The following is a 57,220-nucleotide window of genomic DNA, read 5'->3' as shown; positions in this document are numbered from 1 at the left end:
CGTGAACGCCTCTTCAGCTTTGAATTCCCGGAGGCACCCGGCGCGTTGCTGAAGTTCCTGCAAACGCTGGGCACCCACTGGAATATCTCGCTGTTTCATTATCGCAGCCACGGCACCGATTATGGCCGTGTGCTGGCCGCTTTTGAACTTGGCAGCGATGAGCCACACTTCGAAGAGCATCTCACCGATCTGGGTTACGACTTTCATGACGAAAGCCAGAACCCGGCGTTCCGCTTCTTCCTGTCAGGCAACTGATTACAGCTGGCTCCAGAAAGCACTGATCAGCGGCTCTCCGAGCCGCTTTTTTTGCACGCAGATGCCGAGTTCGAACGGCGCAACCGAGTCAATATTCTCCAGTAACAGCACGCGGTTACGCACCGGGTCCGGGCTGTTCTCCAGCACCACATCCGGCAAAAGTGCGATGCCGCAGCCCAGCGCCACCATCGAAACAATCGCCTCATGCCCCGAGACCGTGGCGTAAATCACCGGATTCGGGATGCGCTGGCGGCGGAACCAGAGATCGATACGTCGCCGTGCCGGTCCCTGCACCGGCAGGATAAACGGAATTTTTGACCAGTCGGGCTGCGGCTGTGTTGCCTGGGTACGAACGGCACAGGGCAGTGCAGGCGCGATCAGCACCAGCGGGATCAGCCCCAGTGGCATAAAATCAATGCTGGCGGGCAGCGTTTCAGGACGGCCGGCAATGGCCAGATCGGCATCGCCGGAGTGCACTTTTTCCACCGCATCCGCGGCATCGCCGGTATCCAGTTTGATTTCGACCTGCGGATGTTCAGCGCGAAAGCGGTCGAGGATGGGCGGCAGATGACTGTAGGCCGCCGTCACCGAACAGAACAGGCGCAGCTCGCCGCTGAGCGACGGACCGTTAAGATCCATCACATGGCGCAGTTGCTGATACTGCAACAGCGTCTGCTGGGCAAACTGGCGCAGGCGTTCGCCCGCTTCTGTCAGCGTCACGGTGCGGTTATCGCGCAGAAACAGCGCATGGCCGACATCTTCTTCAAGCCGCTGGATCTGGCGTGACAGCGTGGAAGGGCTGACGTGCATAGCACGCGCAGTGCGCCCGAAGTGGCAGCTTTCTGCCAGATGAAGAAACAGTTTCAGATCCCGTAAATCCATGTGCGCGTCGCCTCTGGGTGGTGTTGCATTTATTGCAATGTGACGTTGTTAATATATCAATTTAAGCAACAGAATTCCTGTCATATGATGGGGTCATTCGCGGCGATGCATGACACGCCGTTCCTGAACAAAAAAAGCAAACACAACCTTACCGGAGTACCCATGGCTAACTATTTCAACACATTGAACCTGCGCAACCAGTTGGCGCAATTAGGCAAGTGCCGTTTCATGGCGCGCGATGAATTCGCGGATGGTGCCAGTTTCCTGAAAGGCAAAAAAGTCGTTATCGTTGGCTGTGGTGCGCAGGGCCTGAATCAGGGTCTTAACATGCGTGATTCCGGTCTGGATGTGGCCTATGCACTGCGTGCTGAAGCGATTGCGGAAAAACGCCCTTCATGGCGCAAAGCGACCGATAACGGTTTCAAAGTGGGCACCTACGAAGAACTGATCCCGCAGGCTGACCTGGTGGTTAACCTGACGCCAGACAAGCAGCACTCCGCTGTAGTTCAGGCTGTTCAGCCGCTGATGAAAGATGGCGCTGCCCTGGGCTACTCGCACGGTTTCAACATCGTTGAAGTGGGCGAAAGCATCCGTAAAGACATCACCGTGGTCATGGTGGCACCGAAGTGTCCGGGTACAGAAGTTCGTGAAGAGTACAAACGTGGCTTTGGTGTACCGACGCTGATCGCGGTTCACCCGGAAAACGATCCAAAAGGCGAAGGCATGGCGATTGCCAAAGCCTGGGCAGCAGCAACTGGCGGCGATCGTGCTGGCGTGCTGGAGTCCTCTTTCGTTGCTGAAGTGAAATCTGACCTGATGGGTGAGCAGACCATCCTGTGCGGCATGTTGCAGGCTGGTTCACTGCTCTGCTTCGACAAGCTGGTGGCTGAAGGCACTGACCCGGCTTATGCAGAAAAACTGATCCAGTTCGGCTGGGAAACCATCACCGAATCACTGAAGTTTGGCGGCATCACACTGATGATGGATCGCCTCTCTAATCCAGCCAAACTGCGCGCTTATGCGCTGTCAGAGCAGCTGAAAACCATCATGGCACCCCTGTTCCAGAAACACATGGATGACATCATCTCCGGCGAATTCTCTTCCGGCATGATGGCGGACTGGGCTAATGATGATAAAAACCTGCTGACCTGGCGTGAAGAGACCGGCCAGACCGCGTTCGAAACCGCCTCACAGTATGAAGGCAAAATCGAAGAGCAGGAGTACTACGACAAAGGTGTGGTGATGGTTGCGATGGTTAAAGCGGGCGTTGAGCTGGCGTTTGAAACCATGGTGGACGCCGGCATCATTGAAGAGTCTGCCTACTACGAATCACTGCATGAGCTGCCGCTGATCGCGAACACCATCGCCCGTAAGCGCCTGTATGAAATGAACGTGGTGATCTCCGATACCGCCGAATATGGTAACTACCTGTTCTCCTTCGCCGCGGTGCCGCTGCTGAAAGAGTTCATGACCACGCTGCAGCCAGGCGATCTGGGTAAAGCGGTTGAAGGCACGCAGGTTGATAACGCGCAACTGCGTGACGTTAACGAAGCGGTTCGCCAGCACCCGATTGAAACCGTTGGCCGCAAGCTGCGTGGCTACATGACCGACATGAAGCGTATCGCTGTCGCGGGCTAATTACCGTCATCACAGTTTTCAGCAAAACAAACCCCGGCTTGCCGGGGTTTTTTGTTGATGAACCATACCAGGCAAGGCCGATTGTAAGTTAGTGCCTGCACTGCTGTGAGACAGTGCAGGCACATGGAATACGGTCAGATCGGAAAGACGCAAAACCGCCATCCATGGCATGCTCGGCCCGCGCGATTACGCACCTCATCCCTGAGGTGCGCCCGTTTCCGGGCCAACGCTTTGCGTTGTTCAAAAACGCTCCCGGCGTTTTTGTCCCTGGCGCGGGACGCTTTCCTCTTCTGACCGTATTCCCTGTGCCCTTAAGCTTCTTTATTGCTGCCAGTATCAATACGCCTTTCAGCGAGGTCCGGTTTTTTCAAACAGAAAGCTAACCCGCTTAAGGCGTATGCTCCCTGAGCCTGTCGCCTGATATTGTTTAGCCCTTCAGAGCGGTTGTACTCTGTGAGCCTGCTCCATAAAAAAACCCGGCAGCCGCCGGGTTTTCACTGACCTTCATCCAGCCGGATTAAACGTCATACAGCGTCTGATTACGCGTCTCTTTACAGGCGAGCAATGCAATCAGCGTCAGCACGGCCATCGACGCCAGATAAAGTCCCACCGCCTGCAAACCATAATGCGCATTCAGCCAGGTCGCGATATAAGGCGCAACAGAGGCACCCAGAATCGATGAGAGGTTATAAGAGAACGATGCGCCGGTATAACGCACTTCGGTCGGAAACAGCTCCGGCAGCAGGGCGCCCATCGGACCAAAGGTCAGGCCCATAATGCTCAGACCCAGCAACAGAAACGCCATCACCAGCGCCTGCGATCCGGAACCGAGCATCGCCGGGAACAGGAACGAAAACGCGATAATCATCAGCGTAATGGTAATCATCGTCTTGCGGCGACCAAAACGGTCAGCCAGCAAACCGGCAATCGGCACCATCACTCCAAAGCCAATCACCGCCAGCATCAGCATCCACAACATACTATTACGCGGAATACCCAGACCGGCCGGTGCTGCCGTGGTGCCGTAGCTCATCGAATAGACGGTCATGATATAGAACAGCGTATAGGTCGCCAGCATGATAAAGGTGCCGAGAATGGTGGCGGTCAGATGCTTGCTCAGCAGTGCCGCAATGGGCACCCGAACCTGCTTCTTCTCTTTCTGTACTTTGGCAAACACCGGACTCTCATGCAGCGAAACGCGCACATACAGGCCAATCAGCACCAGCACGGCGGAGAGAATAAACGGCACGCGCCAGCCCCACTGCATAAACTGCTCGTCGGTCAGCAGCCACGAAAGCAGCAGAAAAGTGCCGTTAGCGAAGAAAAAGCCAATCGGCGCACCCAGCTGAGGGAAGGAGCCGTAAAGCGCACGCTTCTTCGCCGGGGCATTTTCCGTCGCCAGCAGCGCCGCGCCACCCCATTCACCACCCAGTCCCAGTCCCTGACCAAAACGCGCCAGCGCCAGCAGCAGCGGAGCCATCACGCCGATGGTTTCATAGCCGGGCAGCAGACCAATCACCACGGTGGAAATCCCCATGGTCAGCAGCGAGGCAACCAGCGTGGCCTTGCGACCCACGCGATCGCCAAAGTGACCAAACACGGCGGAGCCAATCGGACGTGCGATAAAGGCGATAGCAAACGTGGCCAGCGACTGTAGCGTCGCGACCGTGGCATCACCCTGCGGGAAGAAAATGTGCGGGAAAACAATCACCGCAGCAGTGGCATAAATATAAAAGTCGAAGAACTCGATGGCCGTTCCGACCAGCGAGGCAATCACCACTTTACTGCGTGAGTTAACCGGCGTGGGATCCTGCTGTTTGTCGAGCGTGTCTGTGAGGGAGGCTTGCATAACTGTTTCTTATTTGTAAATACAGACAAAGAATCTTACGCATCTGCCAGAGCGCATTCAATGAAGAAAACCCGCGCCGCGTCTGGCTTCAGCGGGCAAAAAGAGGATAATTTCTGAGGTGCGACGAATGTCGGGTGATACCGGGGTAATCCGGACGATATCTGGCGGGATACTCTACGAAAGGGCTAAATAAAAGTGACCCCTCAGCTATTCATCCTGTTATCTGGTTAAAAAATAGCCGAGGGGTAATATTTTCCGCTGTTGTTAACGGATTACGATGATTTGTGTCGTGACGCGCTGCCCGCTTCAGGCATTTGTGGGTCGTCTTTATATTTGGCGGTGGCGATCCACGCCGCACAGAACAGCGTCAGACGGGCGAAGAAGTAGAAAAACGCCATCAGGCCGAGCACGGAACCAAAGGCCGCACCAGAAGGCGAGGTCGCCAGCTTCGGCAGCGTCAGCGTCATCACAAACTTGATCACCTCAAAACCGATTGCCGCCAGCAGAGTGCCGCGGAACAGTGCTTTCTTACGCGGCTTATGACGCGGCAGGATCCAGAAAATCCACAGGAACAGCAGATAGTTAGCCATAACGGAAATCGAGGTGGCAATAATGGTCAGGGCGGGCCGTAACCAGTCGATGCCATCCAGCCCCAGTGCGCTGACGATCATTGCCTGCGCCGAACCGGCTACCGAGGTCAGCGACAGCGTAATCACCAGCGCCAGCATCAGACCGGTCAGCGACAGGAAATCGCGAATATAACGCTTCCAGATCTTCTCTTTGTCATCCGGTTTGCGTTCCCACACGTCGCGCGACTGGGCACGAATCGCTTCGCGCAGGTTACCCATCCAGTTAAGACCGGAGTAGAGCGCCAGCAGTAAACCGGTAATACCCACGGTGGCACGCTGCTGAATGGCGGTATTTACCGTATTCTTCAGCGTGGTGGCCAGCGTCGGGTCGCTGATGCTGCTGACGATTTTGTTGATGATATCGGTCAGCAGATCCTGGTTCGATGCCAGCACAAAACCCACGGCGGCAAACGACACCATCAGAATGGGGATCAGCGATAAAAAAGAGAAATAGGTAATGGCCGCGCCAAACTGGCTGCCGAGCCGATCATTAAAGCGGTCAAGGGCGCGAATAAAATGCGCCACTGCCGGGATCGCCTGAAACCAGGCGGCAAAACGCGACACGCGCACAATCGAATGATCAACCGTCTCGTTGCCGGTTTTAATATCGATAAGCGGCTTTTGCGGCTGCGTATCCTGCGGGTTTTCCTGCTTGTCTGTCATAGACCTTCACTGTCCTGTTTATCATTAAAATCAAAGTATAGCCGCTCAGGTGACGTACTCCTGTAACACCTGACTCAGCCACTCCATAAAAACCCGCACGCGACGTGCCACATTGCGCCGGTGCGGATAGAGCAGGTGGATCGGCATCGGTCTGGCGGGAAAGCGATGCAGCACTTCTACCAGCTCGCCTCTTTCCAGTAATGTCTGAATCCCGGCGGCAGGCACCTGAATAATGCCTAACCCCGCCAGACAGGCGGCGCGATAGGTTTCGGTGCTGTTCACGGTGACCACACCGCCGGTGTGAACATAGTGACACTGCCTGCCATCAAAATATTCAAAACCCGGTGAGGCCTGACCCAGTTGCTGGCTGTAATGCACCATCGCATGCTGCGACAGCTCTTCCAGCCGGATCGGCATGCCGAAACGCGAAAGGTAGCCAGGGCTGGCGCAGTTGATCAAGGTATGGGTACCAATTTTTCGCGCAATCAGGCCAGAATCTTTGAGCTCACCGACGCGGATTACGCAGTCAAACCCTTCCCGGATCACATCTACCTGACGGTCGCTGCTGCTCAGCTCAATCTCTACGCCGGGGTAGTGCTGCAAAAATTCCGGCAGCCGTGGCAGGATAAAACTGGTGGCCATGGCCACAGACATATCAATCCGGAGTTTACCGCTGAGCGAGGCAGGCTCGTGCTGGAACAGGCTGTCCATATCGTCAATCATCGACAATAAATCAAGACAGCGATCGTAATAGACCAACCCGTCCTGGGTTAGTTGCACCCGGCGCGTGGTGCGATGCAGCAAACGTGTTGCCATTTGATTCTCCAGCGCCTGTATCTGCCGCGAAACGCTGCCTTTAGGGACACCTAAACTCTCTGCCGCGCGGGTAAAACTGCCCATTTCGGCCACCCGCACAAACACCTGCATTGCGTGAATTTTGTCCATGTTGTTCACCGATTGTTGTTTTTATTGAAACAGTGATGCGCATTTAACACTGTTTATAGATCAATAATTCGCGAATATCCTTAACCTGTGTTCAATTTTTCAACAGGTGCGAGAGATGAATCAGAAAGTGGCGTTAATTACCGGTGCAAACCGCGGTTTAGGCCGTAATGGCGCGTTAAAACTGGCGGCCAAAGGGACAGACATTATCCTGACTTACCGCAGCCATGCCGATGAGGCACAGACGGTGGTGAAGGAGATCGAGGCGCTGGGGCGACGTGCAGTGGCGCTGGCGCTGGACGTCGGCGAAACCGGTCAGTTCGATCGTTTTGTCGGCCAGGTGAAAGAGGCACTGCAACAGCAGTGGCAGCGTGAGCGCTTTGACTATTTAGTGAACAACGCCGGACACGGACACTACAAACCGTTTACCGACACCACCGAGGCGGAATTTGATGCGCTGGTTAATGTGCATTTCAAAGGGCCTTACTTCCTGACCCAGAAGCTGCTGCCGCTGATCAACGACGGTGGCCGCATCCTGAATATCTCCAGCGGTCTGACCCGGCTGATCTATCCTGGCTCCTCGACCTATGCGTCAATGAAAGGGGCGATGGAGGTACTGACGCGCTATCAGGCGAAGGAGCTGGGCGAACGGCGCATTCGCGTTAATATCCTGGCACCTGGCGCGATAGAGACTGACTTTGGCGGTGGCCGGGTACGCGATACCCCCGAGATTAACCATCAGATTGCCGGGCTGACGGCGCTGGGCCGGGTCGGACTGCCGGATGATATCGGCGACGCCATCAGCGCGATCCTCAGTGACGAAACCGGCTGGATCACCGCTCAGCGTATTGAAGCCTCAGGCGGGCAGGGGATTTAACCGCTGGTGGCGTCGCGGAAAGCACCCCGCGACGTCGCCGCCGCCTTTTACAGCGTAATGGTGCCATCGATGACGGTAACGGTATTACCGCCAATCCAGATGGTTTCACCATTAAAGGTTACGTTCACCCGACCGGCACGCTGCAGAGCAGTACCCTGACGCACGCGATAGGAGGTGGTATGGCCTGCGGCTGCAAAGTAACGCGCCAGACAGGCGTTGGCGCTGCCGGTCACCGGATCTTCGGTCAGGCTGCCATTTTCCACCAGCAGGCCACGCACTTCATACTGTTCATGCTCGCCCGAGGGCAAACGGCCAAAAGGCATCACGCCCGAGACACCCGCATGTTTAATCAGGCGCTGCAAATCGCTGACATTGGGCTGCAGCGCCAGCACGGCCTCGGCGCTGACCATCGGCACCAGCAGCCAGCGGATACCCATATCCACCACGGTCGGGCTTTGCGTCAGATCGAATGCATCGCTGTTTAAGGCGTTACCCATCAGCGCATCCTGCCATGGCATCAGGGTGGCAGCTGGCGCGGCAAAGGCCAGTCCGCCCGTCTCATTAATCTTCACCGTCACGTTACCGACGCCGCACTCCTGTACGATTTCGCCCGGCGTACGGGTTGGCCAGCCCGCCTCCAGCAGCGCGTGTGCGGTGCCCAGCGTCGGATGACCGGCAAACGGCAGTTCGCTTTCCACGGTAAAAATACGCACCCGGTAGTCCGCCTCTTCATGTTGTGGCGGCAGCACAAAGGTGGTTTCCGACAGGTTAGTCCAGCGGGCAATCGCCGCCAGCTGGCTGTCGCTCAACCCCTGAGCATCCATAATCACCGCCAGCGGATTGCCATTAAAGGCTGCTGAGGTAAACACATCGACTTGCTTAAACGCGACCTTCATGATGACTCCTTGCGATTGGGTTCAGTGCGGCCTTTTCTCTGCCGGATGATTGCTTATAACAGCTAACAGCGTTATCAATAAGTTAAAGATTTTACCGGAGACTGTGAATGCTAACGATCCTGGGACGCGCCTCCTCAATCAACGTGCGCAAAGTATTATGGCTGTGTGACGAGCTTGACCTTGATTACCAGCGCGAAGAGTGGGGCGATGGATTCCGCTCAACGCACCTGCCCGAATTTATGGCACTTAATCCCAATGCGATGGTGCCGGTACTGAAAGATGATGACTTTGTGATGTGGGAATCCAACGCCATCCTGCGCTATCTGGCGAATGCCTATGGCGGCGAGTGGCTCTATCCTCATCATCCTCAAACGCGTGCGCCTGTCGATCAGTGGATGGACTGGCAGTCCACTGAACTCAACACCTCATGGCGCTACGCATTTATGTCGCTGGTGCGAAATTCACCGGCTCATCAGGATCCACGTCTGCTGGCCGCGGCCAGCAAAGGCTGGGCACACACCATGAGCATTCTCAATCAGCAGCTGGAAAAAACCGGTCGCTACGTTGCCGGACGTAATTTCACGCTGGCAGACATTCCGATTGGTCTGGCGGTGAACCGCTGGTTTGAAACGCCGCTCGAACACCCTGATTATCCGGCGGTACGCACCTATTACGAACGCCTGACTGAACGCCACGGCTATACCGTCTGGGGCCGCAACGGTACACCCTGAGCCTCGCCGCAGGATACTCCCGTCAGTTCACAGGCGATTTCGCCCGCGCGTCTGATCGCCCAGCTATAGCGCGCATCAAACGGATAGCAGCAGGAGAGGCGCAGTGCATGGTTGTATCGCTCGCTCAGCGAATAGAGCGCGCCGGGCGTGACGCAAATCTGCTCCTGCAGCAGCCGATCAAACATCTCGGTGGTATTTACGCCGCCCGGTAACTCGACCCAGAAGACGAAGCCACCGCGCGGCAGCGTCGCGCGGGTGCCCTCCGGGAAGTAGCGGGCGATCAGTCCCCGCGCCTCATCCAGATTGGCCGCGTAGCGACGGCGCAGCGTGCGCAGATGGTGGTCATAACCGCCGGAAGCAAGAAACTCCGCCAGCGTTTCAGAGAGCAGGGCGGATTCTGCCATCGACGACACCGCTTTCAGTCGGGCAATCGCATCATGAAAACGGCCAGCGGCGGTCCAGCCAATACGGAAATCAGGTGCCACGGTTTTGGTGAAGCTGGTGCAGTAGATCACCCAGCCGTCGCGATCAAAGGCTTTTACCGCGGGCGAGAGCGGCCAGTCGAACTGCAACTCGTCATACAGCCCATCTTCTATCAGCGGAACGTGGTAAGTATTCACTAACTTCGCCAGCCGCTTCTTGCTCTCCAGCGACATGCCGCAGCCCAGCGGGTTCTGTGCGCTCGGCATCGCAATCAGCGCCTTAATTCGCTGCTCCTGAAGCAGCATCTCCAGCGCATCCAGCGACAGCCCATGCTGCGGATCGGTGGGGATTTCCAGCGCCTTAAGGCCCAGTGAAGCCAGCAGCGGGAAGAGGAAAAAGTAGGTCGGCGACTCCAGTCCGACGCAGTCGCCGGGCTGCGTGACCGCCCGCAGCGCCAGCTGAAGCGCCTCCATGCAGCCGTGAGTAAGAGTGATCTCATCGGCGGTGAGCGTCTGTCCGGCGTGCAGCGCCCGTCGCGCAATCTCCTCCCGTAAGCGCTCACTACCGGGCGGAAGCGCATAGCGCCCAATCATGTTCGGATGACGGCGCAGCAGTGAGGCGGTAATCCGGGCAATACGTGCCGCAGGAAACAGCTCGCTATCCTGGGGACAGGCCAGGGAAATATTGATGTAGTCGGGATGGTTCTGCGCCGCAAATACCTTATCGATCAGGTCGAGCTTGCTGCTGCTGGGGTCGCGTACCCGGGTTTTATGCTGACCATGACGGGTCACGGCGGGCAACACGCCGCGCACGTAATAGCCCGACTGGGGACGCGCCTCAATCAACCCGCGATCTTCCAGCAACTGCCAGGCATTCAGTACCGTATTGACGCTGACCTGATGTGACTGGGCGACGCGGCGGATCGCCGGCAGACGTTTGCCGGGTTTCAGCGTGCCCTGATGGATAGCCTCAGCGAAGCTGTCTGCCAGCTGCTGATAGAGAGGCCGATCGGAAGTGGGAGCAAGGGACACAGTAGCCTCCGGATTGGATGGGTACAATTTCTGTTAACGGGAACTGTAACCATAACAATAGTGATTTTGTGTCACTGTTACCATCCCTTTTCCCGCCGTAGCATAGAACTCTGTCTGTTTTCAGGAGAGTCACCATGCTCGATCCCTCTTTCTTCAGTTACGTTACCGTCATGTCGATTACGCCAGGCCCGAACAATCTGCTGCTGGCGACCTCAGGCGTCAATTTCGGCATGCGCCGCACGCTGCCGATGGTGTTTGGCATACTGGTAGGTTGTGCGCTGCAAACGGTGATCGCCGGCGTCGCACTGGAGGTCTTACTGCACTGGATGGCGGCGATTCGCCTGCCGCTGACGCTGGCAGGCTGTGCCTATCTGTTGTGGCTCTCGTGGAAGATTTTCCGTGCGGCAGCACCTGAAGTGCGCAGCAAGCCGCAGCCCATGACGCTGCTGGGCGGAGCCTGTTTCCAGGCGATCAATCCCAAAGCCTGGCTGATGGCGACCAATGTGGCGCTGTTGTACAGCGCCAGCAGCGGCGTGCTGACGGTGATGATCGGCTTTATGCTGCTGAACCTGCCCTGCATTCTGATCTGGGCTGCGCTGGGCGATCGCCTGCGCAGCCATCTGCAGATTGCCTGGAAGCGTCAGTTATTCAACAGCCTGATGGCGCTGTCGCTGGTGGCGACTACCATCTGGATGCTGACCGACGCCTTGCTGGCCGCTTAATCGGGTGCACCTGGTGCTGTGGCCGACGGCCATTTCCAGTTCTGCACCTCCGGCACATCTTCACCGTGTTCACGCACATAGCGATGATGCTCAGCGATGCGCTCCTGCAGATCGTCCAGCAGCTCAGGATGCGCATCGGCCAGGCCCGGCACGCGAAGAATCGCCTCCTGCGCCAGATGATAGCGGTCAAGCTCGTTCAGCACCGTCATATCAAATGGCGTAGTGGTGGTTCCCTCTTCATTGAAGCCGCGCACATGGAAGTTGCGGTGGTTGGTACGCGAATAGGTCAGGCGATGTATCAGCGTCGGATAACCGTGGAAGGCGAAGATCACCGGTTTATCCTGAGTAAACAGCGCGTCGAATTCCGCATCAGATTTGCCATGCGGATGCTGATCCTGCGGCTGCAGCGCCAGCAGATCGACCACGTTCACCACGCGGATACGCAGTTCGGGCAGCATACCGCGCAGCAGATCCACCGCCGCCATCGTCTCCATGGTCGGCACATCACCGGCACAGGCCATCACCACATCCGGCTCCTCATGCTCTGGGGTGGTGCCCGCCCAGCGCCACTCGCCCATGCCCGCTTCACAATGGGTTACCGCACTCGCCATATTCAGCCACTGCGGCGCAGGCTGCTTGCCCGCCACAATCACATTGATGCGGTCCCAGGTGCGCAGGCAGTGATCGCCAACCCACAGCAGCGTATTGGCATCGGGCGGCAGATAGATGCGCACAATGTCCGCTTTTTTATTGGCAACGTGATCGATAAAGCCCGGATCCTGATGGCTGTAGCCATTGTGATCCTGTCGCCAGACGTGCGAAGAGAGCAGATAGTTCAGCGACGAGATCGGCTTACGCCAGCCCAGTTTACGCGAGACTTTCAGCCACTTGGCGTGCTGGTTAAACATCGAATCGACGATGTGGATAAAAGCTTCATAACAGTTAAACAGCCCGTGGCGGCCGGTCAGCAGATAGCCCTCAAGCCAGCCCTGACACTGATGCTCACTGAGAATTTCCATCACCCGGCCATCACGCGCCAGCTGCTCATCGTAAGGCTCTGTTCGTTCCAGCCAGGTACGGCTGGCCACGTCGAAGACCGGCGTCAGGCGGTTAGAGGCGGTTTCATCCGGGCCAAACAGGCGGAAATTATCGCGGTTGCGCTGGAACAGCACGCTGAGGTAGCGGCCCAGATGCTCAGTGGCCTGCGCCATCTGTGCACCTGGCTCGCTGACATCGCAGGCAAACTCCGCGAGTTCAGGCGCATCCAGCTCACGGCGCAACAGGCCGCCATTGGCATAAGGCGAAGACCCCATGCGTTTATCACCTTCCGGTGCCAGCGCCTGCAGTTCCGGCTTTAAGCGACCCTGTTCATCAAACAGGTCGTCTGGCTGATAACTCCGCATCCACGTCTCAAGGATCTGGCGATGTCCTTCATCTTCGCGACAGGCCGCGACCGGCACCTGATGCGCCCGCCAGAAATCTTCCACTTTCTTGCCGTCGACCGTTTTGGGGCCGGTCCAGCCTTTGGGGCTGCGCAGGATAATCATTGGCCAGCGCGGCACCCCGGTGGTGGCTTTACCCTGGCGCGCCTCGCGCTGATAAGCGGCGATTTTACTGAAGGCACTATCCAGCGCCTCCGCCATCAGCGGATGCATTTTTTCAGGCTCATGCCCGCAGACGAACAGCGGCTCATAGCCGTAGCCACTGAACAACTGGTGCAAATCTTCATCGCTGCTGCGACCCAGCAGCGCCGGGTTGGCGATTTTGTAGCCATTGAGGTGCAGAATCGGCAGGACCGCGCCGTCACGTTCAGGATTCAGGAATTTAATGCCGTGCCAGCTGGAGGCCAGTGGACCGGTCTCCGCTTCGCCGTCGCCAATCACGCAGGGTACAACCAGTTCGGGATTATCGAAGGCCGCGCCAAACGCATGGGAAAGCGAATAGCCCAGCTCACCGCCTTCATTAATCGAGCCAGGCGTTTCCGGTGCCGCGTGGCTGGGAATGCCCCCCGGAAAGGAGAACTGTTTGAACAGACGCTGCATGCCCGCCGCATCCTGCGTGATGTGCGGATAAATCTCGCTGTAGCTGCCCTCAAGCCAGGTATTCGCCACCATGCCGGGGCCGCCATGTCCTGGTCCGCAGATGTAGATCATATCCAGGTTTTGCTTCCGGATAACGCGGTTGAGGTGGGCATAGATAAAATTCAGGCCTGGCGTAGTGCCCCAGTGACCCAGCAGACGCGGTTTAATGTGTTCAGGCCTGAGTGGCTCACGCAACAGCGGGTTATCCATCAGGTAAATTTGTCCGACGGAGAGGTAGTTTGCTGCCCGCCAGTAGCGGTCGAGCAGCGTGAATTCCGGTGAAGCAGGGGAGTAATACATGCAGTTTCCTCCTGATCGTGCAGCTAAAAGATGCCTTAACCCTAATAGAGAATGCCCGGATCGACCAGGTAACCGGCCAATAAAAAAGGCCCCGCAGTGCGGAGCCTTTTTATCAATGGCGCTGAATTATTTGCCGACGACGAACGCGGTTTCACGTCCTTCATCGTTTGCTGCCATCGGGGTAACCGGCGAATAGTCGAGCTGCAGAATCCGGCTGGTTTCGGCTAACACTTTCTCTGTCAGCGCTACGTCGCCGTTCAGCTTACGTCCCCAGGATGGGATCACCGCACGGATTTTGTTCTGCCATTCCGGCGAAGCCATCTGCTCAGGACAGACCTTGTGCAGCAGCTCCAGCATGATCGGTGCCGCCGTAGAGGCGCCAGGCGATGCACCCAGCAGTGCTGAAATCGAGCCATCCTGTGAGGCGACCACTTCGGTGCCCAGACGTAACACGGCGCCCTCTTTCTCATCTTTCTTGATGATCTGCACACGCTGACCGGCAGTCACTAAGCGCCAGTCCTCCTGCTTCGCCTGCGGCACATAGGCGCGCAGGGCGTCCATCCGGTCGCGATCGCTTTGCAGCACCTGATCCATCAGATATTTCACCAGATCAAAACTTTTCAGTCCTACTTTCACCATCGGCAGCATATTGCTGCTGTTCAGTGAGGTGAACATATCCATCAGCGAACCCTGCTTCAGGAACTTAGTCGAGAAGGTGGCGAACGGGCCAAACAGCAGCACCTGCTTGCCATCCAGCACGCGGGTGTCGACGTGCGGCACGGACATCGGCGGCGCACCGACGCTGGCTTTGCCATAGACCTTGGCCATGTGCTGCGCGACGACCTGCGGATTTTCCGTTACCAGGAATGAACCGCCCACCGGGAAACCAGCGTAACCGTTGGCTTCCGGGATGCCAGCCTTCTGCAACAGCGGTAACGCTGCGCCGCCAGCACCGATAAATATTCTACCCGCCGTCAGTGTGCGACGCGTGCCGCTGTTCAGACACTGCAGCGTCACCTGCCAGCGACCGTCGGCGAGCTGCTTCAGCTCACGCACTTCCTGGCGCAGACGCAGCTGGAAATTCGCCCTCTTCTCTAACGAGGCGATCAGCTGACGGGTGATTTCACCGAAGTTCACGTCGGTGCCCATCTCCGTCCAGGTCGCGGCCACTTTCTGGCTGCGGTCACGGCCATTCATCACCAGCGGGATCCAGCGGGCAATCTGCTGCGGATCTTCGGAGTAGGCCATGCCACGGAACAGGGTGCTTTTCTGCAGCGCCTTAAAGCGCTTGCGCAGGAAGTCGACATTGTCGTCACCCCAGACAAAGCTCATGTGCGGCGTGCTATGAATAAAGCTTTTAGGGTTGCGCAGGTTGCCTTTCTGAACCTGATAAGCCCAGAACTGGCGGGAAATCTGGAACGATTCGTTGATCGTTACCGCTTTAGAGATGTCGATGCTGCCATCCGCCTGCTGAGGCGTATAGTTCAGCTCTGCCAGCGCCGCATGACCGGTGCCCGCGTTATTCCAGCCGTTGGACGACTCTTCGGCCACGCTATCCAGCCGCTCCACCATTTCGATGGACCAGTCCGGCTCTAAATCCTGCAGCCACGCGCCAAGGGTGGCGCTCATCACACCTGCGCCAATCAGCAGCACGTCAACGTCTTTGCGCTCCTGCGCGGTAGTAGTGGTGTCCTTTGCCATGGCACTCATCGCGAGCGCAAGGTTTACAGCTGAATTGCACATGAGGCGACATCTCCTCTTCTGTTGACCTGAAGCCCAACAGTTTTGCAGGCGAAATAGTCACGCTTCTTACGAGCGCGTTGCGCTATTTCTCAAAGGTTAAGTCTCAGGTATAGGGTTAAAGCGGTAATAACGCGTTAACTGCACGTTATGCTTTGTCATCTGAATATAACATTCTCGCATCTGAATTAAACATTTGTTTATTTTTTAAATGCAGAAATGATTCAGCATAAGAATTAATCATCAGGGCCAGCGGCGTATTAGGGATTTTTTAGTGTGAAGTCAGTGGGTTAACGGAAATGGCATGTTGCTGAAAAGCCCCATACTGGTGCAACGACGGAATGGATATGAACCGTGCGGAATTATTTAATCCGCTGAAATTTAGCGATTTATTATGCAGCAAGGAATAACGGGAATCGGGAGCAGAGCGCCTGAAAGGCTGCTTGTGTAAAAATAATGTTACATTTTTGTGAGTCTGAAAATGCGTGCACACCGGCGCACGCATCGGATTCACTTATGACTGACTGGCGCTGGCGGGCAACTTTTTCAGACTTATCGCCATGCGGTTGTAGGTGTTCATCAGACCAATCGCGATGTTCAGATCGACAATCTCTTTTTCACTGAAGTGCGCTTTCAGTGCGGTATAGCGGTCGTCTGGCGCACCCTGCTGAGCAATCAGGGTCAGGCATTCAGCCCAGTACAGGGCAGCCTTCTCTTTATCACTGAACAGCGTACCGGATTCCTGCCAGACCGAGGTCAGCACGATCTTATCCCAGCCCATGCCCGCTTTATTCAGTGCTTTGGTATGTAAATCAATGCAGTAGGCACAGCCATTAATCTGCGATATGCGCAGGAACAGCAGTTCCAGTAAAGTGAGCGGCAGATCGGTTTGTGCCAGATAACTGTATACGCCGCCCAGCGCTTTCATGCCTGCCGGTGCTGCACTGTGAAAATCGATACGTTCGCTCATCTTATTGCCTCATTCAGGGTTGATAAGGCGATTTTCAGCCTTTCAATGGAGCAGATAAAGTGCCAAAAAATGAGAGTCTGACTGGTCCATCGCCGCTTTCCACGCTGACACTGCAGCGCGGCGCGTCACGTGGCCTCAGTGAACAACTGCGCCAGCTGATCGAACAGGCGATTGGTGAAGGTCGTTTACAACCTGGCGCACGTCTGCCTTCCTGCCGCGATCTGGCCGCTCAGCTCGGCGTGGCGCGTGGCACCGTTCGCGCCAGTTATGACATGCTGGTTGATGGTCAGTTTCTGCAGGCCAGAGGCGCGGCGGGTACCTTCGTCAGCCCATTACCGCCGTTAAAACCGGTCAATGCCGAGGCTGAACGCCAGCTGCTGGAGGGTGCAGAGGAGTATGAAGCGCCACCGCTGACCTTCCAGATGGGCATTCCTGCCAGCGATGCATTCCCGGCCAAAGTCTGGCTGCGCATTCTGCAGCGTCAGACGCGCCTGCAGGTCAGCAGACCGGCCAGCTATCCCGATCCCCGCGGCAGCTTAGCGTTGCGGCAGGCGCTGGTGGCCTACCTGGCGGTGGCACGCGGCCTGCGCTGTCAGGCGGACCAGATTATTATTACCAGCGGCTATGCTGGCGCAATGGGACTGATTGGGCTGGCGATGAATTTTCAGGGTAAAACAGCATGGCTGGAAGATCCCGGATTCTGGGTGGCGCGTCGCGCGGTTGAAGCGCTGCGCGTCACGCCGGTTGCCGTGCCGGTTGATGCCGAAGGGTTGCAGGTTGAGGCCGGGATTGCTCGCGCGCCGGATGCCGCTTTTGCGCTGGTCACACCGGGACAGCAGGCGCCGCTTGGCATGACGATGAGCCTGGCACGCCGGCATGCCCTGCTTAACTGGGCCAGCCGCGCGCAGCGCTGGATTATCGAAGATGACTATCTCGGCGAGCTTCAGCCCGGCAATCGCGCCGCGCCGGCACTGGCCGCGCTCGACAGCCAGGGGCGGGTGTTGCACATCGGCACGTTCAGCAAGACGCTGACGCCGCAACTGCGTCTCGGTTTTATGGTGGTGCCACCCGCGCTGATGGCCCGATTCGGTGAGGTCTGCGCGTTGCTTTCGCCTGCCTCCTCCGGATTGCTGCACAACGCGGTGGCGGAATTTCTGCGGGATGGCCACTTTATGCGGCATCTGCGGCGCATGAAGCGCGTCTATCATGAGCGGCTGGAGCAGATGATCGCGGCGCTGCATCCTCACTTTCCTGACCTGCAACGCGCCGGGCTGGCGGTGATTCTCCGTTTACCCGCCGGTTCACCGGATCAGGTGATTGCGCAGCAGGCGGTGGAGTGGGGCATGGCACCGTCGCCGCTGTCGATCTGGTATCAGCAGGCGGATCAGCGCGGTGCGGGCCTGTTACTGGGGGCGGCCCATCTGCCACGTGAAGGTTATGCGCGCAGTGCCGAACGGCTAAAAGCGCTGGTCGATGCGCAGGCTGTCAGCCTCTGAACCAGCGACGCCAGACAAAACGGATAACAAAAAACTCCAGTGCGCCCAGCAGCAAAAACCAGACGCAAAACACCACCGTATAGAGCTGATTCAGGTCCTGCAAATGGAACATCTGCAACAGATGCTGCGCTACCGTCACGCTAAAGGCGGGCGCGGGCAGCAGCAGCGCCGAGAGAAAGCCCAGCAATAAAATGCCACCAGGCACGATCAACGTTTCAAAAGGGTTATTCATAACCGGTATCCCATATTTATCAGCCCGGCATTTTCCGGTAAACGGCGACACGGTTCAATGGTGGCGCGCTGCTTCGTGCGCATCCGGCATGCTACATGGCCAGAGAAATGGTCAGAAAATGCTTTGCTACCATCGACTTAGCGCGATTCATAGCGGATGATAAGAGTTATAGCCTTTGCTATACTTAAATCCCTGATTTTACTGTCTTTTTATCTTTGGGTTTGCATGGTAGACTGCGCCCACTTTTTCATAACTGAACACTTTGTGTGGTGAATTCAGCGTGAATTGCCGCTTTTTCGCCCCAGGTGAATAAATCATGACCTTTATTGCCACTTTAATTCTTGCGCTGGGCATGTCGATGGACGCGTTTGCTGCTGCTCTGGGCAAAGGTGCCACGTTGCATCGTCCCGGTTTTAAAGAAGCGCTGCGTACCGGTCTGATTTTCGGCTCAATTGAAGCGCTGACGCCGCTGATTGGCTGGGCGCTTGGCCTGGCCGCCAGCCGTTACATCATGGCGTGGGATCACTGGGTCGCCTTCATCCTGCTGGCGTTTCTGGGTGGCCGAATGATGATGGAAGGCTTCCGTCAGACTGCTGTTGCAGAACCCTGTGAAGCTCCGCAAAGTCATGGCTTTATGGTCCTGGCGACAACTGCCGTCGCGACCAGCCTGGATGCGCTGGCTGTTGGTGTGGGTCTGGCTTTCCTGCAGGTGAACATCATTACTACCGCGCTGACCATTGGTGCAGCCACTACGGTGATGGCGACGACTGGCGTATTAGTCGGGCGCTTTATCGGTCCGATCCTGGGCAAATGGGCGGAAGTGCTGGGTGGAGTAGTGCTGATTGCCGTCGGCTCTACCATTCTGTTGCAGCATCTCGGCTACACCGCGTAGGGCTTTTGCACATAAAACCGCCATTTTTGTGATCTGGTTCAAATTTATTTGCTGTTAAAACGCACAGGAGCTATACTTTTTCGGTATATGTTCAACTAAATTTGAATCAGGTGTTCCATGAAACGTATTTTTAAACACGTGTTCCGCGCTTACGTTGAGACGTTCAAACACGTACCGCCGGGTGCCATGTACTAAGCACCCCGCAAGAAACCCTCGATAATCGCGGTCAGGGATCGACCTGTGATTATCACCTTTTCTGCTTTTTCTGCCTTTGCTTCTGCTGATTTAAACCCGCGTTTTTGCACTTCGGGTGCATCCTGTTTGTTGCTACTCCTCTCCTTCTGATTTTCCCGTTTTGCGTCACTTTGAGCCAGAAAAGACGTTGCAGCAGTGATCTAATCTGCCCGGTAGATTTCCGGATGCCAGATAAAACGGCGGCATACCTTAAACAGGAAACAAGCACTTTTAATGGGTCACGGGATTGCCTGTGCCGAAGCTAAGATTCACGGTTAACTCTGATGATTCTTCCTGAATATTTCAGTAAACCATTCGATAAAGACCCGGACCTTAGGCGGAAGATAGCGTCTGTCAGGGTAGAGTATTGAAACCGGCTTCGTCACAGTCGCATAACCCGATAATACTTCCTTCAGCTGGCCTGTTTCGAGGCAGGGCTTTAATGCCGTATATAATGCGTGAAGCATGCCAAGGCCCGCCACGCCACAGGAAAGAAGGACGTCAGAATTGTTAACTCGTACGCTGCTTCCCGGATGCCGTGAAACAATTTCTCCGTTCATGACAAATTTCCATTCCTGGACGTCCCGACTGTGTTCATTAAAAAAATAAATGGCTTTGTGATCTTTAAGGTCATCAGGCGTTAAAGGAGTGCCATATTTATCCAGATAAGAGGGTGCTGCACAGGTGACCATCTGCAGGCTGCCCATTCTGCGCGAAATAAAATTCGAATCAGCAAGCTCACCGAGACGAATAACACAGTCCACACCTTCTGTAATTAAATGGGTCAGGCGATCTGAAGCGGTTAAGACTATTTCAATTTCAGGATATAAAGCCTGAAACTCGCTTAATTGTGGGATCAGGATACTGTGTGCCAGCGCCAGTGGAACATCAATGCGCAGCTGGCCACGAGGTCGCTGATTTGAAGAGTAAGAAGCCATTATATCGCTGGCATCACTCAGCAGCGTTTTAGCCCGCTGATAAATTTCCTCCCCTTCAACGGTCACACTCAGACTGCGCGTTGTGCGGTGCAATAGCTTAACGCCAAGCTTGTCTTCCAGTTGTTGTACGGACTTACTGACCGCAGGGCGATGCAGCTGCAAGGCGTCAGCGGCCCGGGTGAAACTACGGAATTCAACGACGTGAACAAAAATATCCATCAATTCCAGCATGTTCGAGCGCATCATTTAACTCCGCAAAAAATATTCCTGCCGAAATAGTGTATTGCGGATTATATCTCATTCCGATTGTTTCTCCTGCAGTAACACTGAAGTCCTTTTACGTGGCTTTTTACGCCCGCCTGCTTTTTTTATCATCACCCTATTCGATGCATACACATGGGAAATGACAAAATGAAAGCATGGTTACTGAAAGATTTTGGCCTTGAAAACTTAAAGCTTGAAGAGGTGGAAACGCCTGTACCCGGTCCGGGTGAACTTCTGGTTAAAGTTGGCGCGGTGTCTCTGAACTTCAGGGATAAGGCAATAGTAGAGGGCTTTTATGAGCCTCATCTGGTTCCAAAGCCACTGATTCCTGTCTCTGATGCCACGGGCACCGTTGTTGCCACGGGGCAGGGTGTGTCCCGTTTTAGCACGGGTGATCGCGTTAACTCGCATCTCTATTCACGCTGGTTAGAGGGTGAACCTGCGGCCGATGAGCCAGCATGGTGTATTGGAATGCCGTTACCCGGCGGGCTGGCTGAATACATGATTATTCATGAGGACAGCGCAGTTAAAGCGCCTGACAGCATGACCGATGAAGAAGCCTCTACACTTCCTATCGCTGCACTTACGGCATGGTACTCGCTAATGGATATCGGCAATCTGCAGCCCGGTCAGACCGTGCTCGTACAGGGAACCGGTGGCGTATCGGTCTTCGCTGCTCAGATAGCGCATGCCTATGGTGCACGTGTCATTGCCACCTCCAGTAACGATGCAAACCTTGAGCGCATTAAATCACTGGGAGCAGATGAAGGGATTAACTATAAAAAATACCCTGAGTGGGAAAGAAAAGTGCTTGAAATGACTGATGGTAAAGGCGCTGACGTAACGATAGATGTCGCCGGGGGCAATGGCATCAATCAGTCAATTGCTGCGACAAAAGTTGCCGGTACGATTGCTCAGGTAGGATTTCTGACCGGCCAGACAGCACAACTTGATTTGATGCCGTTAATTTTCCGTCAGACAAAAATCCGGGGCATTGCGGTTGCACCACGCTCCTCGTTTGATCGGATGAATCCGTTCCTCAATAAACATAATATCAAGCCCGTCATTGAACAGGTTTACAGCTTTAATGAGGCGGTTGAAGCCTTCCGGCATCTCTCCCGTGGTGCATTTGGCAAAATCGTCATCAGAATTAGCGACTGATAACGACTTTTTATTCCTCAATTCTGGCAGTTTTTACTGACTGCCAGATACTTTTGGATCCCAATCTCAACGCGTTAAACCCCTTCTCAAAGCGTACTTATATCCTTTCTGCACATCGTCAAAAGGGCCGCTTTTCGTATCACCACGACCGGCAGCGGTGAGTTACTTTTGCGGGTGGATAAGCAGAAAAATGCGTCAATTTTCGCCCGGCAAAAACGCTCCTGTCTTAAATCGCATCGGCCAAAAATTCAATAAATGTCCGTACTTTCGAATTGAGTGCCGAACGTTCGGTGACACAGGCATAAATATTCATCGGCAGGGACTCAATGGTGCTCTCGCCACTGTGACCTGACCAGGCCAAAGGCCTTAGCAGACCGCTGTCTATCAGTGGCTGAGCAACAAAACTTGCCAGACGGGCAATGCCGCCGCCGTTTACGGCTATTCTGGCGATGATATCAATATCATCGCTGATAAAACTGGGGTTGAGTTTTGCATTAACAGGCTGTCCGTTGACCATAAACGTCCATGGCAGAAACCGTCTGTCGGTGGGATAGCGGAAAACCAGGCAGGCGTGCTGGCTAAGTTCTCCAGGCGTCTGAGGCGTACCAGCGCGATCAAGGTAAGCGGGAGCCGCACAGAATATAAAGGGTAACGATGCAATTTTTCTGGCGATCAGTTGATCATTCAGCTGTGCTTCGATGCGGATACTGACATCGACGCCTTCCAGGCGATGATCGACGTTGCGATCGGTACTGATCAGTTCAATATCTATATCGGGGAAAGACGCTTTGAAAGCGGGCATAAGGGGAGCCAGAACGTACCGACCAAACGCGGCTGTCGTAGCGATACAAAGTGGCCCCTGTGGTTTGGTTTCATTCGCAGCAGCCTGAGAGGCGAGTTCGATATCATGTGGGATGTGACGGACTTTCTCGAAATAGCGTTTACCGTTTTCCGTTAAGGTCATGCTGCGGGTGGTGCGCGATAGCAGTCGCACGCCCAGATGCGCTTCAAGACGGGAAAGACTCTGGCTGACTGCTGCCGGACTCATACCTTTAGCGCGTGCCGCCGCTGCAATACTGCCGTTTTCCACCACGCGAATAAAAGTGCTAATCAGCCCTAAAATGTCCATCGTATCCTCAACCGTTAATTCGTCACTTTTACTTAATAATGATTAAAGCATAACCGCTCTACAACCCCCCGCATAAGCTTGTTAAGTTAGCCACAGTCTTATCTACTTTTGTTAAACAGGATATTCAGATGACTGATGCTGCAACAAAAAAAACCTTACGAACCCGCTTGCCGGTGCGCACGACACCTTACATATTTGCGCTTTATATGGCGATCATCATGGCGTTCCTGATGAGTCTGGTCATCACGTTAGCCGAATTCGGAATGGGGCCTCATTACATGAAAAATGTGATGAATGCTTACCGTGTCGCCATGCCAGCGGCTTTCTTTTGCATACTGGTTGTCCGTCCTGTTGTTATCCGGCTCGTAGGATTGACCGTTCACGGTCACTGAGACAGTCAGCATGCCCAAAATGGGCGGACAGGTAGGGTTTAGCCCGCTTCTCGCTCATCGCGGCAGGCTGCTTCTGCACCAGAATGGAGGCGGGTGGCAAACCTCCAGCATTTCAGATGCGGGGTGAGGGCGGGCAGGTCGTCCGGATACTGACCGGTATCAGGATGAAAGATACCGAAGAGCCGGGCGTACGATATGCAGCAGGTAAAGCTCACAGATGAAGAGGGCGGTGACAGCGCTTCGCTGGCCGTGCGGAAATTTTTAGGCGATGTGACATTACAGGCTCTGTTTATTGTTAAGCATCAACGTTAAATCGGCACCGTCATTATGACAGGATTAGCCTGCTCCTCTTCGCACACCGCGGAGCCTGAAGCACTTCCTGAGCAGTCAAAATAAAACAGCCATTCAGCCATCTGAGCGTTTAAATGGTTAAAATAAATAAACATATACATTGCTAAATTATTATCGCTATGTCTTAATGCGTCATCGGTTTGGAACACAGACCTTATGAAAGCAGTTTTAGTAAAGTAGTCCTCAGTTCAAGTGTTATCCACAGATATCCTTCTTCGAGAGCCTCCTCCTAAGTGCCCAATAAGTAAATCTCTAACTACAGGCCATCTTCGCCGCTCTTAGTGGCTAATCGATTAAGGAAATATCTATGTCTAACAAAATGACTGGTTTAGTAAAATGGTTTAATTCAGATAAAGGTTTTGGCTTTATCACTCCCGATGACGGCAGCAAAGATGTATTCGTACATTTCTCTGCTATCCAGGGTGATAACTACAAAACGCTTGATGAAGGTCAGAAAGTCTCCTTCACCATTGAAAATGGCGCTAAAGGCCCTGCAGCTGGCAACGTCACAGCGCTGTAAGCCGCGCTCATTATCAGCGACGCCTACAATAGCGATGAAGACATAAGTCTGAGCAGATAAGCTCTGCTGATAATAAAATAAACCCGCCCAGTGCGGGTTTTTTATTGCCTGAAATTCGTATTATTTCTGATCCGTTAACCTGCTCCGCGTTTATTCGTCCACCCCGATGTTAATCCTCTCTTCATAAGCCCTGCCCGTAATGAAATGTTACGTTAAGCCATCGGGCAAAAGCCATAACGCGCTTTTTGAAATCAGCGATGCTCCCCTGAGGCGTATTACTGATTACCAGCAAGTCATCCATTTCTTTTGCTAACGCTGGATATCGGGCATTGAATGTAAAGCGATACTCCTCGAGTGTTTCAGGCCACTCTTTGTCATGTTCACTTCGAAGAATATTGGTTGCTCTGATTGCCTTTCGTGCAGCAGCACGCTGTAGCTGCAACTTTTTATTTTCGTCAGCAGATAACTGCATTTGAGTTATTAATTTTTCCAGCACCGGCAGGAAGTCACCATTCACTGCTACCGCGATTTCTTTTGAAGGTTTAAATGCCTGGAATCGTTGACTCAGGTCCTCTCCATAAACGCAGACACAGTGATGTTTGAGCCAGTATCCCCAGCTAAGCAGATTATCCGGATGCACTACCTGTTGTAACAGACCACAATCAAAATCGACTTTACTGACAACAGGATTATTTTTTTCAATTTTACGTTGTATTTCAGTGAGTTGAAATTTAGCCACTTCGCCGGGATCAACGCTAAATATGACTGTTATATCCAGATCGGACTTCCCGATTTTTGCCCGGCCTTCAGCCACACTGCCATACAAATAAAGGCTATGTATAAGCTCAGGAAAACTTTGGATTAGCTTTGCCACGACCTGTGCAACAATATTCCGGAACTCTGGCTGCAATTTATTGGTTTCTGGCAGGGCAATAAAGCCGTTGTGATCGATTGCCACCCTGTCTCCCTTTTAATGGCGTCATTCACCGGGTTAATAAGTCCTGGGAATCTGAGATTCTCATGGCGGATTAATTATATCTCTCATGTCTGCTTCTCGCTCACAGCGTACACACATCATTCACTGCCGTCATTGCCTTCCCGCTTACACCAGACAGATCTCCCGCCAGAGTTCATCACCCGCAATGCCAGCGTCTTCTTAGGCGAAACCCCATACTTTTTCACACCATCGCGCGGATAACCCGCCTGCTGCCTGATCCCGACCTACACTGAATTATTCTCCCCAAACCAGGAGCAGCGGATGATCCAGAAGCATCGACGAAAACAGGCAGCGATTGTGGCAGGTGTTGGATTGGGTGTGGCGGCCACGTTATGGGGTATGAAACGCTGGCGGCAACTTAAGGAGACGCCGCCGGTGTCGCCGAACAGTCATCACGCCGGTCTGGCCGGTTATTATCAGCAGATTGGTGACTGGCGCATGTTTACCCGCGTTACGCCCAATGAGGCTCAGGGACTGCCGGTCGTGTTAATCCACGGTCTGGTGATGTCGGGCCGGGCGATGGAGCCACTGGCGCTGGCGCTGGGGCGCGACTATCACGTGCTGGTGCCGGATCTGCCCGGTTTTGGCGCCAGCACACTGCCCCCTTCTGCGCCGATCATGTCGGTGGATCAGCTGGCGGATGCGCTGTGGCTGTGGTTACAGCATAACGGTTTCCAGCGCGCTATCTGGGTCGGCAATTCGTTTGGCTGCCAGATTCTGGCCGCGCTGGCGGTGAAACATCCACAGGCTGTAGCGGGACTGGTGCTGCAGGGGCCGACGGTGGATCGTCATGCCCGCAGTCTGCCGCGTCAGCTCTGGCGCGACTGGCGTAATGGCCGCCTGGAATCCCGTCGTCCACCGGGGCCACTGGCCCGAATCGATTACGCCAAAGCGGGCCTGCGGCGCGCCTTCGGTACCCTGCGCGCCATGATGCGCGACCGCATTGAGCATCGCCTTACTTACATTAACGCACCCACGTTGCTGCTGCGGGGCTCGCGCGATCCCGTCTGTCCGGCCCGCTGGCTGGATGAACTCGCCGCCCTGATGCCGCGCAGTGAACGACTGACATTACGCGACGGGACGCACACTTTGCACTACGTCTACCCGTGGAGTTTCTGTCACGCCATCCGCCCGTTCCTGGCACGTATCCAGCAGGAGGATCAACATGAGTAAACCACCAAGAGGGATTGCCCGCTTTGACTCTGCTGCTGCCATGCTGCTTGCGCTGGCCAATGCGCTGCACGACCGCCCCTTTGCCAGCCCCAGCCAGTCACCGACGCTGGATCGCCTGTTGCCCTCACTGAACCGGCTACCGACCGGGCTGCGTGAGTGGGGCTATGCGCTGGGCGGCATGGCAGAAGGCATCAGCCTGCGCCAGGCGGGTGAACTGGATGTGGAAGGGATCGCCGAATGGATGGTGAGTGAATACCCGCAACAGGATTATCCGGCGGCCTTTATCGGTTCATCGAACGGTGCACTGGTGCATCTGGCGGCGGCGATGGGTGTGCCCTGGTTGCCCCAGACTTTTCTTTGCCCGGTGCGGGCCGCGAATAACGATCCCGATGATGCACAGACCAGCTTTGAGCAGGGCAAAGAGATTGCTGCCGCGCTGCTGGCTGCCTGGCCACGGCTGGCGGTGCACCATATGCAGGACCCGAATCAGGATCGGTTGATGCTCGATCAGATGCGCTACTTCCGGCTAAAACTGCGCGAACTGCCGCTGGCCTTCAACGAATTCCTGATGGGAAGTCTGCCCGCCGGATCAACGCTGTTTATCAATCATTGTACCCGACAGTGGCCGGTAACCCGCACCAGCGACCGCTCGTTTTTCCAGTTTGGTGCGCTCGGCGGCGCAACCGAAAAAGAGTACTTACAGGGTGGCCCGCGGGTGGCGGAATATCTGGCACGCTATGGCATCGATCGCGAGCGCTGGACGCCGCCGGCCATTACTGACCACGTGCCGGAAGCGGAGTGGGGACTGGATGGTTATCTGATTTCGCCGCTGAAAAAACTGGCGGAAGCTCAGAACTGGAAGCTGATGGAGATTCGTTATGAAGATCCGGAGGCGATGAGCTATGTGGTGGCAGAGATCTACCGCGACTGGTATCTGGCGGCGGGAATTTTACCGACCCGGCTGACGGTGGACAGCTTCCTGCTGATGGACCCGTGGTGCAGCATGCATCAGCACGCCATCCCATTCTGGCTGGTCTTTTGCACCGAGCCTTCGGCCGCGGCCCTGCAACGCTTCCTGGAAAAACAGCCGCCGTTCCGCAACATCGACATGATGCTCTTTTCTCACGGCACCGACAGTATCGGGCTGGCGGAGATTGACCGCTGGCGGGCGCTGCTCTCCCATGCACGTGATGAAGGCGTATTCATTGGCGTGGATGAAGAACGTTTCCCGCGTGATTTCGCGACGTTTGCCCGTTTCGACTCGGCGCTGCGTGAACGGGCACCGCTGTTGCCACCTCCACCCGCGCTGAGCGCGGAGAAGGTGATGACGGGTATTCAGCGTTATGGTGCGAAATATGGGGTCACCCTGACGGCGCTGACGTAGCAGTCGCGCCGTCAGCCGTGATTATTCGCCGTCGGTGATCGGCTGGCGCACCAGCAGCAGGTAGGCGAGTGCGCCAACCAGCGTCACGCAGGCACAAATCATCAGCGCCATGCTGAACGATTTGGTGGTGTCGAGCACCCAGCCAGTGATGACCGGCGCGAACGAGGCGAAGATAAAGCTGGCGAAGTTCTGGATGCTGCCGACAGACGCTGTCATACGGGCGGTGACGTTGGCGTGGATCAATCCCCAGCACGACGTTCCGGCGAAGTGGATACAGAACAGCGCCATCCCAATCAGCGTTACGGCGCTGGTGGTGTCGGTCGCGCGGGTCACCACGGCGGTAAAGCCGGCGGACAGCAGCATCCCGCTGACGATGCAGACTTTGCGGGTTTTCACCGCGTTAAAGCCGCGACGTACCAGCGAGTCGACCACATAGCCATTCAGCAGCATGCCCGCCGCACCGAACAGGAACGGAATCGCTGCCAGCAGGCCGGTACTTTTAAGATCGAGATGATAGGTCGACTGCAGATAGCCCGGCAGCCACGCGATATAGAGCCAGGCGGTGTAGTTGATGCCGCTGAAGCCAATCATCATTCCCCACATGGTGCGCTGCTTAAACAGGCCGCGCCACTCTTTGAAGCTGATCGGCTCTTTACGCGAGGCGACGCTGCCCGCCTGCAGATAGTGGATCTCTTCAGCGCTCAGGGTGTTGTTGTCGCGGTCGCGGTAGATCATATACCAGCCGATAGCGAGGAACATGCCGAGGATACCGATCGTGACAAACATGCCACGCCAGCCCATCACCAGCATCATCGCCGCCAGAATCGGCGGAGCCACCGACAGTCCAATCATCGAAGCCGCATTGAACATCCCCATCGGCATGCCGCGATCTTTAATGTTGAACCAGTCGTTGATCACTTTCACGCCGCACGGGTTCATCGGCGCTTCACCAATGCCGAGGCCGATGCGCACCAGGATGAACTGGGTAAAGTTATGCACCAGGCCAGAGGCGGCCTGGAACAGCGACCAGATAAACATGCCAATGCCGAGCATAATGCGCGGCCCTTTACGATCCAGCAGCGCGCCGCACGGCAGTTGCGCCAGGCCGTAAGCCAGCGAAAAGGCGGAGAGCAGGAAGCCGATTTCGGTGGCGCTCAGCCCCATCTCCTCGCGGATGGTCATATTCGCGACCGACAGCGAGCTGCGATCCAGATAGTTGATGATGGCGGCGAACAGCAACAGCAGCATCGCCGTGATCTGAATCTTGCGGATACGCGGTGAACGTACCACGTCGCTGCGCATCGGCACGAAATCCTGGTCTGATGGCGTGTCGCCAGCTGCGCTGTCGCGGCCGGTTACTGAAGTCTTTTCCATTGCACTCTCCCGAAACTGGGTACTTATCGTTATGGTGAGAAGGGGTCTGCGCGCAGCGGCAAAAGGCCGCCGTGACGTTGCAGTCGAGACTAAGAGCAAAGGGTTAAGGATGTTGCAAAGATGTTTCTGAATCGTGCGGGAGCTAATGCTTTGTGGTTTTTAATCGGTTTTTAATTGTACTGACCGATTGAGCGCACCATCGAGGTTTTAGCGGTCGCCAGATGATTATGTAATGCACAGAGGGCGTCGACATCCTGACGGCCAATCAGCGCGGTCAGAATCGCCATATGCTCCTCCAGCGCCACAATATTTCGCTGCTTGAGGTCGCTCTCGTCCCACTGATAATGCGAGTGAAAGATCACCGAGATAATCTCCAGCGACTGATTGAAAAATGGGTTGTTGGCGGCGGATAAAATCAGCGAATGCATCTGACGATCCAGCGCGGCAAAGTGGCGATAGTTGCTGGCGATGGTGTCGCGCATCGATCGGTGACGATCCAGCAGATCCCGCGCCTGAACCCAGCGCTCGTCGCCTGCGGGCAGATTCAGGAAGCGGCTCAGGGCGTGGGTTTCCAGCATCTCGCGCAGTTCAAACAGCTTCTCGGCGTAATCCTGGGTGAATTTTTTCATCCGCCACTGGCCGCGTCTGACCGGCTCCAGCAGGTCATAGCGCATAAAGCGCAGCAGGAATTCGCGCACCACCACCGGACTGACTTTCACCTGCTGCGCCAGTTGCAGCTCGCTGAAGGTATCGCCGGGCACCAGCTGCCGCTGATTAATCATATTAAAAAACATCTGCTCAAAGTGGCTGGCCTGCTGCTCAATCGGCGGCGTTAACGCGCTAAAACCGTCATCTTCGCGCGGATCGCGCACGATAACCCAGGTTTGATCCACCTTATCCAGCACGCCGCACTGATGCAGATAGTGCAGGGTGTGGCGCACCGTAGTCCGGCTGATATTAAACATTTCCGCCAGTGCCGCCTGGGGCGGCAGCGGTGAACGAATATGGTGCTGAGCGATGCTTTCCAGCATCTGGTTGATGACGTTCTGGCGCAAATTCTGGCTGCGGCTCATCTCACTCTCCGGTTTTTTATGCATTAAAAACCATTCAAAGCCCAAAAAAATCGCGGTGCTTCACACTTCCCGCAAACGAACACCGCAGCGCGTGCAGGATTCGCCATAACTGCCTGCAGGACAACCGGAGAATCACCATGACAACAATGAAAGCACTGGTCATCGCTGAACCACGTAAGATGGTATGGGCCACCCGCGATATCCCCACGCCCGCCGCTGGCGAGGTACTGATTAAAATCCTTACCGCGGGAATCTGCGGCACCGACATCCACGCCTGGTCCGGTAATCAGCCATTCTTCAGCTATCCACGGGTGCTGGGCCATGAAATCTGTGCCGAAGTCGTGGCGCCGGGAAGTGGTGCGGAGAGCTTTCAGCCGGGCCAGCGGGTAGCGTTAATGCCCTACATCTCCTGCCTGCGCTGTGACGCCTGCCAGAGCGGCAAGACCAACTGCTGTGAGCAGATCTCAGTGATTGGTGTGCATCAGGATGGCGGGTTCTGCGACTACCTGAGCGTGCCGGTCAGCACGCTGCTGGCGGTGGATGATGTCGCGCCGGAAGCGGCTGCGCTGATTGAGCCGTTTGCCATCAGCGCCCATGCAGTGCGTCGTGCCGCAATCGTGGCGGATGAGCAGGTGCTGGTGGTGGGTGCCGGACCGATTGGGCTGGGTGTTGCCGCTATCGCCGCCGCCAGCGGCGCGCAGGTGGTGGTGGCGGATACCAGCGAATTTCGTCGCCAGCATGTTGCTGACCAGCTCGGCCTGGCGGCACTGAATCCGGCTGATGAAGCGTTTTACAGCGCGCTGCGCGAGGAGTTTGGTGGCCGTCTGGCGCTGAAGGTGATCGACGCCACCGGCAGCCCGGCGGCGATGAACAATGCGGTCAACCTGATGCGACACGGCGGCACTATCGTTTATGTCGGCCTGCACAAAGGCGATCTGGTGATCCCGGACAGTGAATTCCATAAAAAAGAGACCACCCTGATGGGCAGCCGCAACGCCACCCGTGAAGATTTCGATCGGGTGCGTGCGCTGATGGCCAGCGGCCAGCTGCGCGCCGAAATGATGCTGAATCACCATCTGGCCTTCTCCACGCTGGATGAAACCTTTGAGGCGCAAATCATCAACAACCGCGAGCTGATCAAAGGCGTGATTCATTTCGACCGGTAACGCGGCCAGTCGGTTCGCGTGGTTCAGGGCGCGGTGAGGGTCTGAAAGAAGTGCGCCCGCACCGCGTCAGCATCCACGCCAAGTGCGATACGCTGGGCGGGCAGGCCGTTAAAGGGATCCTGGCGGGAGGCCAGCGCGCTCAGCTTACGCACCGTCTGACCGCAGGCGATGCCCTCCGTGATCACCCGCAGCGGGCTTTCGGTCAGGGTAAACGCCTGTGGCAGAATGAGCCACGCCACCGCCAGGGTGTCGTGCAGCGCCATACCCTCGAACCCCTCTTTCTGCAGGCTGTAAGCCAGGTAAGGGCGACAGATCGCACTCAGCACCGGCTGATTCAGACGCTGAACCTCATCGCCGCTGATCAGCACCTTGTGCGTGACATCCAGCGGGATCACCACCACGTTCAGCGCCGAGGCGAGCACCTGATCGGCAGCATGCGGATCTTTCCAGATATTAAATTCGCTGAAGGGCGTCACGTTGCCACTGTGCCCGTCGGTGCCAAATGCGCCACCCATGATCACCAGCTCTTTCACCAGCGGAATAATATCCGGCGCCTGATTAATGGCCGTGGCGATATTGGTCAGCGGACCAATCGCCACCAGGGTGATCTGATGCGGCTGCGCCCGCACGCTGTCGATAATAAACTGCACCGCGCCCGGCGCCTGTTTGCTGCACGCATTATCAAACGCATCGCCCAGCCCATCTTCACCGTGCAGTCTGGCAGGCGCAGAGGGTGGCAGCGCCAGCGGTCGTGAACAGCCGCGATAGACCTCCGCGTTAATCGCCATTTTCCCGCAAAACAGTCGGGCGTTTTTCACCGCCTGACCCACCGCCACGTTGCCGAAGACCGTGGTAATCCCCAGCAGATGCTGCGTCCGCGCCGCATAAGCCAGCGCAAAGGCGTCATCCACGCCAATATCGGTATCAAAAATCAGGGTACGCATAGGGTCTCCGCAACAGGCTGTAAACCATCAGCATTACTCCGTCTGTGGCGTGCGCGTCAAGGTTTTCAGCCGCCATGACCTCACTGTTGCCAGCCTGAAACGGGCGTCGTATTATCACCGGCTCAAGGTGATGGCGTGCCACCTTTCCCAACCGCCGGTGGGCTTTACACCGGCTGATGACGCCTGACACTTAATCCTTTCGCGGGAGCTGAGGTGTCAGGCGCAGTTTATCTCTGCCTTTCCCCCTCAGCCCGGCGTCAATCTGCAATCAGGAGCAAGACATGTTGAAACCGTTATTGGCTGTGATGATCGGCGGCTCTGCCGGCTGTGTACTGCGCTGGCTCTTTGCGATGCGCTTTAATGCGCTCTTTCCCAATCTGCCGCCGGGCACGCTGCTGGTGAATCTGATCGGCGGTCTGGTGATCGGCGGCGCGATGGCCTGGTTTGTTCGCCATCCCGACATCGACCCGATCTGGAAACTGCTGATCGTCACCGGACTGTGCGGCGGGCTGACCACCTTCTCCTCTTTTACGGCGGAATTAATGGGGTTGCTACAATCAGGGAACTATTTCTGGGCGATGACCAGCGCGCTGGTGCATGTGATCGGTTCGCTGCTGATGGCGTTTGCCGGTTTCGCACTGGTCACGATGCTGGGCTGATCCGGCTAAGCGGCGCTTGTCATACTCCTTAAGAGGTAGATACTGTTTCAGGTTTTACGCCCGACCATCCCGCATGAACGGGCGCAGAAGCTGAACGTCACCGATTATTCCGGACGATTAAGGAGCCGAGCAATGCGAACTAACCCCACATTCCTTAACCTGGTGCTGTTAAGCGGTGAACCCGGCCAGAAGCTCCAGGCGGCGCATGACGCCGGTTTCGATCAGGTGGAGATCTGGCGCGAGGATGTCGAGGCGTGCGAGGGCGGCGCGGCGGCACTGGCTCAGATCGCTGCCCGGCAGGGACCTGGCTTTACCAATCTCCAGGTGCTGCGCGATTTCACCGGGGCACCCAGCGCGTTGCGCGGACAGAAGCGCGAAGAGCTGCGCCAGTTTATTCAGATTGCCCAGGCGCTGGGCTGCGACACCATTCAGGCGCCGGCCAGCACCCGCGAGGATTGCTGCGCCGACCAGATTGATGATGACCTGCGCTGGATGGCCTCTGAAGCTGCGCGCTACAACATGCGCATTATGTATGAGCCGATGGCCTGGTGCAGCGTGGATAACACCCTGCCGCTGGCGTGGCAGCGATTGCAGCGGCTCGATCAGCCCAATATCGGGCTGGTGGTCGATCTGTTCCATATCTGCGCACTGGGCGGCGACGCCTCACAGCTGGACGGTATTCCAGCCGATCGCATTTATGAAGTACAGCTGTGTGACATGGCCGCCGTTCCCGCGCAGGATAAGCAGAGCCTGATGGCGATGGCAAAGCATCAGCGTCTGCTGCCCGGCGATGGCATTATCGACATTGAACGCTTTGTCGATAAGCTCAAAAGCGCGGGCTATCAGGGCCCGGTGGGCATTGAAGTCTTTAATGATGCGCTGAAACGCCTGCCGCCTGAGGTCGCTGCCCGTCATGCCTGGCAGGCATTAAAGCGCTGCTGGGGTTAATCCTGTAAGCACTGCGCGATAAACGCGGCGGCATGCATGGCACCCTGAGCGGAGATGGTGTGGCCGGTGGCGGGTTCAAATCGCGCTTCTACCGGCACCAATGCGGCCCTGAGTCGTGCTGCGGCAGATTCGCTCTCCTGCCACGGGATCACCTCATCGGCCTGGCCGTGGATCAGCAGCGCGGGCAGATGAGGCTGTGGCGTCAGTTCACCGTCAGCCGCCAGACGACCCGAAAAGGCGACCACGCCCGCCAGCGGATAACGGCCAGATGCCAGCGCATCCAGCGCCATGATCGACCCCTGTGAAAAGCCGACCAGCACCACATCCTGCCAGCGGTCGGCGAAGCCGTGCTGTGCGATAACGTCGCTGAGGGTCGCGTCAAACGCCGCCCGCGCGGCCCGTACCCGACCTGGCCGGTTCTCTGGCGTCACCTCCTCCAGGCTGAACCACTGCCAGCCAAAACCGGCGGTAAAACGTTCGGGCGCATTGGGTGAGGCAAAAATCACATCCGGCAACAGCGTCGCCCAGTGACGGCCAATCGGTGCCAGATCGTCGCCGTTACTGCCTACGCCATGCAGAAAAATTACCAGTGCTTTTGCCATTATTGCTCCTTTATAGGCCGTACTCGCTCAGATCCGGGCCTGCCGGAACGATCCCGTTCGGGTTCAGTGCCTTGATTGAGTAGTAACCCTGTTTGATATGATCGATGCTGACCGTCTCACGCACGCCGGAGACTGACAGCATGCTCTTAAGATAGCGATTCAGCAGCGTATAGTCGCGTATCCGGCGCAGGTTGCATTTGAACAGGCCATGATAGGCGACGTCAAAGCGAATCAGGGTGACGAACAGGCGAATATCGGTTTCAGTCAGCCGTTCACCCAGCAGGAAGGTGCGACCATCACTGAGCAGGGCTTCCAGTTCGTCGAGCTGGCTGAAGACGTCATTAAAGGCCTGCTGGTAGCTGATCGATGTGGTGGCGAACCCGGCGCGATAGACACCATTATTCAGACGCGGATAGAGACTCTCATTCAGCGCATCAATCTCCGGGCGCAGCGCGGCGGGATAGAGGTCGATGCGGTTATCGGCCAGATCGCCAAAGCCGCTGTTAAACATACGCACAATGTCAGCGGACTCGTTGCTGACAATGGTGCCGGTTTTCTTGTCCCACAAGACCGGCACGGTGGCCCGGCCCGTGTAATCGGGCGCGACGCGGGTATAGATTTCATGCAGGTACTGCGCGTGATTCAGCGGGTCCTGCTGTGCGCCGGGAAAATTGCCAAAGCGCCAGCCCTGGGCACCGAGCTGCGGTTCAACCACCGTCACGCTAATCAGCGACTCCAGCCCTTTGAGCTTGCGGGCAATTAACGCGCGCGACGCCCACGGACAGATCAGCGCCACATAGAGGTGGTAGCGATCCGCTTCTGCCGCAAATTCAGTGGAGCCATCGCTGCTGATAAAATCCCGGAAACCGGACGTCTGACGGACAAATCCGCCCTGTTTATCGGTCGACTGCACCGGGTGCCAGTCACTACTCCATTTGCCTTCTACTAACATCGCGCGACTCCTCTGTAATGTGAGAAGCAGCTTAACTGATGACTAAACGGCTGATAATCCGGTCATAAAGACAATCATTTCTTCCATTCTGGAAGAAATTACGCGGGCGGAAAACGGGTAAAGTGACTCACCAGGAAGTCGATAAGCAGGCGCGCCCGGTGTGCCAGATGACGGGCGGGCGGATAAACCGCAAACAGGCCAAGCGGTGGCGTGTCGAAATTCTCCAGCAGCCGGACAATCTCACCGCGTTGCAGCGCGGGAGCTGCGATAAAACCGGGCAGCCGCGCAATGCCCAGTCCGGCCATCGCGGCCTGCAGGCAGGCTTCGGTGTTGGCGAAGCGCAGACGCCCGCGGACCGGTACGGTGACAATCTCGCCGCCGCCGCCGCCGGCAAACGGCCAGTGCCAGGGATCGCGAAAATTGGTGTCGATGATGCACTGATGCTGGGGCATCTCGCGCCAGTGCTGCGGCGTGCCAAACTGCTCAAGATAGACCGGCGAGGCGGCGATGCGCACATGCACCTCACCCAGCTTGCGCGCGACCAGGCTGCTGTCGCTGAGGGTGCCGATACGGATCGCCATATCAAAGCCTTCATCGACGATGTTGACGGACCGGTCTGAAAAGCTGACATCCAGTTCAATCAGCGGATAGCGCCGGGCAAACGCCACCAGCACCTCAGACAACACCACAGTACCAAAGGAGCCGGGGGCGCTGATTTTCAGCCTGCCGGTAGGCGTCGTAGCGCTTTCACGCACGCTGGCATCCAGCGTCTCAAACGCATCGAGCAGGTTTTTGACCCGCTCATAATAGCTGCGCCCGACATCGGTGGGTGACAGGGCGCGCGTGCTGCGCTTAAACAGCTGGACGCCGAGCCGCTGCTCCAGCTTTGAAACCAGCTTGGAAGCCTGACTGCTGCTGGTGCCGAGACGTAACGCCGCCGCAGAAAAGCTGCCGGTTTCCAGCACCGTGACAAACATCCGGTCACAATCGAGTCGATCCATGGCGGTGTCCTGTGGAGATAAAGTCGCAGTATAGAAGCTGTGCTCCGCTGATGCAGCCTTCACTTTGCGTGCCTTAACCCTTTCGCTGGCGCGGAAAACCTGCTTGACTGACTCTCTGCCCGACGTTCTCTGGAGTAATTCATGTCGCTGATTCACCTGACGTCACTGGCGGCGATCCCGGCCGCCGAGTGGGATGCGCTGTTGCCTGATGACCAGCCCTTTTTGCGCCACGCCTTTCTGCTCACGTTAGAACAGAGCGGCAGCGTGCGGTTAGAGGCGGGCTGGCAGCCCGATCATCTGCTATGGCGGGAGGAGGGGGTGACCCGCGCCGCGCTGCCAGGCTACCGCAAACGCCATTCACAGGGCGAGTACGTCTTTGATCACGCCTGGGCGGATGCCAGTCAGCGCGCCGGGATCCGCTACTACCCGAAATGGCTGGGCGCGATCCCCTTCAGCCCGGTCAGCGGTGCGCGCCTGCTGGGCGAAACCGCTGCCGCAGCGCAACTGCTGTCGGCCCTGCCTGAGAGCCTGTTACAGCAGGGCTTAAGCGGGGCACATATCAACTTTACCGATGCGCAGGCTAACCAGCTGCTGGCCGATCAGCCCGACTGGCTCTCCCGGCTCGGCTGTCAGTATCACTGGCATAACCGTGGCTACCGCGATTTTCAGGATTTCCTGGATTCGCTGATGTCGCGCAAGCGCAAACAGCTGCGTAAAGAGCGTGAGCAGGTGATGCAGAGCGGCTTTGAGTTTGACCGCTACCTGGGCTACCAGCTGCGCGAAGATCAGTGGGATTTTGTCTACACCTGTTACGCCAACACCTATGCGGTGCGCGGTCAGCGTCCCTATCTGACGCGTGACTTCTTCAGCCTGCTGGCGGAACGCATGCCGCAGAATATTGTGGTGGTGATCGCCCGTTTACAGCAGCAACCGGCCGCCATGGCGTTTTATCTGCGGGACAGCAACGCGCTCTATGGCCGCTACTGGGGCTGTCTGGCGGAGTTTGACCGGCTGCACTTCGAAACCTGTTTCTATCAGGGAATGGATTTGGCCCTTGATGAGGGGCTGACGCGGTTTGATGCCGGCGCGCAGGGCGAGCATAAGCTGGTGCGCGGCTTTGAGCCGCAGATTACCCACTCCTGGCACTATCTGCTGCATCCCGGCCTGCGCGATGCCGTGGCAGATTTTCTGGTGCAGGAGCGGGAAGGCGTGCGCGGCTGGGCGGAAGAAGCCCGCGACGCCTTACCCTATCGACGCGGCGATTAATCGATGCCGACAAAACCGCCGGTCTGATGCTGCCACAAGCGGGCATAGAGGCCGTTTTGCGCCAGCAGCTCGTGATGGCTGCCCATCTCGGCAATGCCGCCTTTATCCAGCACCACCAGCCGATCCATCTTCGCGATGGTCGACAGGCGGTGCGCGATGGCGATAACGGTTTTGCCCTGCATCAGTGACTCCAGGCTCTCCTGAATCGCCGCTTCCACTTCGGAGTCGAGCGCCGAGGTGGCCTCATCCATGATCAGAACCGGCGCATCCTTCAGCAGCACGCGGGCTATCGCCACACGCTGACGCTGACCGCCCGACAGTTTCACGCCGCGCTCGCCCACGTGCGCGTCCAGCCCGGTGCGGCCCAGTGAGTCGGAGAGCAGCGGGATAAACTCATCGGCGCGGGCGCGGTGAATCGCAAGCTGCAGCTCCTCTTCGCTGGCGTCGGGACGACCATAAAGCAGGTTTTCACGGATTGAGCGGTGCAGCAGCGAGGTGTCCTGCGTAATCATACCAATCTGGCTGCGCAGGCTCTCCTGCGTCACGGCGGCGATATCCTGATCGTCGATCACAATCCGCCCTGCGTTCAGGTCATAGAGGCGCAGCAGCAGGTTCACCAGCGTCGATTTACCGGCGCCCGAGGGACCAATCAGCCCAATCTTCTCACCAGGTTTGATGTCAAGATTAAAGCCGTTAATCACCTGACGGCCACCGCCATAATCGAAGCGCACATCCTCAAAGCGGATGTTACCGCGCGTCACCTTAAGCTGCTTCGCCTGCGGCGCATCCTGCACGCTCAGCGGCTGCGCGATGGTTTTCAGGCCATCCTGTACCGTACCAATATTTTCGAAAATGCCATTGACCACCCACATGATCCAGCCGGACATATTCACCAGGCGGATGACCAGACCGGTCGCCAGCGCAATCGCCCCGACGCTAATCAGTGACTGGCTCCATAACCACAGCGCCAGCCCGGAGGTCGAGACAATCAGCAGGCCGTTCAGCGCCGACAGGGTCAGATCCATGCTGGTGACCATGCGACCGGCGTTCTGGGTTTTTTCGGTCTGCTCCTGAATCGCCTCACGCGCATACTGCCGTTCCAGATCGCTGTGAGCGAACAGCTTGATGGTGGCGATGTTGGTATAACCATCGACAATGGTGCCCATCAGCTTAGATCGCGACTCTGAGGAGACCACCGAACGCGCTTTAACGCGCGGCACAAAGAAACGCAGCGAGGCGCTGTAGGCCACCATCCACAGAATCAGCGGGATCATCAGCCGCCAGTCGGCACCGGCAAACAGCACCAGTGAAGTCACCGCGTAGATCAGCACGTGCCAGATGGCATCCACCAGCTGCACCGCGGAATCGCGCAGTGAACTGCCGGTCAGCATAATGCGCTGGGCGATGCGACCCGCGAAATCGTTCTGGAAGAAATTGAGGCTCTGGCGCAGCACGTAGTTGTGATTCTGCCAGCGGATCATGCTGGTCATGCTCGGGCTGATGCTTTGATGCACCAGCATGTCGTGCAGGGCGATAAAAATCGGCCGCAGAATCAGCGCCACCGCCCCCATCCACAGCAGTATCGGCCAGTTATCCCGAAACAGGCTGGCGGGCGTGGAGTGATTGACCATATCGATAATGCGGCTCAGATAGCTGAACAGCGACACTTCAATCAGGGCTGACGCCAGTCCCACTACCAGCAGTGCCGCGAAACTCGGCCAGACCTGCCGCAGATAGTAGAGGTAAAACGACCAGACCGTTGAGGGGGGCGAGTCGGTGGGCGCGTCATGAAAAATATTGATAAAACGCTCAAAACGGCGATACAACATAGCGATACTCTTTCCGTCCGGTAAAGAGCTACAGCTTAGTGCATGAACCCCGTTCGGCTAAAAGGAGAAAATATGGAAATCATTATTCGGGCACGGGAACCGCAGGATGCCGCCGCCTATCAGCGACTCTATAGTCATCCCGATGTCTATCCCTGGACGCTGCAGCTGCCGTTTCCCAGCGTTGCCACCTGGGAGAAAAAAATCGCCAGAATGGATGCCGAGGGGTTTATCGCCTTTGTCGCGGAGATCGAGGGCGTGCTGGCCGGTGAGCTGACGCTGTTTGTGGATAACAAGCCGCGCACCCGCCACTGCATCAGCTTTGGGCTGGGCGTGCATCCCGATTACGCCGGTCGCGGCGTCGGTGAGCGCCTGATCCGCACCGCGCTCGACTATTCCCGTAACTGGCTGGGGATTACGCGTATGGAGCTGGAGGTGTTTCACGACAACGAACGGGCGCTGCGGCTCTATGAGCGGCTGGGCTTTGAGCGTGAAGGGGTGATGCGGCAGGCCGCCCTGCGCGACGGTCAGCTGCGCGATGTGGTGATGATGGCGAAACTGCTGCACGAGAAGTGATAACCGGAGCGGCAGCGCTGCCGCTCCGCTTTTCATTACGGATTTTTATTGCTGTATTGCTGCATGTTCTGCTGCGTCACCAGTTCAAACGGGATCCACTGGTGGGAATCGACTTTTTTCCCTTTGATCATCTGCTGCGCCACCTCGACCGATTTTTTGCCCTGACCCACGGCATCCTGGAACACGGTGACGGCCAGTTTGCCGCTTGCCAGGGCTTTCAGGCCATCCGGCGTGGCATCAATGCCGCCCACCAGAATGGTTTTCTTCGGTTTCGCCTGGGCAATCGCCATGGTTGCGCCAATCGCCATTTCGTCGTTGTTGGCGGCGACAATATCGATCTCTTCCCCGTTCGACAGCCAGTTGAGCATTAAATCCATGCCCTCATTACGCGAATAGTTGGCGGTCTGCTTCAGCACCACTTTCATGTCGGGATACTTTGCTACCACCTGCTCCACATCTTTGGTGCGCTGCAGCGCACCCGCATCGCTGAGGTTACCGATGATAATAGCGACCCTGCCACGATAACCCGCCTGCTTCGCCAGCGCTTCCATCTGCAACGTGCCCGATTCGCGTTCGTCAGAGCCGACAAACACCACGCCCGGCGGCAGGGTTTTATCGCCCGGCGTGCGGTTAACGTAGACCAGCGGAATGTGAGCCTGCTGCGCCAGTCTGGTCAGGGCAGGGGTGCTGGCGGAGTCGACCGGATCGACGATAATCGCGTCCACCCCGGAACTGATAAAACTCTGCACCTGATCGGTCTGACGGCCCACGTCGCCGCGTGCATCTTCGAACTGCGCATCCAGCTGACGCGCTTTGGCCTCTTTCTCGATCGACTGGCGGATAATGGTCAAAAAATTCTGGTCGAAATAGGCCATTGAGACGCCAATCTTCTCTGCCAGCGCCGACGTGGAAAGAGAGAGCAGACAGAGTATTGCCCATGCACGTTTTTTCATTGCAGACTCCCGAGGTTAACTGAGTGGAATAGATTTTTCATTTATTATAAAAATGGACAAAGATTATCATTTGCAGCTTATGAACAGTCGCCGGGTTTGACAACCGGCCCTTTTCACTCTTGCTAGCGCCGCCACACTTTGCCGTAAAATCGCCGCGTCATAGCTGCCAGCGCCGATGAAATCCTCGACGTGGCGCACACTCTGCGGCAGTCAGCCGCGGCTTTTTGCGCTTTTGTGCAGCATCGCACTGGCCTTTGTGGTGGTTGTCAGAAAACCGTTGAATCGGGCCTGACGATCTCAACATCCGCACAATGATCCATCGTTAGCCTCCTATCTATATTTCCTTAAGCGGGAAATCTCAGCGTTATTCCTGAAAAAAACCTCGTGGCGCAACCTGCCGCTTTTTAAGGAATTCAGCTCATGCTTAAAGACCAAACGACTCACCGGACGTCTCATGTGCGCATCTGGATCCTCTGCCTGATCCTCTTTCTGTCGGTCGTGGCTTATGCCGACCGTTCGATCCTCTCGATCTCCGGATCGGCGATCAAAGAGGAGTTCGGCCTGTCAGCGATCCAGCTGGGATTGATCCTCTCTGCCTTCAGCTGGGCCTACGTTATCGGTCAGATTCCCGGCGGGCTGTTTCTTGACCGCTTCGGGGCTAAAAAAGTGTATGGCGTCACGCTGGCGCTCTGGTCAGTCTCGACGCTGGCGATGGGATTCGTTGGTGAGTTCTCCAGCGGCATGACCGGCGCGCTGATGCTGATGTTTGGTCTGCGCTTTATGCTGGGATTGATCGAGGCACCCAGCTTTCCCGCCAATGCGCGCGTGGTGATTATGTGGTTCCCTGGCGCAGAGCGGGGACGGGCTTCATCGCTGTTCAGCTCGGCGCAATATTTTGCCGTCGCCATCTTCTCGCCGTTGTCAGGCTGGCTGGTGTCGCGCTTTGGCTGGGAGTGGCCGTTCTTTGTGCTGGGCGGCATCGGCCTGCTGGCGGTGTTTGTCTGGGCTGCCTGGATGCGCGAGCCGCGCAATCACCCTGGCGTGTCAGAGAGTGAACTGCGCCACATCGTCGACGGTGGTGCGCTGGTGGATATCGACTCGGCGCAGACGCTGAAAGCGCGGCCACCGGTCAGTAAAGCGATGTTCAGAAAGCTGCTCACTAATCGCATGCTCTGGTGCGCCTATCTCGGTCAGTACTGCATCATTGCGCTCAGTTACTTCTTTATTACCTGGTTTCCGATCTATCTGGTGCAGGCTCGCGGCATGAACATTATGGAGGCGGGCTTCGCCACCGTTGCTCCGGCGCTGTTTGGTTTTCTGGGCGGGATCAGCGGCGGCTACCTGTCAGACAAGTTAATCGCCCGGGGCTGGAGCGTCTCCTGGGCGCGTAAAACGCCCTATATCGTCGGCATGCTGATGGCGTCCAGTCTGGTGCTGGCGGCGATCATTCCGGGCAATAGCGGTATTATCGCCATTATGTCCTTCGCCTTTTTCGGTAAAGGCATAGCGGCCGGGGCAGGCACCTGGACGGTGATCAGCGACACCGCACCCAAAGAGGCGGTGGGCCTGGCAGGCTCTATTTTTAACGGCATCGGCAATATTGCCGGTTTCACCACGCCGCTGCTGTTCGGCATCATCGTCGGTCTGACCGGCAGCTACAGCATCGGGCTGGCGTTTGTGGCGGCACACTGCGTGGTAGCGGCCCTGCTGTTCCTGCTGGTGATGGGACCGATTGAACGCGTTGGTGAAGAGAGCGATCGCCCGGCATCCTATAACAATCAGGAGAAAGAAGATGGCATTAAAGCAATGTAAGGTGCTGATCAGAGGGAAATTCCTGCCACCGCAGCTGATAGAGAACATTGAAAAGACGTTCACCGCGTTCCGGCTGTGGGAGGCGGAAGATGAGGCAGCCTTTCAGGCTGAGCAGGGCGCAGATATCGACATGCTGGTCACCAGCGGCAACGCGGTGATGGGCGCACCGGCCGCGCTGATCGCCGCGCTGCCAAACCTGAAAGCGATCTGCAGTAACGGCGTCGGTTATGACAGCATCGATACGGAAGCCGCCCGGTCGCGCGGCATTGTGGTGACCAACACGCCGGAGGTGCTCAATGATTGCGTCGCCGATCTGGGGATGGCGCTGCTGCTGGATGTGGCGCGCCGCATCAGCGAGGCCGATCGCTTCACACGCGCCGGTCACTGGACGCAGGGCCGCTTTCCGCTGAGCAGCAAAATCGGTGGCAAGGTGTGCGGTATCGTCGGGCTGGGCAATATCGGTCAGGCGGTAGCAAGGCGCGCGCAGGCGTTTGATATGGCGATTCACTATTACAACCCGCGTTCACGCCCCGATGTGCCCTACACCCGTCATGAGAGCCTGGTGGCGCTGGCGCAGCAGGCCGATTTTCTGGTGCTGACCCTGCCGGGCGGTGCCGCGACGCGCCACATTATCAATGCGGAAGTACTGCAGGCGCTGGGACCGCAGGGCTATCTGATTAACATTGCGCGCGGCAGCGTGGTGGATCAGCAGTCGCTGGTGGATGCGCTGGAAACCGGGCAGATCGCCGGTGCCGGGCTGGATGTGTTTGAACAGGAGCCGCAGGTGCCTGACGCACTGCGCCAGCGCGACAATGTGGTGATCACGCCGCATATCGCCAGCAGTACCCGCGAAACCATGGCGGCGATGGCTGACCTGGTCTTTGAGAATATGCTGGCGTTTGCCCGTGGTGAGCCGGTGCTGACCCGGGTAGTGTAACCACCGCGGCGTCTTAACCCCCTGCTGAAACGGGGGCGAGGCAGGACGCCTCTCCTCTGACCACTCACCAGACCCTCACCTTCGCACAAAACAGCCTGAAGAAAATTTGTCCGGCTGCCGATATCACCTTACCACCCGCTGATATTAAAGAGTGATAGCGTGATAAAGCTGATTACCATTGATGAATTGCGCCCAGGGATGTTTATCCACAAGCTGGAGGTCTGGTGGATAAAAGACCAGCGCATTCATAATGAGATGCTGATCACCGATCCCCGACAAATCGCCATGCTTCGCACTGAAGGGATCCGCCAGCTCTGGATCGACCTCGATCGATCGGTGCAGGCGCCGATCGCCTCCACGGTCGCGAAGAGAACCATTGGCCGCACCCCGTTTTTCCAGGAACTGGATCAGGCACAGCAGATCTTTTTGCAGGGCAAACCGAAAGTGCTGGCGATGTTCAACGAAGCGCGGCTGGGTAACGGCCTGAAGCTCGATTATATGATGGATCTGGTGGATGAAATCGCCGGATCGATCACGCGTGAACCCTCTGCCATGCTGAGCGTGGCGCGACTGAAAAATCATGATGACTACACCTACCTGCACTCCATGGCGGTCTGCGGGCTGATGATTGCGCTGGGTAAAAAACTTGGACTGGATGAGCAGGAGCTGCGTCGGGTGGGCATGGGCGGTTTACTGCATGATGTCGGCAAAGCGGCCGTGCCGCTGGCGATCCTGAACAAAGCGGGCAAGTTGACTGAAGAGGAGTTCAGGGTGATGCGTGAGCATCCGGTGGTCGGTGCGCAGATGCTGATAGAAGCCGACGCCGATGACGATCTGCTCGATATCACCCTGCATCATCATGAAAAATATGATGGCAGCGGCTATCCGCACCGCCTGAAAGGCGAGGCGATTTCGCTCTACGCCCGCATGGCGGCGGTGTGCGATGTCTATGATGCCGTCACTTCGACCCGCTCCTATCGCAACGGCTGGACACCCGCCGAGGCGATGCACCAGATGCTGAGCTGGCGCGGCCATTTCGACCCTGGCTTGCTGCACACCTTCGTACGGACCATCGGCATCTATCCGGTGGGATCGCTGGTGCGTCTGGCCTCCGGCCGGGTGGCGCTGGTGGTGAAAGCGGGCGAAAAATCGCTGATGCGTCCCTGCGTGCATGTCTTCTGGTCGCTGCACGCCCAGCGTGAAGTGAAACCGGAAGAGCTCGACCTTGGCGACAGCTTCTGCACCGACAGCATTGTAGGCGCAGAGGACAGCACGCTGTGGGGTAACGTCGATCTCAATCGTATCTGGGCGCTGGAAGTCGCCTGATTTTTCGCCATTTTTACACTATTTTTACGCCCGCCCGCTGCATTTTAACCCCTTCTTTATACGCCTCCGCGCAAGCTAAGCCATAAATCCAATCCTCTGGAGGTTCCTGTGAGCGTGGGCGTAATAACCGGCATTGTGCTGGTGGTGTTGTTACTGGGCTATCTGATCTATGCCCTGTTAAATGCGGAGGCCTTCTGATGGCGGCCAATGCTTTTTTACTCATCGCATTCTATCTGCTGCTGCTGATGGTGCTGGCGCAGCCGCTCGGACGGGGTCTGGCGTCGTTAGTGGCTGACAAGCCGGTGTTTGCCCGCCTGGAAGCGCCGCTGTGGCGACTGCTGGGCGCACAACAATCGGACATGCGCTGGCCGCACTACCTGCTGGCGATTCTGCTGTTTAATGCGCTGGGTTTCGTGGTGCTGCTGGCAATATTGCTGATGCAGGGCGCGCTGCCGCTGAATCCGCAGCAGCTGCCTGGCCTGAGCTGGCATCTGGCGCTGAACACTGCCGTGAGCTTCGTCACCAACACCAACTGGCAATCCTACAGCGGCGAAAGCACCCTGAGTTATTTCAGTCAGATGGTGGGCCTGACGGTGCAGAATTTCCTCTCAGCCGCGACCGGTATCGCCGTGGCATTTGCGCTGATCCGTGGCTTTGCTAATCGCAGCTCTGCGACCCTGGGTAACGCCTGGCGCGACCTGACGCGCATCACGCTCTATGTCTTACTGCCTATCAGCCTGCTGATGGCGCTGTTCTTTGTCAGCCAGGGCAGCATCCAGAACTTCGCGCCTTATCACAGTTTCTCCACGCTGGAAGGCGTGCAGCAGACGCTGTCGATGGGACCGGTAGCGTCGCAGGAAGCGATCAAAATGCTGGGCACCAACGGTGGCGGCTTCTTTAACGCCAACTCCTCCCATCCATTTGAAAACCCGACGGTGCTGACTAACCTGGTGCAGATGCTGAGCATCTTCCTGATCCCGGCGGCGCTCTGCTTCGCGTTTGGCGAAAGCGTGCGTGACCGTCGTCAGGGCCACATGCTGCTGTGGGCGATGACGCTGATGTTTGTGGCGGCGGTATCGGTCGTCATGTGGGCCGAACTGCAGGGCAACCCGCACTTCCTCCAGCTGGGTGCTGACAGCGCCATCAACATGGAAGGTAAAGAGACGCGCTTTGGCATTCTTAACAGCAGCCTGTTCGCGGTTATCACCACTGCCGCCTCCTGCGGTGCGGTGAATGCCATGCACGACTCCTTTACTGCGCTGGGTGGCATGGTGCCGATGTGGCTGATGCAACTGGGCGAAGTGGTGTTTGGCGGCGTCGGTGCCGGTCTCTACGGCATGCTGCTGTTTGTGCTGCTGGCGGTGTTTATCGCCGGGCTGATGATCGGTCGTACCCCGGAATTCCTCGGTAAAAAAATCGACGTCTGGGAGATGAAAATGACCGCGCTGGCGATTCTGGTCACACCGGCGCTGGTGCTGATCGGTACCGCACTGGCGATGATGACCGACGCCGGACGCAGTGCCATGGCCAATCCCGGCATTCACGGCTTCAGCGAAGTGCTCTACGCGGTCTCCTCGGCGGCTAACAACAACGGCAGCGCCTTTGCCGGACTGAGTGCTAACACGCCGTTCTGGAACCTGCTACTGGCTGCCTGCATGCTGCTGGGCCGCTTCGGCATCATCATTCCGGTGATGGCGATTGCCGGTGCGATGGCGGTGAAAAAAGTGCAGCCGGTGGGTAACGGCACGCTGCCAACCCACGGTCCGCTGTTTATCGGACTGCTGATCGGCACGGTGCTGCTGGTGGGTGCACTGACCTTTATTCCTGCTCTGGCGCTGGGCCCGGTGGCTGAGCATCTGCAACTTGTTCAGGGACAATCCTCATGAGTCGTCAACAACAGGCGTTATTTGACGCAGCATTGCTGCGTACCTCGGCCTGGGATGCAGTGAAAAAGCTCGATCCCCGGGTGCAGTTCCGTAACCCGGTGATGTTTGTGGTCTACCTCGGCAGTATTCTGACCTCGCTGCTGGCGCTGGCGATGCTGACCGGCCGGATCAGCGGCAGCGCCAGCTTTACCGGTGCGATTGCGGTCTGGCTCTGGTTCACCGTGCTGTTCGCCAACCTGGCGGAGGCGCTGGCAGAAGGGCGCAGTAAGGCCCAGGCCAGCAGCCTGAAAGGGGTGAAAAAGACTAGCTTTGCCAAAAAACTCTCAGCGGCGCGCTATGGCGCCGAGTGGCAGCAGGTCAGTGCCGATGAGCTGCGCAAAGGCGATGCCGTGCTGGTGGAAGCGGGCGACATCATCCCCTGCGACGGTGAAGTGATGGAAGGCGGTGCCTCGGTGGATGAGAGCGCCATTACCGGTGAGTCCGCACCGGTGATCCGCGAGTCGGGCGGTGACTTCGCCTCCGTCACCGGCGGGACCCGCATTCTCTCGGACTGGCTGGTGATCACCTGTAGCGCCAACCCGGGCGAAACCTTCCTTGACCGGATGATCGCCATGGTGGAAGGCGCGAAACGCCGTAAAACCCCGAATGAGATCGCCCTGACCATCCTGCTGGTGTCACTGACCATCGTGTTCCTGCTGGCGACCGTGACACTCTGGCCGTTCTCGGCATGGGGCGGAACGCCGGTCAGCATCACGGTACTGGTTGCGCTGCTGGTCTGTCTGATCCCGACCACCATCGGCGGCTTACTGTCGGCGATTGGCGTGGCGGGGATGAGCCGGATGCTGGGTGCTAACGTCATTGCGACCAGCGGGCGTGCGGTGGAAGCCGCGGGCGATGTGGATGTGCTGATGCTGGACAAAACCGGCACCATCACGCTGGGTAACCGTCAGGCGACCCAGTTCCTGCCCGCGCCGGGCGTCAGTGAAGAGCAACTGGCCGACGCCGCTCAGCTCGCCTCGCTGGCCGATGAGACGCCGGAAGGGCGCAGCATCGTGGTGCTGGCGAAACAGCGATTTAATCTGCGTGAGCGCGATCTCAGCAGCATGGGTGCCAGCTTTATTCCATTCTCTGCGCAGACCCGCATGAGCGGCGTGAACGTGCAGGATCGACTGATCCGCAAAGGCGCGGTCGATGCGGTACGTCGCCACATCGAAGCGAACCATGGCCGTTTCCCGGCCGAGGTCAATGCGCAGGTGGAAGAGGTGGCACGCAGTGGCGGCACGCCGCTGGTGGTGTCAGAGGGCGCGAACGTGCTGGGCGTGGTGGCGCTGAAAGATATCGTCAAAGGCGGCATCAAAGAGCGCTTTGCCGAACTGCGCAAAATGGGTATCAAAACGGTGATGATCACCGGCGATAACCCGCTGACGGCCGCAGCGATTGCAGCGGAAGCGGGCGTGGATGACTTCCTGTCAGAGGCCACGCCGGAAGCCAAGCTGGCGCTGATCCGCCAGTATCAGGCGGAAGGACGTTTAGTGGCGATGACCGGCGACGGCACCAACGATGCGCCAGCACTGGCGCAGGCGGATGTGGCGGTGGCGATGAACTCCGGTACCCAGGCGGCGAAAGAGGCGGGCAACATGGTCGATCTCGACTCGAACCCGACCAAGCTGCTGGAAGTGGTGCATATCGGTAAACAGATGCTGATGACGCGCGGTTCGCTGACCACCTTCAGTATCGCCAACGACGTGGCGAAATACTTCGCCATCATTCCGGCGGCGTTTGCGGCGACCTATCCGCAGCTCAACATGCTTAACGTGATGCACCTGCACTCGCCAGCCAGTGCGATTCTGTCGGCGGTGATCTTTAACGCTCTGGTGATTGTCTTCCTGATTCCGCTGGCCCTGAAAGGCGTCAGCTACCGCCCACTGAGCGCCGCTGCGCTGCTGCGCCGCAACCTGCTGATTTACGGTCTGGGTGGCCTGCTGGTGCCGTTTGTCGGCATCAAAGCGATCGATCTGCTGTTAGTGTTTTCAGGCATGGCCTGAGGAGAGAAAAATGAGTCAGTTACGTCCGGCAATTTTACTGTTGTTGCTGCTTACGCTTGTTACCGGCGTGGTTTATCCTTTGCTCACCACCGGTCTGGCGCAGTGGCTGTTTCCGTCCCAGTCCAGCGGCTCGCTGCTGGAGGAGGATGGCGTGGCGCGCGGATCGGCGCTGATTGGCCAGAACTTTACCCAGCCCAACTATTTCTGGGGCCGCCCTTCAGCCAGTGGTGATAAACCTTATAATCCGCTGGCCTCAGGGGGCAGCAATCTGGCCGCCAGCAACCCGGCGCTGGACAAAGCGGTAGCCGATCGCGTCGCTGCGCTGCGGGCCGCGAATCCGCAGGCACCGGCCGCCGTCCCGGTTGAACTGGTCACCGCGTCAGCCAGCGGGCTGGACCCGGATATTTCGCCACAGGCCGCCCTTTGGCAGGCACCGCGTATCGCCGCCAGCCGCCAGTTGCCGTTGCCGCAGGTCGAGGCGCTGATTGATAAGATGACGCATCGTCCGCTGATGCCATTCCTCGGCACACCGACCCTCAATGTGTTGCAGCTGAATATGGCGCTCAACGAACTGTAATGGTGTAAAGGAAGCGATGAACCACGAACCCCAGCGTCCCGATCCCGACGCGCTGCTGCAGGCTAACCGCGAGACTCATCGCGGGCAGCTGAAAATTTACTTTGGTGCCTGTGCGGGCGTGGGTAAGACCTACGCCATGCTGCAGGAGGCACAGCGGCTGCGCGCGCAGGGTCTGGATGTCTTAATCGGCGTGGTAGAGACCCATGACCGGCCGGAAACCGCGCAGCTGCTGACAGGGTTAACTCTGCTGCCGCGTCGCGCAACCGGCCGCTCGCGTCATGCGGAGTTTGATCTTGATGCCGCGCTGGCTCGCCATCCGGCGGTGATCCTGATGGATGAGCTGGCGCACACCAACGTGCAGGGCTCGCGCCATCCCAAGCGCTGGCAGGATATTGAGGAGCTGCTGGAAGCGGGCATCGATGTACTGACCACCGTCAACGTACAGCATCTTGAGAGCCTCAATGATGTGGTAGGCGGCGTCACCGGCATTCAGGTGCGCGAAACCGTGCCCGATCCCTTTTTCGACAGCGCCGACGAAGTGGTGCTGGTCGATCTGCCGCCCGACGATCTGCGGCAGCGGCTTAAAGAGGGCAAAGTCTACATTGGCGACCGCGCGGAACGCGCCATCGAAAACTTTTTCCGCAAAGGTAACCTGTTCGCCCTGCGTGAGCTGGCCCTGCGTCGCACCGCAGATCGGGTGGATGATCAGATGCGCGCCTGGCGCGATCAGCAGGGACGGGAGCGCGTCTGGCACACCCGCGACGCCATTCTGCTCTGCATTGGCGACGACAGCGGCAGTGAAAAGCTGGTGCGCACCGCCGCCCGACTGGCGGCGCGGCTTGGCAGTGAATGGCACGCGGTCTATGTCGAAACGCCCCGGCTGCACCGGCTGCCGGAAGCGCGGCGACGGGCGATTCTCCGTACGTTACAGCTGGCGCAGGAGCTGGGCGCGGAAACCGCGACCCTCTCTGAGCCGGATGAAGCCGAAGCGGTACTGGGTTACGCCCGCGCGCACAATCTGGGCAAAATTGTCACCGGTCGTCGCCCGCTGCGGCGCTGGCGGCGTGACAGCTTTGCCGAACGGCTCGGCCAGCTGGGGCCGGATCTCGATCTGCTGGTGGTGGCGCTGGATGAGCCGCTGAAGGATGCGCCGCATCCGCTGCCGGATGGCCGCGTCACCAGCGAAAAATGGCGTATTCAGCTGCGCGGCGTAATGATGGCGCTGGTGCTCTGTATCCTTGTAACCGCCGCCGGGCAGTCGGTGCTGATCGGTTTCGATCCCGCCAACTGCGTGATGATCTATCTGCTGGCGGTGGTGATCGTGGCGCTGCGCTATGGCCGCTGGCCGTCGGTGATCGCCACGGTGATGAATATCGTCGCCTTTGACCTCTTCTTTGTTGCCCCCACCGGCACGGTGGCGGTCTCCGATCTGCAATATCTGGTGACCTTTGGCGTGATGCTGGCGGTAGGCGTAATCGTCGGCAATCTCACGGCAGGCGTACGTTATCAGGCGCGGGTGGCGCGCTACCGCGAGCAGCGGGCGCGCCAGCTCTATGAGATGGCGAAATCGCTGGGCAGTGCGTTAACGCCGCAGGATATCGCCGCCACCAGCCAGCGGGTGCTGGATGCCACGTTACAGGCGCGCTGCCTGCTGCTGCTACCGGATGAGCAGGGCGAACTGCAACCGGTGGGCGATGCGTTACCGGCCAGCGAGCCGGATCGCGCGATTGCTAAATGGAGTTACAGCAAAGGCCAGCCTGCGGGTGCGGGCACCGATACCTTACCGGCGGTGCCTTATCAGATCCTGCCGCTGAAAAGTGGCGCGCACTGCCGGGGTTTGCTGGTGGTGGAGCCGCAGAACCTGCGTCAGCTGATGATCCCCGAGCAGCAGCGGCTGGTGGAAACCTTTACGGTGCTGATTGCTAACGCACTGGAACGGATGGCGCTGTCGCATAGCGAGGCGGCGTCCCGGCTCTCGGCGGAGCGTGAACAGCTGCGCAATGCGCTGCTGTCAGCGCTGTCCCACGACCTGCGCACCCCACTGACCGTGCTGTTTGGTCAGGCGGAAATGCTGATGCTCGACCTGGCCAGCGACAACTCAAAATATGTGCCGCAGGCCAGTCAGATCCGCGAGCAGACGCTGAGCACCATCCGGCTGGTGAGCAACATGCTGGATATGGCGCGCATTCAGTCGGGCGGCCTCAACCTGCGTGAGGAGTGGCTGGCGCTGGAAGAGGTGGTCGGCGGAGCGCTGAGCAGCATGGCACCATCACTGAAAGGGCATGAGGTCCGGCTCGATCTGCCGGACGACATCGTGCTGATCAAAGGCGACAGCACGCTGCTGGAGCGGGTCTTCACCAACCTGATTGAGAACAGCCTGAAGTATGCCGGTAACAGCGCACCACGCGGCATTCGCGCCTGGCGTGCGGCGTCACGGCTGGAGATCTCGGTCTGGGATAGCGGACCGGGCATTGCCGAAGACGATTTAAGCCGGATATTCGATAAATTCTGGCGGGGCGACAAAGAGTCGGCGGTGCCGGGCGTCGGGCTGGGTCTGGCAATCTGTAAAACCATTATCGAGAGCCACGGTGGTCAGATCTGGGCAGAGAACAGGGCCGAAGGCGGCGCGGCATTTCGTCTCTCGCTGCCGCTGCCGCCGGTCCCTGAAATTTCTGACGAAGGGCTGAAATAACTTCACAGTTGATCGGTTATACTCCCGGACCTGTTTGATTATTCGTGGGATTGTATGGAACGTTTTACCGAAAACCTGATGTATGCATCGCGCTGGTTGCTGGCCCCGGTTTACATTGGACTTTCGCTGGGATTGCTGGCGCTGACCATTAAATTTTTCCAGGAAATTTTCCACCTGCTGCCCAACATTTTCAGCATTGCGGAAAACGATCTGATCCTGCTGCTGCTGTCGCTGGTGGATATGACGCTGGTTGGCGGCCTGCTGGTGATGGTGATGCTGTCAGGTTATGAGAATTTCATCTCTAAGCTCGATATCGACGAAGATAAAGAGAAGCTGAGCTGGCTGGGCAAGATGGACTCCGGCTCGCTGAAAAACAAAGTCGCTGCCTCCATTGTCGCCATCTCCTCGATCCACCTGCTGCGGGTGTTTATGGAAGCGCGCAACGTCGAAAACGACAAGCTGATGTGGTACGTGATTATCCACCTGACCTTTGTGCTCTCCGCCTTTGTGATGGGCTGGCTGGATCAGATGTCGCGCAGCGATAAAAAACCGAAGTAACCTCTCTGGCGGCCCGCTGAGGCGGGCGCCTGCTTTACCCTTTCCGCTCTGTTCCCCCTGAACGACCCGCTGGCTGTGAGGCCGGACGCGTGCCCGCCAGCTGCGGCATCACCTCTTTGATCATGGCAAAAAAGTGTTGCAGCCTGGCCGGGTAGTAACTCGCCCAGGGATAGGTCAGCCACACCGGCAGCGGCGGTGCCTGCCACGCAGGCATCAGCTGAACCAGGCCGCCATCCGCCAGATCTTCCTGCACCGCCCAGGACGAGACGATCGCGGCTCCCATCCCTGCCAGTGCCGCTTTGCGCACCGCATATAAACTGTCGCTGCTCAGCCGGGGCGTAATCGCCAGGTTCACCGGCTGGCCGTCGTCAATCTTCTGCAACACCACTTCGTTACGGTAAAAACTGGTCAGTGCCAGCCACGGCAGATCGCGCAGCTGTTCAACCCGCTCTATCGGCGGCTGCTGCGCCAGCAGGTGCGGGGCGGCCACCACAATACGCGGCACTTCTGCCAGCAGTATCGCCACCACCGAAGGATCGGTTGGCGCGCCGACCTGAATGGCGCAGTCCACATTCTCCGCCATAAAGTCGGGCGTGCGGTCATTCAGCATCCACTCAATATTGAGCCGGGGGTAACGGTGCAGATAGTCCACCAGCGGGGCGATCAGCTGATCCTGGCCAAAGGCGTGCGGGGCGCGAACCCGTAGCGTACCCACCGGGTCATCGCTGGCCCCGGTCAGCTCATCTTCCAGCGCATGCCAGGTCGCCAGCAGCTGCCGCGCCTGGGCGTAGCAGCGCTCGCCATCATCGGTAAGCTTCAGTGCATGGGTGGTGCGCAGGATAAGCTTGAGGCCCAGCCGCTGCTCCAGGCTCTGCAATCGGCGGCTGACGGTGGGTTGTGTCGTGCCGAGCTGCGCGGCGGCGGCGGATAAGCTGCCGCTCTCCACAATACGGATAAAAGTCTGCATCAGATCGATGCGATCGCTGCTGTTAGGATTGTTCATACGCACCACGTATAACGGTTTTGCCTGATGTCAGTCTACCGCGTATAACCGCAATGCGCTTTAATGGCAGGACGAAATGATGAGGATTACAGCATGTCAGCCATACAGACCCAGACTCAAAATGAACCGCTCTCTGCGCCGCTGGTGTTTACCCTGGCCGCTGGTGCCGGACTCAGCGTCGCGTCGATTTACTACAGCCAGCCGATGCTGGATATCATCAGCAAGCAGTTTAACGCTGGCATCGGCGCGGTCGGCATGGTGCCGATGCTGACCCAGGCCGGCTATGCGCTGGGCATCCTGCTGCTGGCTCCGCTGGGCGATCGTCATGACCGGCGCACCATTATCTTTATCAAAGGCTTAATGCTGGTGGCGGCGCTGCTGCTGTGTGGTTTTTCCGGTGGGCTCAGCGCGCTGCTGATTGCCAGTTTTATCACCGGCCTGACCGCCACCGTGGCGCAGGATATTGTGCCCGCTTCGGCGGCGCTGGCGCCGGAACGCAGTCGGGGTAAAACAGTCGGCACGGTGATGACCGGGCTGCTGGTGGGCATCCTGCTGTCGCGGGTGGTCAGCGGGGTGGTGGCAGAGTATTTCGGCTGGCGCACCATGTATATGATTGCTGCGCTGGCGGTGCTGCTGATAACGCTGACGCTGTGGCGGGTACTGCCGCGTTTCGCGCCAGGCACCTCGGTGAGCTATCCGCGCCTGTTGCTGTCGCTGGTTCACCTGTGGCGTCACCATCAGACGCTGCGTCGTGCCGCACTGGCTCAGGGGCTATTGTCAGTGGGCTTTAGCGCCTTCTGGTCGACGCTGGCGTTAATGCTCAGCGACCGCTTTCATCTGGACAGTGCCGTGGCCGGGGCATTTGGTTTAGCCGGTGCGGCGGGTGCCATGGCGGCACCGCTGGCGGGCAGTTTTGCTGACCGCATCGGTCCGGCAAGGGTCACGCAGGCTGGCGCCGCGCTGGTGACAATCTCCTTTGCGCTGATGTTTCTGCTGCCGCTGCTGCCAATGCCAGCCCAGCTGGCGCTGATTGTCCTCTGCACCATCGGCTTCGATTTAGGGGTGCAGGCCACCCTGGTGGCGCATCAGACGCTGGTCTATGGCCTGGCGCCGGAAGCACGCAGCCGCCTGAATGCGCTGCTGTTTACCGTGGTGTTTATCGGTATGGCCACCGGTGCGGCGCTGGGAAGTCTGGCGCTGGCACACTGGGGCTGGAATGGCGTGGTTGCGCTCTCGACCTTAGCCGGTGCAGCCGCGCTGGCGGTCCGCTTCGCCAGTCGACACCTGAAAAACTGACACCTCGCCCGTCAAAAAATGTGCCAGGCTTATTCATAAACCCGAAATAATCTGGAGTGTTATGAACTTTTTAGCCTGGACAGCAGCGACGGGCGGCCTTCTGCTGCTGATGTCGCTGGCTTCCGGTTGGATTCACCGGGGGCCAGTCACCTCATTTGGTCTGTTCCTTATCGCGGGCATGCTGTGCGGCCCATGGGGATTTGATGTTATCCACATTGATATTGTTACCCATTCCGAAGCCGTGGCGCACATCACTGAAATCACCATGGCTGCCTCGCTGTTCATCACCGGCCTCAAGCTGCGCCAGCCGCTGCAAAACAACTGCTGGCACACCGGGCTGAAACTGGCTTTTCCCGCCATGCTGCTGACCGTGGCCGCGATGACTCTGCTGTCGCACTTCCTGGTGGGATTAGACTGGCCGATTGCACTGGCGTTTGGTGCCATTGTCGCGCCGACCGATCCGGTGCTGGCGAGCTTAATCTCGGTCAACGATGCGCAGGATGATGACTCGCTGCGCGTGGCAATCTCCAGCGAAGCGGGTATGAATGATGGTTCCGCGCTGCCGTTGCTGATGCTGGCGCTGCTGCTGTTTAATGGCGAAAGCCTGAGCGTGGCGATGCTGGGGCACTGGGGTGCGGTAGAGGTGCTCTGGGCAATTGGCGGCGGTCTGATCATCGGTTTCGTGCTGGGGCAGTTGATTGGCCTGCTGGCGACCCGACTGCGCAATGCCAATGGCGATGTGGCGCCCAATGATTTCCTGGCGCTGGCGCTGATTGCGCTGAGTTATTCACTGGTGGAGTGGCTGGGTGCCTCCGGCTTCCTGGCTGCCTTCGCCGCCGGGCTGGGATTACGCCGTGCTGAGATGGGCGTATTCCGTCGCCATCAGCCGGACGATCTCTCTGACGACGAGCGCGTGCTGCCCTCTGAAGCACTGGTGAACCCTAACAAACGCCTGGCGCATCAGGGCGACAACAATATGGTGAAGTCGATAGGGTTTGTGGTAGGCGACGCCCTCTCTTTTGGCGATACTATTGAACGTTTACTGGCGGCTGGCATGATGGTGGTGCTGGGCGTGACGCTGGCGCAACACTGGAACATCTACGGCGTGCTGATTGGCCTGGTGCTGTTTGTGGTGGTGCGGCCACTGGCCGTCTGGCTGGTGACGCTGCGCGCCGGACTGCCGCTGGGGCAGCGTCTGCTGATTGGCTGGCTGGGCATCCGCGGGATTGGCAGTCTGAACTACATCGCCTATGCCTGGACGCACGGTATGGAAGGCCCGCAGATGGAAATTATGACCAATATGGCGTTAACGCTGGTGGTCTGCAGCGTGGTGGTCCACGGCACCACCGTGTCGCCGCTGCTGAACTGGCGTCAGAAACGCCTTGAAGCCCTTCAGCGTAAGGTTTAACCCGAACTAACAGGAGTTAAGAATGAAAGTAACTCAGATAGTGCTGCTGAGCATCCTCGCCACCGGCAGCGCGCTGGCGGCGGACGAGGCTGACACTGAGCAGAATGTTTATGCCAGTCAGCTGTGCCACATTGTCAGCGGCGAGAAAAAGGTCGCCAGCGCGGATCAATATGTCGACCAGATGAAATCGACCGTGGCGCGCAGTCAGTCGTCGTCGGCGATGAATCAGCCCGAATTTGATGAAGAGTCCGCGCGTGAAGTGGCCAGTGCCTGGCTGCAGCTGGGAGATGATGAGCGTGCCAAACTGCGCGTTAACGAACAGCAGTGTGAGCAGGCCGTGATGGCGCAGTTCCAGCAGGAAGATTAACCGCATCGGATTAATTAAAAAAAACGCGCCTGCCGGCTAATGCCAGTCAGTTAAGCGACAGGTGATAACGCAGTCTGGTGCCGCTCAGGGGCTGGCGGTCCTCACGCCGCTGCGCGGTTCCTTCACTTCATTCGCCTGCCTGACGGACCGCCGGGGATGGCACATCCTGTGCCGCCCCGCC

Annotated in this window: 52 protein-coding genes and 1 riboswitch (1 of these 53 cut by a window edge); of the genes, 30 read left to right on the top strand and 22 right to left on the bottom strand. The window is 57.6% G+C overall.

What is annotated here, in order from left to right; genetic code table 11:
- On the top strand, nucleotides 1-255 hold the 3' portion of the coding sequence (gene ilvA, locus NR201_RS20900) for a threonine ammonia-lyase, biosynthetic (RefSeq protein WP_256850130.1). It extends 1,293 nt beyond the left edge of the window; the window shows 255 of its 1,548 coding nt (coding positions 1,294-1,548); the start codon falls outside the window, past its left edge; the stop codon is at nucleotides 253-255.
- Here ilvA and ilvY read toward each other — a convergent pair whose 3' ends face one another.
- Nucleotides 256-1,137, bottom strand: coding sequence for an HTH-type transcriptional activator IlvY (gene ilvY, locus NR201_RS20895; RefSeq protein WP_008926355.1), 882 nt, complete (start codon nucleotides 1,135-1,137; stop codon nucleotides 256-258). It abuts the gene before it with no gap.
- Between the two features lie 162 nt (nucleotides 1,138-1,299).
- Here ilvY and ilvC point away from each other — a divergent pair, with 162 nt between their 5' ends.
- A complete protein-coding gene (ilvC, locus tag NR201_RS20890; protein WP_010253551.1) occupies nucleotides 1,300-2,775 on the top strand; it encodes a ketol-acid reductoisomerase in 1,476 nt (491 codons plus the stop codon).
- A gap of 517 nt (nucleotides 2,776-3,292) precedes the next feature.
- On the opposite strand, the gene NR201_RS20885 is transcribed toward ilvC, so the two are convergent.
- The 3 genes from NR201_RS20885 to NR201_RS20875 all read right to left on the bottom strand — a co-directional run bounded on the left by NR201_RS20885 (nucleotide 3,293) and on the right by NR201_RS20875 (nucleotide 6,861).
- A complete protein-coding gene (locus tag NR201_RS20885; protein ID WP_010671462.1) occupies nucleotides 3,293-4,624 on the bottom strand; it encodes an MFS transporter in 1,332 nt (443 codons plus the stop codon).
- Nucleotides 4,625-4,896: 272 nt separating this feature from the next.
- Nucleotides 4,897-5,916, bottom strand: coding sequence for an inner membrane protein YhjD (yhjD, locus tag NR201_RS20880; RefSeq protein ID WP_010671463.1), 1,020 nt, complete (start codon nucleotides 5,914-5,916; stop codon nucleotides 4,897-4,899).
- Between the two features lie 45 nt (nucleotides 5,917-5,961).
- Nucleotides 5,962-6,861, bottom strand: coding sequence for a LysR family transcriptional regulator (locus tag NR201_RS20875; protein WP_010253546.1), 900 nt, complete (start codon nucleotides 6,859-6,861; stop codon nucleotides 5,962-5,964).
- A 115-nt stretch (nucleotides 6,862-6,976) separates the two neighbouring features.
- Between NR201_RS20875 and NR201_RS20870 the strand changes: the two genes are divergently transcribed.
- A complete protein-coding gene (locus NR201_RS20870; RefSeq protein ID WP_256850129.1) occupies nucleotides 6,977-7,735 on the top strand; it encodes an SDR family NAD(P)-dependent oxidoreductase in 759 nt (252 codons plus the stop codon).
- A gap of 47 nt (nucleotides 7,736-7,782) precedes the next feature.
- On the opposite strand, the gene NR201_RS20865 is transcribed toward NR201_RS20870, so the two are convergent.
- Entirely contained in the window at nucleotides 7,783-8,631 is an 849-nt protein-coding gene (locus NR201_RS20865) for a PhzF family phenazine biosynthesis protein (RefSeq protein WP_256850128.1), read from the bottom strand.
- 107 nt (nucleotides 8,632-8,738) lie between these two features.
- Here NR201_RS20865 and NR201_RS20860 point away from each other — a divergent pair, with 107 nt between their 5' ends.
- Entirely contained in the window at nucleotides 8,739-9,362 is a 624-nt protein-coding gene (locus NR201_RS20860) for a glutathione S-transferase family protein (protein WP_010253536.1), read from the top strand.
- On the opposite strand, the gene NR201_RS20855 is transcribed toward NR201_RS20860, so the two are convergent.
- Nucleotides 9,329-10,816, bottom strand: coding sequence for a PLP-dependent aminotransferase family protein (locus NR201_RS20855; RefSeq protein WP_256850127.1), 1,488 nt, complete (start codon nucleotides 10,814-10,816; stop codon nucleotides 9,329-9,331). The genes NR201_RS20860 and NR201_RS20855 overlap by 34 nt on opposite strands.
- A gap of 134 nt (nucleotides 10,817-10,950) precedes the next feature.
- Here NR201_RS20855 and NR201_RS20850 point away from each other — a divergent pair, with 134 nt between their 5' ends.
- Entirely contained in the window at nucleotides 10,951-11,538 is a 588-nt protein-coding gene (locus NR201_RS20850) for a LysE family translocator (RefSeq protein WP_031593770.1), read from the top strand.
- On the opposite strand, the gene NR201_RS20845 is transcribed toward NR201_RS20850, so the two are convergent.
- The 3 genes from NR201_RS20845 to NR201_RS20835 form a co-directional block, all read right to left on the bottom strand.
- Nucleotides 11,535-13,919: a phosphoketolase gene (locus tag NR201_RS20845; protein ID WP_256850126.1), complete on the bottom strand. Its 2,385-nt coding sequence runs from the start codon at nucleotides 13,917-13,919 to the stop codon at nucleotides 11,535-11,537. The two genes, NR201_RS20850 and NR201_RS20845, sit on opposite strands and share 4 nt — an antisense overlap.
- A 126-nt stretch (nucleotides 13,920-14,045) precedes the next feature.
- Nucleotides 14,046-15,662 carry a malate dehydrogenase (quinone) gene (mqo, locus tag NR201_RS20840; RefSeq protein WP_022623958.1) on the bottom strand — a complete coding sequence of 539 codons (1,617 nt, stop codon included), beginning with the start codon at nucleotides 15,660-15,662 and terminating at the stop codon, nucleotides 14,046-14,048.
- A gap of 511 nt (nucleotides 15,663-16,173) precedes the next feature.
- Nucleotides 16,174-16,629: a carboxymuconolactone decarboxylase family protein gene (locus tag NR201_RS20835; protein ID WP_179257322.1), complete on the bottom strand. Its 456-nt coding sequence runs from the start codon at nucleotides 16,627-16,629 to the stop codon at nucleotides 16,174-16,176.
- 59 nt (nucleotides 16,630-16,688) lie between these two features.
- Here NR201_RS20835 and NR201_RS20830 point away from each other — a divergent pair, with 59 nt between their 5' ends.
- Nucleotides 16,689-18,125, top strand: coding sequence for a PLP-dependent aminotransferase family protein (locus NR201_RS20830; RefSeq protein ID WP_256844837.1), 1,437 nt, complete (start codon nucleotides 16,689-16,691; stop codon nucleotides 18,123-18,125).
- On the opposite strand, the gene NR201_RS20825 is transcribed toward NR201_RS20830, so the two are convergent.
- On the bottom strand, nucleotides 18,115-18,357 hold the full coding sequence (locus NR201_RS20825) for a DUF1158 domain-containing protein (RefSeq protein WP_010253517.1): 243 nt from the start codon (nucleotides 18,355-18,357) through the stop codon (nucleotides 18,115-18,117). The two genes, NR201_RS20830 and NR201_RS20825, sit on opposite strands and share 11 nt — an antisense overlap.
- A 316-nt stretch (nucleotides 18,358-18,673) precedes the next feature.
- Between NR201_RS20825 and mntP the strand changes: the two genes are divergently transcribed.
- The gene (mntP, locus tag NR201_RS20820; protein WP_010253515.1) at nucleotides 18,674-19,249 is read left to right on the top strand and encodes a manganese efflux pump MntP; all 576 of its coding nucleotides are present in this window, start codon (nucleotides 18,674-18,676) and stop codon (nucleotides 19,247-19,249) included.
- 117 nt (nucleotides 19,250-19,366) lie between these two features.
- Nucleotides 19,367-19,444, top strand: a complete 78-nt coding sequence (gene azuC, locus NR201_RS22770; RefSeq protein ID WP_111534772.1) for a stress response protein AzuC — start codon at nucleotides 19,367-19,369, stop codon at nucleotides 19,442-19,444.
- Between the two features lie 314 nt (nucleotides 19,445-19,758).
- On the opposite strand, the gene NR201_RS20815 is transcribed toward azuC, so the two are convergent.
- Complete coding sequence (locus NR201_RS20815) at nucleotides 19,759-20,664, bottom strand: LysR family transcriptional regulator (RefSeq protein ID WP_245116870.1); 906 nt, start codon at nucleotides 20,662-20,664, stop codon at nucleotides 19,759-19,761.
- Between the two features lie 168 nt (nucleotides 20,665-20,832).
- Between NR201_RS20815 and NR201_RS20810 the strand changes: the two genes are divergently transcribed.
- Nucleotides 20,833-21,846 (top strand): NAD(P)-dependent alcohol dehydrogenase, encoded by a 1,014-nt coding sequence (locus NR201_RS20810; RefSeq protein WP_022623962.1) that lies wholly within the window; start codon nucleotides 20,833-20,835, stop codon nucleotides 21,844-21,846.
- A gap of 226 nt (nucleotides 21,847-22,072) precedes the next feature.
- On the opposite strand, the gene NR201_RS20805 is transcribed toward NR201_RS20810, so the two are convergent.
- Nucleotides 22,073-22,975: a LysR family transcriptional regulator gene (locus tag NR201_RS20805; protein WP_010253505.1), complete on the bottom strand. Its 903-nt coding sequence runs from the start codon at nucleotides 22,973-22,975 to the stop codon at nucleotides 22,073-22,075.
- Between the two features lie 128 nt (nucleotides 22,976-23,103).
- Here NR201_RS20805 and NR201_RS20800 point away from each other — a divergent pair, with 128 nt between their 5' ends.
- Both NR201_RS20800 and cspA read left to right on the top strand, forming a co-directional pair.
- Nucleotides 23,104-23,367, top strand: coding sequence for a DUF2798 domain-containing protein (locus NR201_RS20800; protein ID WP_256850125.1), 264 nt, complete (start codon nucleotides 23,104-23,106; stop codon nucleotides 23,365-23,367).
- A gap of 658 nt (nucleotides 23,368-24,025) precedes the next feature.
- Complete coding sequence (gene cspA, locus NR201_RS20795; RefSeq protein ID WP_010253500.1) at nucleotides 24,026-24,238, top strand: RNA chaperone/antiterminator CspA; 213 nt, start codon at nucleotides 24,026-24,028, stop codon at nucleotides 24,236-24,238.
- A 181-nt stretch (nucleotides 24,239-24,419) separates the two neighbouring features.
- On the opposite strand, the gene NR201_RS20790 is transcribed toward cspA, so the two are convergent.
- Nucleotides 24,420-25,196, bottom strand: coding sequence for a nucleotidyltransferase domain-containing protein (locus tag NR201_RS20790; RefSeq protein WP_256850124.1), 777 nt, complete (start codon nucleotides 25,194-25,196; stop codon nucleotides 24,420-24,422).
- Nucleotides 25,197-25,496: 300 nt separating this feature from the next.
- On the opposite strand from NR201_RS20790, the gene NR201_RS20785 reads away from it, so the two are divergent.
- The gene (locus NR201_RS20785) at nucleotides 25,497-26,408 is read left to right on the top strand and encodes an alpha/beta fold hydrolase (protein ID WP_033766570.1); all 912 of its coding nucleotides are present in this window, start codon (nucleotides 25,497-25,499) and stop codon (nucleotides 26,406-26,408) included.
- Entirely contained in the window at nucleotides 26,401-27,792 is a 1,392-nt protein-coding gene (locus NR201_RS20780) for a hypothetical protein (protein ID WP_061704383.1), read from the top strand. Before NR201_RS20785 ends, NR201_RS20780 begins: the two co-directional genes overlap by 8 nt.
- Before the next feature lie 21 nt (nucleotides 27,793-27,813).
- Here NR201_RS20780 and NR201_RS20775 read toward each other — a convergent pair whose 3' ends face one another.
- A complete protein-coding gene (locus tag NR201_RS20775; RefSeq protein ID WP_010671480.1) occupies nucleotides 27,814-29,166 on the bottom strand; it encodes an MFS transporter in 1,353 nt (450 codons plus the stop codon).
- Between the two features lie 170 nt (nucleotides 29,167-29,336).
- Nucleotides 29,337-30,239, bottom strand: a complete 903-nt coding sequence (locus tag NR201_RS20770) for a GntR family transcriptional regulator (protein WP_010671481.1) — start codon at nucleotides 30,237-30,239, stop codon at nucleotides 29,337-29,339.
- Between the two features lie 137 nt (nucleotides 30,240-30,376).
- Between NR201_RS20770 and NR201_RS20765 the strand changes: the two genes are divergently transcribed.
- Entirely contained in the window at nucleotides 30,377-31,405 is a 1,029-nt protein-coding gene (locus NR201_RS20765; RefSeq protein WP_256850123.1) for a zinc-binding alcohol dehydrogenase family protein, read from the top strand.
- Between the two features lie 23 nt (nucleotides 31,406-31,428).
- Here NR201_RS20765 and NR201_RS20760 read toward each other — a convergent pair whose 3' ends face one another.
- A complete protein-coding gene (locus NR201_RS20760; protein ID WP_223566226.1) occupies nucleotides 31,429-32,349 on the bottom strand; it encodes a nucleoside hydrolase in 921 nt (306 codons plus the stop codon).
- Between the two features lie 117 nt (nucleotides 32,350-32,466).
- Nucleotides 32,467-32,542: riboswitch (Fluoride riboswitch) on the top strand.
- Nucleotides 32,543-32,630: 88 nt separating this feature from the next.
- On the opposite strand from NR201_RS20760, the gene crcB reads away from it, so the two are divergent.
- Both crcB and NR201_RS20750 read left to right on the top strand, forming a co-directional pair.
- Nucleotides 32,631-33,008 (top strand): fluoride efflux transporter CrcB, encoded by a 378-nt coding sequence (crcB, locus tag NR201_RS20755; protein ID WP_022623971.1) that lies wholly within the window; start codon nucleotides 32,631-32,633, stop codon nucleotides 33,006-33,008.
- A gap of 132 nt (nucleotides 33,009-33,140) precedes the next feature.
- The gene (locus NR201_RS20750) at nucleotides 33,141-33,956 is read left to right on the top strand and encodes a sugar phosphate isomerase/epimerase (RefSeq protein WP_022623972.1); all 816 of its coding nucleotides are present in this window, start codon (nucleotides 33,141-33,143) and stop codon (nucleotides 33,954-33,956) included.
- On the opposite strand, the gene NR201_RS20745 is transcribed toward NR201_RS20750, so the two are convergent.
- The 3 genes from NR201_RS20745 to NR201_RS20735 form a co-directional block, all read right to left on the bottom strand.
- A complete protein-coding gene (locus tag NR201_RS20745) occupies nucleotides 33,953-34,558 on the bottom strand; it encodes an alpha/beta hydrolase (RefSeq protein ID WP_223566225.1) in 606 nt (201 codons plus the stop codon). The two genes, NR201_RS20750 and NR201_RS20745, sit on opposite strands and share 4 nt — an antisense overlap.
- 10 nt (nucleotides 34,559-34,568) lie before the next feature.
- Complete coding sequence (locus tag NR201_RS20740; protein WP_062759574.1) at nucleotides 34,569-35,510, bottom strand: glutathione S-transferase family protein; 942 nt, start codon at nucleotides 35,508-35,510, stop codon at nucleotides 34,569-34,571.
- A 98-nt stretch (nucleotides 35,511-35,608) separates the two neighbouring features.
- Nucleotides 35,609-36,511, bottom strand: coding sequence for a LysR family transcriptional regulator (locus tag NR201_RS20735; RefSeq protein WP_182505448.1), 903 nt, complete (start codon nucleotides 36,509-36,511; stop codon nucleotides 35,609-35,611).
- 141 nt (nucleotides 36,512-36,652) lie between these two features.
- Here NR201_RS20735 and NR201_RS20730 point away from each other — a divergent pair, with 141 nt between their 5' ends.
- The gene (locus NR201_RS20730; RefSeq protein WP_134161718.1) at nucleotides 36,653-37,777 is read left to right on the top strand and encodes a GNAT family N-acetyltransferase; all 1,125 of its coding nucleotides are present in this window, start codon (nucleotides 36,653-36,655) and stop codon (nucleotides 37,775-37,777) included.
- Here the strand turns inward: NR201_RS20730 and NR201_RS20725 are convergent.
- Entirely contained in the window at nucleotides 37,774-39,606 is a 1,833-nt protein-coding gene (locus tag NR201_RS20725) for an ABC transporter ATP-binding protein (protein WP_033759129.1), read from the bottom strand. The two genes, NR201_RS20730 and NR201_RS20725, sit on opposite strands and share 4 nt — an antisense overlap.
- A 72-nt stretch (nucleotides 39,607-39,678) precedes the next feature.
- Between NR201_RS20725 and NR201_RS20720 the strand changes: the two genes are divergently transcribed.
- On the top strand, nucleotides 39,679-40,179 hold the full coding sequence (locus NR201_RS20720; RefSeq protein WP_010253457.1) for a GNAT family N-acetyltransferase: 501 nt from the start codon (nucleotides 39,679-39,681) through the stop codon (nucleotides 40,177-40,179).
- Nucleotides 40,180-40,214: 35 nt separating this feature from the next.
- Here the strand turns inward: NR201_RS20720 and NR201_RS20715 are convergent, their stop codons facing one another.
- On the bottom strand, nucleotides 40,215-41,132 hold the full coding sequence (locus NR201_RS20715) for a sugar ABC transporter substrate-binding protein (protein ID WP_033759128.1): 918 nt from the start codon (nucleotides 41,130-41,132) through the stop codon (nucleotides 40,215-40,217).
- A gap of 420 nt (nucleotides 41,133-41,552) precedes the next feature.
- Here NR201_RS20715 and NR201_RS20710 point away from each other — a divergent pair, with 420 nt between their 5' ends.
- The 9 genes from NR201_RS20710 (at nucleotide 41,553) to NR201_RS20670 (ending at nucleotide 52,965) form a co-directional block, all read left to right on the top strand.
- Nucleotides 41,553-42,944 (top strand): MFS transporter, encoded by a 1,392-nt coding sequence (locus NR201_RS20710; RefSeq protein ID WP_010253452.1) that lies wholly within the window; start codon nucleotides 41,553-41,555, stop codon nucleotides 42,942-42,944.
- On the top strand, nucleotides 42,925-43,881 hold the full coding sequence (locus tag NR201_RS20705; RefSeq protein ID WP_256850122.1) for a 2-hydroxyacid dehydrogenase: 957 nt from the start codon (nucleotides 42,925-42,927) through the stop codon (nucleotides 43,879-43,881). Before NR201_RS20710 ends, NR201_RS20705 begins: the two co-directional genes overlap by 20 nt.
- A 159-nt stretch (nucleotides 43,882-44,040) precedes the next feature.
- Nucleotides 44,041-45,207, top strand: a complete 1,167-nt coding sequence (locus NR201_RS20700) for an HD-GYP domain-containing protein (RefSeq protein WP_010253446.1) — start codon at nucleotides 44,041-44,043, stop codon at nucleotides 45,205-45,207.
- Between the two features lie 108 nt (nucleotides 45,208-45,315).
- The gene (gene kdpF, locus NR201_RS20695) at nucleotides 45,316-45,405 is read left to right on the top strand and encodes a K(+)-transporting ATPase subunit F (RefSeq protein ID WP_010253443.1); all 90 of its coding nucleotides are present in this window, start codon (nucleotides 45,316-45,318) and stop codon (nucleotides 45,403-45,405) included.
- Entirely contained in the window at nucleotides 45,405-47,093 is a 1,689-nt protein-coding gene (gene kdpA / locus NR201_RS20690; RefSeq protein WP_010253440.1) for a potassium-transporting ATPase subunit KdpA, read from the top strand. The genes kdpF and kdpA overlap by 1 nt, the downstream gene beginning before the upstream one ends.
- Nucleotides 47,090-49,138: a potassium-transporting ATPase subunit KdpB gene (gene kdpB / locus NR201_RS20685; RefSeq protein ID WP_010671495.1), complete on the top strand. Its 2,049-nt coding sequence runs from the start codon at nucleotides 47,090-47,092 to the stop codon at nucleotides 49,136-49,138. Before kdpA ends, kdpB begins: the two co-directional genes overlap by 4 nt.
- A gap of 10 nt (nucleotides 49,139-49,148) precedes the next feature.
- Nucleotides 49,149-49,715, top strand: a complete 567-nt coding sequence (gene kdpC, locus NR201_RS20680; protein ID WP_022623980.1) for a potassium-transporting ATPase subunit KdpC — start codon at nucleotides 49,149-49,151, stop codon at nucleotides 49,713-49,715.
- Between the two features lie 16 nt (nucleotides 49,716-49,731).
- Nucleotides 49,732-52,407, top strand: a complete 2,676-nt coding sequence (kdpD, locus tag NR201_RS20675) for a two-component system sensor histidine kinase KdpD (RefSeq protein WP_010671497.1) — start codon at nucleotides 49,732-49,734, stop codon at nucleotides 52,405-52,407.
- A gap of 54 nt (nucleotides 52,408-52,461) precedes the next feature.
- Nucleotides 52,462-52,965 (top strand): TIGR00645 family protein, encoded by a 504-nt coding sequence (locus NR201_RS20670; protein WP_010253431.1) that lies wholly within the window; start codon nucleotides 52,462-52,464, stop codon nucleotides 52,963-52,965.
- 34 nt (nucleotides 52,966-52,999) lie between these two features.
- Here the strand turns inward: NR201_RS20670 and NR201_RS20665 are convergent, their stop codons facing one another.
- On the bottom strand, nucleotides 53,000-53,968 hold the full coding sequence (locus NR201_RS20665; RefSeq protein ID WP_052270753.1) for a LysR family transcriptional regulator: 969 nt from the start codon (nucleotides 53,966-53,968) through the stop codon (nucleotides 53,000-53,002).
- A gap of 93 nt (nucleotides 53,969-54,061) precedes the next feature.
- Between NR201_RS20665 and NR201_RS20660 the strand changes: the two genes are divergently transcribed.
- From NR201_RS20660 to NR201_RS20650, 3 genes are all read left to right on the top strand, one after another.
- Nucleotides 54,062-55,264, top strand: a complete 1,203-nt coding sequence (locus NR201_RS20660) for an MFS transporter (RefSeq protein ID WP_010253427.1) — start codon at nucleotides 54,062-54,064, stop codon at nucleotides 55,262-55,264.
- A 61-nt stretch (nucleotides 55,265-55,325) separates the two neighbouring features.
- The gene (locus NR201_RS20655; RefSeq protein WP_010253425.1) at nucleotides 55,326-56,672 is read left to right on the top strand and encodes a sodium:proton antiporter; all 1,347 of its coding nucleotides are present in this window, start codon (nucleotides 55,326-55,328) and stop codon (nucleotides 56,670-56,672) included.
- Nucleotides 56,673-56,694: 22 nt separating this feature from the next.
- Nucleotides 56,695-57,039, top strand: a complete 345-nt coding sequence (locus tag NR201_RS20650; RefSeq protein WP_033780939.1) for a hypothetical protein — start codon at nucleotides 56,695-56,697, stop codon at nucleotides 57,037-57,039.
- Nucleotides 57,040-57,220: the final 181 nt, after the last annotated feature.

It is taken from the genome of Pantoea sp. Fr-CA_6 (assembly GCF_024520895.1).
Taxonomy (GTDB): Bacteria; Pseudomonadota; Gammaproteobacteria; order Enterobacterales; family Enterobacteriaceae; genus Pantoea; species Pantoea agglomerans.
This window is presented reverse-complemented; position numbering and strand designations above follow the sequence as displayed.

Coding starts and splice junctions, on each gene's coding strand:
- mntP (WP_010253515.1), top strand. CDS start 18,674: ATGACCTTTATTGCCACTTTAATTCTTGCGCTGGGCATGTCGATGGAC.
- azuC (WP_111534772.1), top strand. CDS start 19,367: ATGAAACGTATTTTTAAACACGTGTTCCGCGCTTACGTTGAGACGTTC.
- NR201_RS20885 (WP_010671462.1), bottom strand. CDS start 4,624: ATGCAAGCCTCCCTCACAGACACGCTCGACAAACAGCAGGATCCCACG.
- NR201_RS20735 (WP_182505448.1), bottom strand. CDS start 36,511: ATGGATCGACTCGATTGTGACCGGATGTTTGTCACGGTGCTGGAAACC.
- NR201_RS20860 (WP_010253536.1), top strand. CDS start 8,739: ATGCTAACGATCCTGGGACGCGCCTCCTCAATCAACGTGCGCAAAGTA.
- ilvY (WP_008926355.1), bottom strand. CDS start 1,137: ATGGATTTACGGGATCTGAAACTGTTTCTTCATCTGGCAGAAAGCTGC.
- NR201_RS20780 (WP_061704383.1), top strand. CDS start 26,401: ATGAGTAAACCACCAAGAGGGATTGCCCGCTTTGACTCTGCTGCTGCC.
- crcB (WP_022623971.1), top strand. CDS start 32,631: ATGTTGAAACCGTTATTGGCTGTGATGATCGGCGGCTCTGCCGGCTGT.
- NR201_RS20835 (WP_179257322.1), bottom strand. CDS start 16,629: ATGAGCGAACGTATCGATTTTCACAGTGCAGCACCGGCAGGCATGAAA.
- NR201_RS20815 (WP_245116870.1), bottom strand. CDS start 20,664: ATGCGCTCGAACATGCTGGAATTGATGGATATTTTTGTTCACGTCGTT.
- NR201_RS20650 (WP_033780939.1), top strand. CDS start 56,695: ATGAAAGTAACTCAGATAGTGCTGCTGAGCATCCTCGCCACCGGCAGC.
- NR201_RS20870 (WP_256850129.1), top strand. CDS start 6,977: ATGAATCAGAAAGTGGCGTTAATTACCGGTGCAAACCGCGGTTTAGGC.
- NR201_RS20715 (WP_033759128.1), bottom strand. CDS start 41,132: ATGAAAAAACGTGCATGGGCAATACTCTGTCTGCTCTCTCTTTCCACG.
- ilvC (WP_010253551.1), top strand. CDS start 1,300: ATGGCTAACTATTTCAACACATTGAACCTGCGCAACCAGTTGGCGCAA.
- NR201_RS20775 (WP_010671480.1), bottom strand. CDS start 29,166: ATGGAAAAGACTTCAGTAACCGGCCGCGACAGCGCAGCTGGCGACACG.
- kdpA (WP_010253440.1), top strand. CDS start 45,405: ATGGCGGCCAATGCTTTTTTACTCATCGCATTCTATCTGCTGCTGCTG.
- NR201_RS20710 (WP_010253452.1), top strand. CDS start 41,553: ATGCTTAAAGACCAAACGACTCACCGGACGTCTCATGTGCGCATCTGG.
- NR201_RS20750 (WP_022623972.1), top strand. CDS start 33,141: ATGCGAACTAACCCCACATTCCTTAACCTGGTGCTGTTAAGCGGTGAA.
- NR201_RS20655 (WP_010253425.1), top strand. CDS start 55,326: ATGAACTTTTTAGCCTGGACAGCAGCGACGGGCGGCCTTCTGCTGCTG.
- NR201_RS20705 (WP_256850122.1), top strand. CDS start 42,925: ATGGCATTAAAGCAATGTAAGGTGCTGATCAGAGGGAAATTCCTGCCA.
- NR201_RS20805 (WP_010253505.1), bottom strand. CDS start 22,975: ATGGACATTTTAGGGCTGATTAGCACTTTTATTCGCGTGGTGGAAAAC.
- NR201_RS20740 (WP_062759574.1), bottom strand. CDS start 35,510: ATGTTAGTAGAAGGCAAATGGAGTAGTGACTGGCACCCGGTGCAGTCG.
- NR201_RS20785 (WP_033766570.1), top strand. CDS start 25,497: ATGATCCAGAAGCATCGACGAAAACAGGCAGCGATTGTGGCAGGTGTT.
- NR201_RS20825 (WP_010253517.1), bottom strand. CDS start 18,357: ATGAATAACCCTTTTGAAACGTTGATCGTGCCTGGTGGCATTTTATTG.
- NR201_RS20660 (WP_010253427.1), top strand. CDS start 54,062: ATGTCAGCCATACAGACCCAGACTCAAAATGAACCGCTCTCTGCGCCG.
- NR201_RS20850 (WP_031593770.1), top strand. CDS start 10,951: ATGCTCGATCCCTCTTTCTTCAGTTACGTTACCGTCATGTCGATTACG.
- NR201_RS20665 (WP_052270753.1), bottom strand. CDS start 53,968: ATGAACAATCCTAACAGCAGCGATCGCATCGATCTGATGCAGACTTTT.
- NR201_RS20770 (WP_010671481.1), bottom strand. CDS start 30,239: ATGAGCCGCAGCCAGAATTTGCGCCAGAACGTCATCAACCAGATGCTG.
- NR201_RS20845 (WP_256850126.1), bottom strand. CDS start 13,919: ATGTATTACTCCCCTGCTTCACCGGAATTCACGCTGCTCGACCGCTAC.
- yhjD (WP_010671463.1), bottom strand. CDS start 5,916: ATGACAGACAAGCAGGAAAACCCGCAGGATACGCAGCCGCAAAAGCCG.
- NR201_RS20765 (WP_256850123.1), top strand. CDS start 30,377: ATGACAACAATGAAAGCACTGGTCATCGCTGAACCACGTAAGATGGTA.
- NR201_RS20800 (WP_256850125.1), top strand. CDS start 23,104: ATGACTGATGCTGCAACAAAAAAAACCTTACGAACCCGCTTGCCGGTG.
- kdpD (WP_010671497.1), top strand. CDS start 49,732: ATGAACCACGAACCCCAGCGTCCCGATCCCGACGCGCTGCTGCAGGCT.
- NR201_RS20670 (WP_010253431.1), top strand. CDS start 52,462: ATGGAACGTTTTACCGAAAACCTGATGTATGCATCGCGCTGGTTGCTG.
- kdpC (WP_022623980.1), top strand. CDS start 49,149: ATGAGTCAGTTACGTCCGGCAATTTTACTGTTGTTGCTGCTTACGCTT.
- cspA (WP_010253500.1), top strand. CDS start 24,026: ATGTCTAACAAAATGACTGGTTTAGTAAAATGGTTTAATTCAGATAAA.
- mqo (WP_022623958.1), bottom strand. CDS start 15,662: ATGTGCAATTCAGCTGTAAACCTTGCGCTCGCGATGAGTGCCATGGCA.
- NR201_RS20725 (WP_033759129.1), bottom strand. CDS start 39,606: ATGTTGTATCGCCGTTTTGAGCGTTTTATCAATATTTTTCATGACGCG.
- NR201_RS20720 (WP_010253457.1), top strand. CDS start 39,679: ATGGAAATCATTATTCGGGCACGGGAACCGCAGGATGCCGCCGCCTAT.
- NR201_RS20760 (WP_223566226.1), bottom strand. CDS start 32,349: ATGCGTACCCTGATTTTTGATACCGATATTGGCGTGGATGACGCCTTT.
- NR201_RS20865 (WP_256850128.1), bottom strand. CDS start 8,631: ATGAAGGTCGCGTTTAAGCAAGTCGATGTGTTTACCTCAGCAGCCTTT.
- kdpB (WP_010671495.1), top strand. CDS start 47,090: ATGAGTCGTCAACAACAGGCGTTATTTGACGCAGCATTGCTGCGTACC.
- NR201_RS20810 (WP_022623962.1), top strand. CDS start 20,833: ATGAAAGCATGGTTACTGAAAGATTTTGGCCTTGAAAACTTAAAGCTT.
- NR201_RS20745 (WP_223566225.1), bottom strand. CDS start 34,558: ATGGCAAAAGCACTGGTAATTTTTCTGCATGGCGTAGGCAGTAACGGC.
- NR201_RS20730 (WP_134161718.1), top strand. CDS start 36,653: ATGTCGCTGATTCACCTGACGTCACTGGCGGCGATCCCGGCCGCCGAG.
- NR201_RS20875 (WP_010253546.1), bottom strand. CDS start 6,861: ATGGACAAAATTCACGCAATGCAGGTGTTTGTGCGGGTGGCCGAAATG.